This window comes from Gemmatimonadales bacterium (assembly GCA_030697825.1).
GTDB lineage: Bacteria > Gemmatimonadota > Gemmatimonadetes > Gemmatimonadales > JACORV01 > JACORV01.
Genome location: JAUYOW010000151.1, coordinates 1 through 42,149 on the forward strand (window position 1 = coordinate 1; position 42,149 = coordinate 42,149).

Here is a 42,149-nt window from a genome sequence, read left to right on the forward strand (position 1 = left end):
GGCGTTGTTGCCGCGGAACGAGAACGACACATTCGACACGCCGCCGGAGACGCGCACCCCCGGCAGGTTGGCCTTGATCCAGCGCGTAGCCTCGATGAAATCCACGCCGTAGTTGGCGTGCTCGGCCAGACCCGTGGCGACCGCGAAGATGTTCGGGTCGAAAATGATGTCCTCGGGCGGGAAGCCGACCTGCTCGGTGAGGATTCGGTAGGCCCGCGCGCAGATGGCCACCTTGCGGTCTGCCGTGTCGGCCTGGCCTTGCTCGTCGAACGCCATCACGACGACCGCGGCGCCGTAGCGGCGCACCAGCGTGGCCCGCCCGGCGAACGCCGGCTCGCCCTCCTTCAGGCTGATGGAGTTGACGATGCCCTTGCCTTGCACGCACTTGAGCCCGGCCTCGATCACCTCCCATTTCGAGGAGTCGATCATCACCGGGACCTTGCTGATGTCGGGCTCGGCCGCGATCAGGTTCAGGAACCTGACCATGGCCGCCTGCGAGTCGAGCATCCCCTCGTCCATGTTCACGTCTATGATCTGCGCGCCGTTCTCGACCTGCTGCCGCGCCACGTCGAGCGCCTTGTCGTAGTCGCCCTGCTTGACGAGCTCGGCGAACTTCGACGAGCCGGTGACGTTGGTCCGTTCCCCGACGTTGACGAACAGGGAGCCCGGCCACATGCGCAGCGGCTCGAGGCCGGCGAGCCGGGTGACGCGCGGGACATCCGGGATGCGTCGCGGAGGCACGCCGTGCACCGCCTCCGCGATGGCGCGGATGTGCGCCGGCGTGGTGCCGCAGCAGCCGCCCACGATGTTCAGGAAGCCGCTCCTCGCCCACTCGCCCAGCATCCCCGCCATCGCCTCGGGCGACTGCTCGTACTGCCCGAACTCGTTAGGCAGGCCGGCGTTGGGGTGACAGCTCACCCGCCGGTCCGCCAGGCCGGCCAGCTCTTCCACGTAGGGGCGGAGCTGCTTCGCGCCCAGCGCGCAGTTGAGGCCGATGCTGAAGAGGTCGGCGTGGCGGACCGAGTTCCAGAACGCCTCGAGCGTCTGGCCCGAAAGGGTGCGGCCGCTCGCGTCGGTGATGGTGCCGGAGACCAGGAGCGGCACGTCGGCGCCGCGCCGCTCGAGCACGCCGCGTATGGCGAAGAGCGCCGCCTTGCAGTTCAGCGTGTCGAAGACGGTCTCGACCATGAGCAGGTCGGCGCCGCCGTCGAGCAGCGCTTCGGCCTGTTCGGTGTACGCCGCGACCAGCTGGTCGAAGGTGACGCCGCGGAAGCCAGGGTCGTTCACGTCGGGGGAGAGCGACGCGGTGCGGTTGGTCGGGCCGAGGATGCCGCACACGAAGCGCGGCTGGTGAGGCTCGCGCGCCGTGAACTCATCGGCGACGGCGCGGGCGAGTCGCGCGCCGGCGAGGTTGAGGTCGCGGACCGCCCCTTCCAGTCGGTAGTCTGCCTGCGCGATCGCCGTACTATTAAAGGTGTTCGTCTCGGCGATGTCGGCGCCGGCCTCGAAGTACGCGCGATGGATGGCGCTGATGATGTCGGGGCGCGTGAGCGAGAGGAGGTCGCTGTTCCCCTTGAGCGGCACCGGATGGGCCCGGAACCGCTCACCGCGATAGTCGGCCTCCTCCAGGCCGTACGTCTGGATCATCGTGCCCATCGCCCCATCGAGCACGAGGATCCGCTCCGTGAGCGCCTTTTCGAGTTGTGCCCGCCGCGTTACAGCGTTCATGGTCCGCCTGTATCTGCGAGCCGGGAGCCGGGAGCCGGACCATCGGTGTCCGTTCGGGCATCCGAGAGCCGAATCGAGCACCCAAGGTACGGCTCCCGGCTCCCCGCTCCCTCATAACGTCAAAACCGGCGGCGCCTGAAAAGCTGGCACCACCGGGCCGGCTTTTTAGCGGGATGTTTAACGTGGCCGCAATATGCCGTAAATCGCCACGACGTCGGTTGTCGAGAACCAATCTAGCGCGGCGGGGCGCCGGGCGCCACGGCCCTATTCTCCGGGGGCTGCGGCGATGGTCGCCAGACGGCGTTCGACTTCCTCCCGCGGCAGCCAGCGGCCCCCCACCATCACCCCCGCCTGGCGCCGGAAGTTGCCGATGTCGGCCAGCGGGTCGGCATCGAGCAGGACGAGGTCGGCGCGCTTGCCCGCCTCGACCGTGCCGAACTCCCGCTCCGCGCCGAAGAAGCGGGCGACGTTGCGCGTCCCTGTTTCCAGCGCCTGGTAGGGTGTGAGGCCTGCCGCCACGTAGCTCCTGAGCTCCCGGTGGATCGAGAAGCCGGGCACATTCATCACCTGCGGGGCGTCGGAGCCGAGGAGGATGCCGACGCCGGCCGCGTGCAGCTCCCGGATCAGCCGCTTGCGGATCGCCAGGAACCGCTCGGCCCGCTCGGGGGTCCATGCGCCCTGCGAGCGGAAGTTGGTGAGCTGCTGGATCCACTGCCGCACCATCGCCGCAGGCAGGTATTCCATCCCGGGCCAGCGGGCCATCTCCTCCGGCGGCTCGGAGCCGACGTAGCTCTCCATGAGCGCCTCGGTCGGCACGACCCACACGCCGGCCTCGCGGGTGATGCGTGCCGCCTGTGCGATGCGGCTTTCGTTGACGCGCCCGGCGAGGTTGAGGCCGAACCACTGCGACGGGCCCCGGGGCATGCCGGCCAGCCACTCCAGGTAGCCATCAAGGTGGTCGATGCTGGCGTAGCGGGCCTCGAGCGCGCGCTCCAGGCCCACCTCGAGCGGCACGTGGCCCGAAAAGCGAATCCCCACGCGCTGCGCTGTGGCGGCCATGGTGTCGAACGCGACGCGCGGAACGCCCGGGTGGATCTTGAGGAAATCGTAGCCGGCGGCGCGCTGCTCCTCCACCATGCGGCGCGCGACCTCGGGGCTCGTGGCCGAGTTGCCGTTGAAGGACGGGCCCGAGGTGTAGATGGTCGGGCTCAGTATCTCGCCGCGCGCCGCGCGATCCCGGAGCGTCAGGTGGGACGGCCCGCCCAGCATCCCGCGGATCGTCGTGACGCCGTTGGCCAGGTAGAGGAACAGGACCCGCTCGACCCACGCCGGCGACGCGTTGCCTCCCGGGATGTGGGCGTGCATCTCGGCGACGCCGGGCACCAGGTACCGGCCGCGTCCGTCGATCCGGAGCGCGTCATCGGGCACGCGCACGCGGGCGGCGGGGCCGATCTCGGCGATCCGGCCATCGCGCACGACCACCGTCTGGTTCGCGAGCACCCGCTCGCGGTCCATCGGGACGACGTTGACGTTCGTGAAGGCGACGACCGTGGGCGGCTCTTGGGCGCCCGAGGGAACCGCGACGGCGAGCGCCGCGGCCGCGACAAAGAGGGTGATCGGTCGGTGGTTCAGCTGAACCACCGTCGCCCCGCCCACCATCCGACGAAGATCCCGACGACGGACCCGATGACGACCCCCGCCATTCCGCCCAGCGCCTGACCGACGGCGCCGACGACGGTCGGACCGACAACCCAGGTGAACAGCTTCCGCATCCCCTTCACGGGGCGCTCCCGAGGAGGAGGTGGACGGCCTCCGCGGTGGTGAGGCCCTCGACTTCGAGTGTCTTGCGCCGCCCCGTCGCGCCGCTCGCGATCCGGAAGGCGCTCTTCGGCACGCCGAGTCGCTCGGCGAGGAACCGGAGCAGCTCGGCGTTCGCGGCGCCGTCCACCGGCGGGGAGGCGACCCTGACCTTTACGGCGTCGCCATGGCGGCCCGCCACCTCGGTGCGCTTGGCGCGCGGCTGCACCTGGACGGTGACGCGCGCGGTCACAGGCTCCGAAGGATGAAGGAGCGCAGCAACGAGAGCAGGAACCAGGCGACCAGCGGTGAGAAGTCGAACGGGCCGAACGCGGGCAGCACGCTTCGCAGCGGACCCAGGAACCACTCGGTGAGGGCGACGAACGGCCGCATCCAACGGGTGTGGCGCGACGCGCCGACCCACGAGCCGATCACGCGCACGATGAGCGCGAGCATCAGCAGGCTGAAGGTCCAGTCGATGAGCAGGGCGAGGATCGGCCGCGCGCCGCCGGTGGCGGCGCCCAGCAGCATGAAGATCTGCCGGACGATCCACTCGACCGCCGTGATGGCGAGGATGCCGCCAAAGACGGCGGTGGCGACGAGCCACCACGGGGCGTTCTGGGGGTTCCCGCCGCCGCGCAGCAGCCGGCGCTCGAAGGGCCTGAGCAGCGGGTCGGTCAGGTCGCGGATGAGACGGGCCGGCCGGCCGAAGGGGTTGAGGGTCCGGCGCTGTACGGCCATCGCTCCCAGCGCGCCGAGCACGGCGAGGCTGGCGGCGCCGAAGACGGCGTAGCGAAGGAGAAGGAGGGTTGCGTCGATCACGCCTGGGACCTCTAGTTGACCTCATGGTGGTGACGGCCTGGTGAGGGCCATTCTCAGCTTACGCGCTCAGAGGAGGCGCCGGCGGTGGCCAATCTCATGCCGCTTGAGCGCATTCAGCAAAGAATCTACTGGATACGAGGTCAGAAGGTCATGTTGAGCCCAGACTTGGGGGAGCTGTACGGCGTCGAACCGCGCGTGATTTCAAAGAAGGGGCGCGCGGGCGTTCGCCATGCGCCGTACGCCTTCACGGAACAAGGCGTCGCGATGCTTTCAAGTGAGGCCGACGCAGACATCGGCAGCACGCAGAAACTCTTGGGTCTCGCCCGTCTTGGTAGCTGCCTAACGACCTGCCGATAAGCTGCGGGCGCCGCAGCGACCGTCAGCTTGATCGGCTTGTTAGGCGGCTCATTCGACGCCGCTCCGCTAGTACGGATGCTGCCACGCCCGCTGCCAGGATCGAGAGGACCACAGTCAGCAAGTACAAGTTGAAGTGCTTCCCGAGGGCGAGCTTCAGCCATTCGGCAAGCAACATCTTCACGCCCACTACCATCAGGACCAGTGCGAGCGAGACCTTCAGGTATCGGAACTTCTTCACCATCCCGGCCAGGGCGAAATAGAGCGACCGGAGACCCAGGATCGCGAATACGTTGCTGGTGAAAACTAGGAATGGGTCGCTCGTAATGGCAAAGATCGCCGGGATCGAGTCCACCGCGAAGATAACATCTGTCGTCTCAACCATGACGAGTGCCAGCGCGAGAGGCGTAAGAAGCAGTGTCCCCGGTCGAGCCGCCTCGACGACCTCGTCGGGCACTGCGGGCGCACCGGGGATCTCGCTCTCGTACGATGCAGGCGCGCCCGCGCGAACGATGAAGTGCTCCCCGTGGAACCTGGCGCTAACCGGAAATAAGCGTCGTGTCAACCGGACCACGACATTCTGGTTTGGATCGGTGTGTTCCGTCTTGAGGAAGAGCATCTTGATTGCTGTAAGGATCAAGAAGATTGCAAAGAGGTACAGAACCCAGTGGAACTCAGCGATTAGCTTCGCCCCGAGAGCGATCATCGCGCCGCGCAGGAGTAGAGCGCCCAGGATGCCCCAGAACAACACGCGGTGCTGGTAGAGCGGCGGCACTGCGAAGGAACTGAAGATCATGGCGATCACGAAGATGTTGTCCACGCTGAGCGACTTCTCGACGATGTAGCCGGTCAGGTACTTCTCCGTTGCCGTTGAGCCGTCGTTTGGCAGTCCATCGACGGCGTCCGCCACTGAGCCAAGGCCGAACCACTGGGCGTCGTAGGAGAAGTACACGAACACGGCAAACGCCACCCCCAAGGCCAGCCACACCGCGGACCAGGCGAGGGCTTCTTTGACGGTGACGACGTGGGCCTTGCGGTGAAAGACCCCCAGGTCCAGTGCCAGCATCAGCAGGACAAACGCGATGAATGCTATCCAGATCCAGATCATGCCGAACCTTACTCCGTCCTGGGCTCGAGCCGCCTAACTAGTAATTGAACAGAACTGTCTAGCGCTGCACCAGCGAGGGGTGCAGGTGATGACGCCGGCGCTCGCCCGTCCGCCGCCAGGTCCACGTCCTTAACCCGGAGCGTCGGCGGATCGGGTTCCGCTAGGGATGAGCTAGGACACCCGGCGGGTCTTCCGCTTCATGAAGTCCATCAGGATGAACTGACCGAGGGTCATCGTGGTCGTGAAATACGCCTTCCCGCGGCAGATCTCCGCCACCTTCTTCACGAAATCCACCAGCGAGCGGTCGCGCGCGAGCATGAACGTATTGATCATGATCCCGTTGCGCTTGCAGAGCGCGACCTCCCGGTAGGTCGCCGCGAGGATCTTGGGGTCGAGGCCGACCGAGTTCACGTAGACCCGCCCGTTGGGCATCGTGAGCGCCGAGGGCTTGCCGTCGGTGATCATGACGATCTGCCGCATGTCCTTGCGCTGCGCGGTGAGGAGCCGCCGCGCCAGCTTGAGCCCCTCGGCGGTGTTGGTGTGGTACGGCCCCACCTGCGCCTGCGCCAGCCTGGACAGCGGGATCTCCTCGGCGGAGTCGTGGAAGAGGACGACCTTCAGCGTGTCGCCGGGGAACTGGGTGCGGATGAGGTGGGTGAGGGCGAGCGCGACCTTCTTGGCCGGGGTGAAGCGGTCCTCGCCGTAGAGCACCATGGAGTGCGAGCAGTCGAGCATCAGCACCGTGGCCGCGCTGGAGCGGTACTCGGCCTGGTGCACCATGAGGTCGCCGTACTCGAGGTTCAGCGGCACGCCGGGCCCCTCGCGCTTGATCGCCGAGAGCAGGGTGGCGTTCACGTCGAGGTTCATCGTGTCGCCGAACTCGTAAGGCTTGCTCGCGGCCTCGGCCTCGACGCCGGTCGCCAGGTACGGGGTGTCGTGGCTCCCGTAGCTCGAGCGCCCGATGCTGCCCAGCAGGTTGCGCAAGGCGCGGTAGCCGAGGAAGTCGAGGCCTTTCTGGGTCAGGTTGAACTGCACCTGCTGGGCCGCGTCGCGCGCTTGGCGCTCGTGCCCGGTGACCTCCTCGTGCCCGCCCGGCATGCGCGGCGCCTCGGTGACGTTGAGGTACCCGTCGCTCGCGAGGCGCTGCACGATCTGGTCCAGCAGCTCCGCGATCTGTTGCTTGAGCTCGGCGTCCTTCTCCGCATCACCGGTGCTCTCGCCGCGCATGATGGCCAGCATATCCGGCGTCAGCAGCCCGGAGTCCTTCAGCGCCTGGAGGATCGCCTCCTTCAACGCGTCCATCGAGTGCTCGGTCTCGTCACCCCCGAAGTCGCCCCAGTAGGGGTGTGAAGAGGCCCCGCCCGCGAACCCCGACTGGAGGAGGAAGTCGGCGAGCTGGTCGAGCAGCTCCTGGAGATTGACCGCGTCGGCGAGCTGCGCGACGTACTTGGAGAACGTGGTGGTGCGCACTTCTCCTAAGCTGGCCACGGCCCCACATTCCGGCAATGCCCGGTGCATCCCCGTCCCCGTTCGCGTCCCTCCGCCACCGGAACTACCGCCTCTTCTTCACCGGCCAGACGATCAGTCTCATCGGTACGTGGATGCAGAGCCTGGGGCAGGGGTGGCTGGTCCTCCAGCTCACCAACTCGGCCTTCGCGGTGGGGCTGGTGAGCGCGCTGGGCTCGCTGCCGGTGCTCCTCTTCTCGCTCCCCGCCGGCGTCTACGTGGACCGGACCAACAAGCACCGCGTCGTCATGGTCGCCCAGTCGCTGCTGCTGGTGCTGGCGCTGGTGCTGGGCATCCTGGCCGCGCGCCACGACGTCGCCCCGTGGCAGGTGGGGCTGATCGCCACGCTGGTGGGCCTGGTCTTCGCGTTCGAAGTGCCGGCTCGCCAGTCGTTCATGGTGGACCTGGTGGGGAAGGACGATCTGATGAACGCCATCGCGCTCAACTCGTCGGCCTTCAATGCCACCCGGGTGTTGGGGCCGGCCGTGGCGGGGCTGCTCATCAGCGCGGTGGGCGTGGCGGTGTGCTTTCTGCTGAACGCGGCGTCATACGTGGCGGTGATCGTCGGCCTGGCGCGCATGAAGCTCCCGCCGCACCCCCCCGCCGAGTCCACCACCAACGGCTGGGAGCGGTTCAAGGAAGGCGCGCGGTTCGCGATCGGCGACCGGAGGATACGCGCGCTCATCCTCATGACCGCGATCCTCAGCGTGTTCGGCTTCCCGTACGTGGTGCTCATGCCGGTCTTCGCGCGCGACGTGCTGCACGTCGGGGCGCGGGGCTTCGGGCTGCTCACCGCGTCGATCGGCGTGGGCGCGCTGGTCTCGGCGCTGGGCCTCGCGGTGCTCGGGCCGCGGATGCGCAAGGGGAAGATCATCCTCTGGTCGGGCCCGGCATTCGCGCTCGCGGTGGGCGGGTTCGCGCTCTCGCGGTGGTTCCCGCTGGCGATGCTTGCGCTGGCCCTTAGCGGCGTGGCGATGGTGCTGGAGAACGCGGTGACGAACACCCTGCTCCAGACGCTGACGCCCGACGCCCTGCGCGGCCGGGTGATGGGTTTCTGGACCTTCGTGTTCGTGGGCTTCGCGCCGATCGGGTCGCTGCAGGTGGGCCTGATGGCGGGGCGGTTCGGGGCGCCGGCGGCGGTCGCGGTCGGGGCCGCCGTTTGCTTCGTGAGCGCGGTCGTGATGTGGCGGGTCGTGCCCGAGGTGACGAGGCTGCGCTAGCGTAGTGTCCCAAGGAGTTGCTTTCGGAAGTCCGAGGCGCTCGGTCCGAGTCGCTTCGGCGGCAGGCTGACAGAGTACGTTAGGCGCCGTGACGTTGCTTGAACGACAGCCGGGTTTCGGCCGCGACCAAAGATGCCAGGCCCGAATTGCGCAAGCAAGGACACCACACTAGACTAGATTTCCTCCAGGATTCGAGCGAATTGGCTGAAAGGCGGCCCCGGGGAGCAATGCGGAAGCGACAGCTTGGCGGCGCATTCGTGCTGACGTTGCTGGTATCGGGGTGTGGTGACGCCGGGAGGCTCCTGGTGTCGAGCGAGACGGTTCTGCCGAGTCTCTGCCGAGCCTGTGATCTGCTCGTCGATGCGCGACCCTTCGCGGCTTCACGGGCGCACCCTGACTCGGCCGGCGCGTTGACGTATCTGGGCGAGTTCGAGATCGTGGCGGACCCCGGGTCCGATGTCGCGTTGAGCTGGACGGTCGATGGTGCCGGTTCGACGGAGCTGCGACGACCGATCCGTCTGGTTGCGTCGGTCGAGGGTGTGACCCGCGAGCTGTGGCTCGAGGCAGATGGCGAGCCTGTCCCGGTCCACCGCTTCGAAGCCCGTGGCGTGATCACGATCCGGTACGCCCTCCCGCGAGAGGTGAACGGTCCGCCGGTGGGTGGTGAGCCGCGGCTCACCCAACTGGTGCGTGGTGGCGCTCGCGTGGTCCGGGCGGAAACGCCGTGGGTAGCCGAAAGTCGTTGGCAGTTGGCGCTCGCGGCGGCGCAGGAAGGCGAATGTCCGGTGCCGGCGCCGGGCACGCACTGTGGAGTGACCGTTACGATCACACCCTACGTGACCGGTGGGCCGTTTGGGGGCTTCCAGAGCGATCCCGGTACCGGGGCGTCGTCCACGATTCGCGTGGGCTTCTCACCTACGGTCAGCCGAGTGACGATCACGGTGCTCGACCCGGATTTTGCCGGCAATCGGATGGTGGCCCTCGACGCGAACGGCAATACGATCGGGTCCGTCGCTTTCGCTGGCGACAACAGTCCTGGACAGTTCACGACGTCCACCCGAACGGTCAGCGCCATCGGCATCGCCGCGGTGCTCTTGGTTCCCGCCTCAGGTGATTACGTGGCGTACGATGGGCTCTCGTTCCTGAAAGATTGCGCGTTGTTCGACGGTGCGGTGGACGATCCGCTGCTGCTCGATCCGGCGGTGCAGCGACTGCTCCTTGGCCTGGCGCAGCGGAGCGGGTTTGCACAGCCGCTGGCGAACCGGGTCGAACGCGGCGGGTATATTGTCGAGCGGGGCGGCCGGACTGAGTTCGTGGAGCACCAGTATCTTCTGGAACCAAATCTTTGCGCGCTGGTGTCCGATCCCGCTGTCATCCGGGATCTCATGAGTGACCCCGCGGTCACAGTATTGGGGCAGGTGCACACGCATGCGGTACACTCGGGCGTCTTCCCGAATCCGGGGAACTGTCTCCAAGTGAGGCTGCAGGGCAACGGGTTCGTGACGCAGACGCGGCCGGAGCCCCGACTCCGGTTCGATCCGGGACCGAGCCGGGCAGATCTGGGGCCGTGGAAAGACGGCATCGCTCCTTTCCCGGGTTATGTGCTCGATCCGGAGCGCGTGTATCGCTTCGAACGCTCCTCGCCGACCGGCGGCCGGCCAACGCAGCGTGACTTCAGGGTGAACACGGGGGGCAACGCATGTATCGCCACCGGTTTCTGATCGCGGGAGTCTGCTCGCTCCTGTGGTGCTGGCCCGCGACCGCAGCGGCGCAGGGCTCTACGAGGGCGTGTGGGGAGCTTTCGCACGCCGAGCTCGACCTGGAGGCGCTCGCGCATCTCTTTTTCGAGGACGAGTTCGCCTGGTTCCGGGACGATATCGGCATTGCGCAGCTGGATCCCGCCGCCCCGCGATCTGTGGTCACCGACCCGCGGACGTGCCGGGTTGTCGTCAGAGCGGTGCGGAATGCGCTCCGCGACATCTACGACCACGCTCCGCCGCTCAACTCCTTCGACTACGCGATCTTTCAATACGGCCCGTACTACGCCGTGCTCTTGCAGTCGAAACCGGTGGAGGGCGTGCAGATCGCCGGGTACAGCGACCTACTCATTTTCCGCGCCGCCACACTCGAGTACTTAGGGAGTATCCTCGTGTAGCGCCGGCGCCGCACGCGGCGGGGGGGCCCACCCGCCGCCGGCAGACTCCTCCTTCGTCCGGTTCGGTACCGTTTACCGGCAGTTGCTAGATCCTCCAAACGGACGCACGTTCGAATCGCCTAACCCCAAGGGGCGCTTGTACCTTTCGATCCGATCGAGCCGGCCGATTTCGGCGCCCAAGGCGAGCGGCGCCGGCCGGGTCCGGTCCTGCGCTAGGCCCAGCCGTGCCGGCGCGCGGCGCTGACGATCAGGTCGGCGGCGCCGTCGTTGCCGAGAAAGCCGGTGTTGAGCACCAGGTGATAGCGAGCCGGGTCCTGGCGAGGCAGGCCGTAGTGGCGCTCGACGTACCGGTCGCGCGCCGCGTCCGTCTGATCGAGCGTCCGGGAGGCGTCCTGCTCGGTCAGGCCGACGCGCGCCATCACCTCGCGGATGCGCGCGTCCCGTGGCGCCACGATGTAGGCGTGGAGCGCGTCCTGCGCGCTCGAGCGCGCCAGCACCGCCTGGGCGCCGCGCCCCACCATGACCGCGCGGCCGTGCGCCGCCGCCTCCGCGATCACCCGCTCGGCTGTGCGCACCATCGCTTCCTCGTCCGGCTCGTCCCCGGTCGCCGCGGCGGGCACGAACGTCTCCGGTGAGGCGGTGGCGAGTGCGCGCACCAGCCGCTCCATCAGCGACGGGGCGCGCTCCTCGCGCGCGGCAACCGTCTCAACGGGCAGGCCGGCACGCTTGGCGACCTCGCCCACGAACTGGTTGTCGATCAGCGTCCACCCCAGCGCGTTCGCCACCAGCCCGGCGACCGCGGAACCGCCGGCGCCGTACTGCCGGGTGATGGTCACGACCGCCATCGCCGGCTTCAGCGCGGCCGGAGGTTCCGGCGCAGCGCCCCAACGTCCAACAGCGGCATGCCGCCTTCGGTCGGCACCAGCACCACCAGGTTGTTCGACTGCCGCATGTCGTGGAGCACCTCGAGGTACTGCTTGGTCAGCGCCTCGGGCGTCAGGGTCTGGTTGAGGACCCGCTGCTGCTCGGCCTGGAGCCGCGCCACTTCGACCCGGTGGCGCTCGGTCTGGATCTGCTGCTCCTGGGCGATCTTGTTGTTTATCGCCTGAACCACCTGCGGCGGCGGCTGGAGGTCGCGCAGGAAGAACGCCGTCACCGTGGCGATGCGGAACACGCCGCCGCCGGCACGCGGCCGCGTCACCAGCGCCGTATCGACCTCCGCCTCCATCACCGAGGCGATCCGGTTGCGCTGGCCGATGTCGTTGATCGTGAACTGCACCATCCCGTCACGCACCCCGTTGCGGATGGCGTTCCGCACCGCGCTGTGGATCTGCCGCTCGATTCCGATCTCCTTGAAGATCGCCGGCGCGTCCTGCGGGTCGATCTGCCACCGGAGCGCGACGTCCACCGTCATCCCCATCTGCTCGCTGGAGAGCGCCGCGATCTGCTCGGCTTCGTCGGCCTCGGGGTACTGTTCCTCGCGAGTGGAGAAGCGCTCAACGTACGACCACGGCGTGACGAACCGGATGCCCGACACCAGCGGTGCCAGGTCCACCCGTCCGAAGGCGTGCCGGACCCCTACCTGGCCCGCTCCGATGACTACGATCATCGAGCCCAGGACGAAGCCCCCGCCGATCACCGCCAGCACGAGCGAAAAGGTCCGCACGATGCCGGCGGCGGGCCGCGCCCCACCCTGGCTCTTCGCGACGCCCGCGATGACCATCATGAGGGCGCCGGCCAGGATGAACGCCGCGCCCAGGATCAGCTTTGCCATATCGGTACCCTCGTTGCGGGTGGGGTGCGCTGCGGGTCAGGCGTAGGGGCTGCCCGGTCCGGACTTCGGGAAGGAAGGTCCGGGCCGGTCGGCGCGGGCGCGCGAATACCCCGCTTCCTCGCTGCGCGCGATGCGCTTCTGCGCCGAGAGCCCCTCGAGGACCAGCTCGCAGGCGGCGACGGTCATCCCGCTGTCGCCTCGCTCGGCCAGCCCGACCTTCGAGATGAAGTCGAGGAGTCCAGGCACGACGCCGAAGCCCTTCAGCAGCGCGTCCGAGCGTTCGTCGTGGGAGACCTTGAGCGCTCCGCCCTCGTCGAACCATTGGACGATGTCGTCGGTGTTGGCGCCGCCAGCCCGCCCCTCGAACGTCGCGCCGGAGGCCCGACGGATGAGGTCCCGTGCGATCGCGTCGGCGCCTTGAAGCTCACCCTCGTATTCCAGCTCGAGCTTGCCGGTTATGGCAGGCACCGCGGCGTAGACGTCGGAGATCCGCGGCACGACGGCCGGTTCGCCGCTCAGCACCGCGCGCCGCTCGGCGTTGGAGAGCACATTCTCGAGCACCGATATCGGCAGCCGCTGGCTCACCCCGGAGCGCTTGTCGATGCGCTTGTCCACCCGCGCCTCGAATGCCACGCGTTCCACGACCTCCGTCACGAAGTCCGGGACCCGGATCGGGAGGCCGTCGCGCGCCACCCAAGCCTCCTGGCCGGTGATCGTCATGCCCAGGTCCAGGGTGCGTGGATAGTGGGTGGAGATCTCGGAGCCGACGCGGTCCTTGAGCGGCGTGATGATCTTGCCGCGCGCCGTGTAGTCCTCGGGGTTCGCCGTGAAGACCATCGCCACATCCAGCTCCATGCGGATGGGATAGCCCTTGATCTGGACGTCCCCTTCCTGCATGATGTTGAAAAGGCCGACCTGGATCTTGGCGGCGAGGTCAGGCAGTTCGTTGATCGCGAAGATCCCGCGGTTGGCGCGTGGCAGGAGCCCGTAATGGATGGTCAGCTCGTCGGAGAGCAGGTGTCCGCCGCGCGCCGCCTTGATCGGGTCCACGTCCCCGATGATGTCGGCGATGGTGACGTCGGGGGTGGCCAGCTTCTCGATGTAGCGCTGGCTGCGCGGCAGCCACGCGATCGGCGCCGCGTCGCCGCACTCCTCCAGCAGCTGCCGCCCGTACTTGGAGATCGGGGCGAACGGGTCGTCGTTGACCTCGCTCCCCTGGAGGATCGGGATCTCCTCGTCGAGCAGCTGGAGCAGGCCGCGTATGATGCGCGTCTTGGCCTGCCCGCGCAGGCCGAGGAGGATGAAGTGGTGCCGGGAGAGCACCGCGTTCTGGAGCTGCGGGATCACCGTGTCGTCGTAGCCCAAGATGCCGGGGAACACCGTCTGGCCGGACGCGAGGCGGGCGAGGAGGTTTTGCCGCATCTCGTCCTTGATCCGGCGGCGCTGCCGCTCGGGCGTGCCCCAGACGGTGTGCCGGAGGTCCCGCAGCGTGGCTGGCTTGGTCATGAGGGGAACATAGGCGCCAAGGCGCCAAGACGCCAAGGCGCCTCGCACGGGCTCGGCCGCTAGGATTCGACGCGCCCCTAGCGCGAGCGCTGGCGTCAGTCGGCGGGCGCGACCTCGACCAGGTTGTCGTAGAAGGTCGCGCCGCCGCCCATGTCGGTCAGGGCGACCGACGTGGTCTCGTTCGCGTTCATCCCGTCCGCCGCGAACCTGCCCCACCAGATCGACGGCGCCTGTACCACCCCGCGCTTCACTTCCGCGGTCACCACCGCCACCGCCCGGAAGCCGCCACGGTCGTTGTAGCACCGCACCGTCAGGCCCTCGGTGACTTGCCGCGACGCGGCGTCGTGGGGATGGATGCGCAGAGTGGGCGCCCCAGCCTTCTTCCGCAGCGAGTCCACGTTCACGAAGGTCGAGTTCAGGAACTGGTGTGCCGGCGGCGAGATGAGTGCGAGTGGATACCGCGTCGCCAGTGATGGATCCGCCTCGCGAGACTCACGCGGCGGCAGATACGTTGGCACCGGGTCGAGCCCCTTCTGCGCCAGCCGCTCCGAATAGAACTCGCACTTGCCGGAGGGCGTCGCGAACCCGCCCTCGGCGTACGGCGCCCAGGGGGTCGGGAGGTTGAGCCGCGCCCAGCCGTGCTCGAGCAGCCGCTCGAAGGTGATGCCCTCCAGGTGCTGGTGGCCGCTCGCGAGCGCCTGGCGGATCATCTCTTCGTCGCTGTCGCGGAAGCACGGATCGTCGAAGCCCATGCGAGCGGCGAGGCGGCGGAAGATCTCCGAGTTCGGCAGCGACTCGCCCACCGGCGCGATGCTCGGCTGGTTCAGCGTCACGTAGTAGTGGCCGTAGGCCAGGTGCACGTCCCAGTGCTCCAGCTGCGTGGTGGCCGGCAGCACGAGGTCGGCGAACTGCGCGGTGTCGGTGAGGAAGTGCTCGAGCACGACGGTGAAGAGGTCCTCGCGCGCCAGCCCGCGGCGCACTCGCGTCCGGTCCGGCGCGATCGCGCCCGGGTTGGAGTTGTAGACGACCAGCGCTTGCACCGGCGGCCCGCCCACGCCGGCATCGGGCGCGGTGAGCGCCTCGGCGACCAGGCTCATGTTGATGGTGCGCGTGCCGGGCGGGATCAGTTCGAACCGCTCTAGCGCCGCCTTGTTGAATTTGTGCGCCGCCGAGGTCGACAGCTGCACGCCGCCGGCGGGGTGGCGCCAGTGGCCGGCCACGGCCGGCAGCGACGCGATGCACCGCACCGCCATGCCGCCGCCCGCATGACGCTGGAGTCCGTAGTTGACCCTGATGAACGCCGGCTTTGCGGCAGCGTATTCGCGCGCCAGCCGCACGATGTCCTCGGATGGCAGTTCGCAGATCGCAGCCACGCGCTCCACGGGATACTCGCGGACCCGTGCCTCGAGCCGGTCCGCGCCGAGGGTATGCCGTTCGAGGTAGTCGCGGTCGGCGAGCCCTTCGGAGAACAGTACGTGCATCATCCCCAGCGCGAGCGCCGCATCCGTGCCCGGGCGGATCATGAGGTGGCGGTCGCACTGCGCCGTGGTGCGGGTGGTGAGGGGATCGATCGCGATCACCGGCGCGCCTCGTTCGCGCGCGGCGCGGACGAAGGGCCAGAGGTGCGGGTTGGACGTGAGCGTGTTGGTGCCCCACAGGATTACGAGCTTCGAGTCGCCCACCGCCTCGGTGTCGGTACCGACGTTCTGGCCGACCGTCATCTGCATGCCGACCGAGCCCGCCGTCGAGCAGATGGTGCGGTCCAGCAGCGAGGCGCCGAGTCTGTGGAAGAACCTCCGGTCCATCGAGGAGCCCTGGATGAAGCCCATCGTCCCGGCGTAGGAATACGGAAGGATCGCCTGCGGCCCATGCTCGTCGCAGACCCGCCGCAGGCGCTGCGCGATCTCGTCGAGCGCCTCGTCCCACGAGACGGGCGCGAACCTCCCCTCGCCCTTCGCGCCGACGCGACGCAGCGGACTGGTGAGGCGATCCGCGTGATAGGTGCGCTCGAGGTAGCGATCGACCTTGGCGCAGAGGAAGCCGCGGGTCACCGGATGATCCGGGTCGCCGCGCAGGTCCACGGCACGCCATGCGCCTTCGGCGGTACGCTCGATAGTGACGAGCATCGCGCAGGTGTCGGGGCAGTCGTGCGGGCAGGCGCCGCGAACGACGCGGCGCAGCGGTGCGGTGGGAGGCATGAACAATGTTAGGCGAGAAGCCCGGCGCAGGCAACGAAGCGGCGGCCGGCAATCCACAGGCCGGAGAAACGTAACAGATTGTCAAGCATCGAGTTGACTGGCGGTGACATGGGTCACATTGTGGGGGAAAAGTTGGGGCCAGCGGTTATCCCGACGGAGAGCCTAACCCTTGACAGGGCCGTAGGTTTGGGTACTTTTGGCCCCGGTAGAGGCCGGCGGCAGCGGCGCGCGGACCTCGGAAATGCTACCGCTGGCATACTCTCATTCTCATAGGAGAAGCGATGAAGCGCTTGGTTCTAGCCGTTGCGGTCCTCGGTCTGATGGCGTGCAAGAAGCCCGAGGCGGCGCCCGCCGCTGACACGACGGCCGCGCCGGCCGCGGCGCCGGCTATGGATTCGACGATGATGGGCGACACGGCGCACCTGGCCGACACGTCCAAGATGATGGGCGAAACGAAGAAGGCGAACTAAGCGCGCCTCGCATTTCGACCTCACACGAAGACTCGGGGCTCGCGCTCCGAGTCTTCGTGTTGTGAGGACTATCATGCCGCGTCGCGGAACCACCGGCCGGTGCGCTCCACCGCTTCAGCCGGCGGCACCACGGGCCTCCATTCCAGCTCGCGCTCCGCGCGCGACGACACGAACGGGTTGGCGTGGCCGAGGAACTGCACGGCCGCCTTGAACAGCATCATCGGCGAGCCGGGGCGCGCGGCGCGCAGCACGATGTCCGCCGCGCTGGCGGCCGGCCACGCCAGGAAGCGCGGGACCGCCAGCACGCGCAGCTGCACTCCCAGGCCGCCCGCGAACCGCTCCAGGAACTCGCGCTGGGTGACCGCTCCGTCGTTGGCGATGTTGAACGGGCCCTGGACATCCGGGCGGTCGAGCGCCGCGAGCGCCGCGGCGGCGACGTTGCCGGCATAGACGACGCTCAGCGGGTTCGAGCCGTCGCCGATCACCATTCCTACCCCGCGCCGGAGCGCGCGCGCGACGCGGATGGAGAACTGGCGGTCGCCTTCGCCATAGATCACGCACGGCCGGAGCGCGACGGCCGAGAGTCGCGGCTCCTCCTCGTGCGCCATCCGCCACACCGCCTGCTCCGCCTCGCGCTTGGAGCGCGCGTAGTGATCGCCGGGGAAGATCGGGCGATCCGTGCCGAAGGACTCATCGACGCTCCGCTCGCCTCCATCGTAGGTCGTCTTGCGCCCATAGACGGCGACCGACGAGAGGTGCACCAGGCGAGCGCCGTGGGTCGCGGCCGCGCGCGCCACGGTCTCCGTCGCCGCGACGTTGGTCCGATGGTAGTGCTCCCAGCCCCGACGGGAGAGCACGACGGCCGCGGCGTGCACCACCGCGTCGGCCCCGCGCACGCCGGCCTCGATCGCCGGGGCATCCGTGATGTCTCCGCGCACCGGCACGGCGCCCATCCCCGCCACTCCGGCGGCCGCGGTGTCGCTCCGGGCGAGCGCAGTGACGCGGTCACCCCGGGCCAAGAGGGCAGCGATGACGTGCCGGCCCACCAGCCCTGTTCCTCCGGTCACGAAGACCTTCACGGGGTTCCCAGCCACTTGGCTCCCTGCACGACGCCGTGGCTGCCGTCGGGCAGTTCGACGTCCGCCCCGTCGGCCACTTCGCGCCGGATCACCGCCACCCCGACATGGCCTTCCATGACTTCCGACCACGCCACGCTGGTGAGCCGCCCGACCGGCTTGCCGTCCAGCGAGAGCGCCAGCGGGAGCGGGCCCGCGGGCCCGCGCTCCAGCACTACGCTCGCGAGAGCGCGGTTGGCATGGCCGCGGAAGTGCAGGCGCGCGACCGTCTCCTGGCCCAGGTAGCAGCCTTTCGTGTAGGAGACCGCGCCGAGCTCGTCGAGTCGAGCCTCCTGGGGCAGCGTCTTGTCGTCAATCTCCGCGCCGAGGCGCGGGATGCCGGCGAGGATGCGGCATTCCTCGAGCAGGGCGGGCGAAGCTGGGACCGCGCCCCGGGACGCGAGCTCGTCTTGGAGCGCGGCCGCGTGCGCGGCCGGCACGACGCAGTCGAATCCCGGGGCGCCGCGCGCCACGGCTCGCGCGACCACGAGCTGCCGGCCTGCTACTGTCGCGGCGACGGCGCCGGCGGCGGGTGGGACGGGCCCGCTGCGCAGCACGCTGGCTATCATCGCGTCGGCGCCGGCGCCGTAGATCCCGACGCTCGCCGTCTCGGCCGAGATGTCGGTGGAGCGGCAGAGGCGGGGCGGCAACGAGCGGGTGAATGTCTCACGGACTCCTGCGCCGCCCGCGTCAGGCGCCTCGACGAGGATCTCGTCCACCAGCCGCGTGATCCACAGCGGCGTGACGACCATGCCCTTCACGGTGAGGAGCGCGCCGAAGAGATGCGCGCCGTCTCCCGCCCGCTCGATATCGCAAGTGACGAGTCCTTGCACGCAGGCCACGCGGCCTGGGCCCGCGAGGCTGAAGCGTGTCACATCGGTTCGCCGGAAGGTGACGACACCACCTTCGAGCGCCCGGCGTTCCCCACTCGACACGGCGCCTTCGGGCACGAGCGGGACAGCGGGATCAAACACGGGTAGCGGTCTGCACGGGCTGGAGCAGCGCGTCGAGCTCGGCGGGAAGGTGGCCCTCGAACGAGGCCCAGACGCGGTCGGCCGCCGCCAGCGCGCCGGCGTGGTGCGAGGTGGTCAGCATCACGCAGCCTGCTCCCAGCGCGCGGGCCGCGTAGAGTCCGGGCAGCGAGTCCTCGACGACGACGGCGCGGGGCGTCCCTGGCTCGCCGCATGGCGCGCCGAGTCGCGCGAGCGCGAGCCGGTAGCCCGCGGGGTCCGGCTTGGTGATGCCGACGTCTTCGGCGCTCACGATGACCTCGACGACGTCCGAGATGCCCGCGCAGGCCAGCCCGAACTCGATCTCGCCGCGAAGCGCTCCGCTCGCGATCGCAACCCGCCAGCGCGCGGCGGCGCGGCGCACGAAGCCGGTCACTCCGGGCACGATCGGCAGGTCGCGCGCAGCGAACGCCGCATAGCGCTCCGCCTTCCGGCCTACCAGGCGTTTCGCGGTGCGCGGCTCCAGCGGGCGGTTCGCCCGCCGGTACGCTTCCCGGAACGAGGCGTGGTCGTCGAATCCGAGATAGTCGGCGTAATAGGTGGGCTCGTCGAGGGTGAGCCCCTCATCGGACAGGACATCGCGGAAGGACGCGAAGTGCAGGGGTTCGTCGTTCACGACGACGCCGTTGAAGTCGAGCAGCAGAGCGTCCATCACCCGAAGCGGCTCTCCAGCCAGTCGGCGATCACCGGCCACACTTCAGCACGCGCGGTGCTGGAGACCAGCAGCCGGTTGTGGTCGAAGTCCTCGGTGAAGCCCTCCGCGCGGCCGCAGTTCATGAAGGTCTTGTCGGCGCTGCCGAACTCGTTCACGAGGTCCTCGCAGATTGATGGCGGCGCGATCAGCCAGTCGCCACCGCCCGCGAGCGCGAGCACGGGAACCGTGATCCTCCGGCAACCGGCGAAGTAGTCGGTGCCGTCGTCGCCCACCCAGCGGCCGCGCAGGTTCCAGCGCAGCCACTGCTCCATGATGCCCGCATGCTCGTCTTCCGGCCCCAGCCCCAGAAGCCGCGCCGGGAACCGGCCCAGGGTGCGGGTGACGGCCAGCACCGCCGCCGCCATCGGGTACTGCAGGATGCCCAGACCGGTGGGCGCGGGAGTGCCGGCGAGGACGAGACCCACGACGCTGCGCGCAAGATCGCTCCCCGCTCCCAGGAACGCGACGGCGATCACACCGCCGGCGCTGTGGCCCAGCCAGACGACCCGATCGCGGCCGGTTGCCTCGAGGACGCCACGCACCAGCGCCGGCGCGTCGCGCCGGATCCAGTCCTCGAAGTGCCACGCGCTGTTCCTCCCGGCCTCCCCCGAGCGGCCGTGGCCGCGCAGCTCCGCGACCCACGAGTCGAACCCGCGTTCGGCCAGCACCCGCGCCAGCCCGCGCTCGCTCTTCCCACCCATGAAGAAGTCGCGGTTCGAGAATGTGCCGTGCACCAGGAGTACCGGCGGTGCGCCTCGCGGCCGCTCGGGAGACGCATGAAAGAGGGCCAGCTCCACGCCGTCGTCGGCGCGGGTGAGGATCGGCGCTACGTCCGTCACGTCGCGTAGGACCAATCGAGCAGCTCCACCGGGTGTCGCACCTCCACGTCGAGGCCGCGGAGCAGCGTGCCGGCGCCGATCTGCATGAGGCAACCGGGGTTCCCCGTGACGACGACGTCCGGGCGCGCCTTGCCTATCGCCTCGAGCTTCGCGCCAAGCACCTGGTTCGACAGCTCCGGCTCGACCAACGAATAGAGCCCGGCGCTGCCGCAGCACCGATCACTGCCGTCGAGGGGAACCTGGACGAGGTCGGGGATCGCGTCGAGGATGGCGCGGGGCGCCGCCGCGACCTTCTGCGCGTGCAGGAGATGGCAAGGCTCATCGTAGGCGACCCGCAACGGCAGCGGATTGCCGCGCCTGGGTCCGCGGTCCGCCAGCACCTCAGTGACGTCGCGCACCCGCGCGGCGAAGTCGTGAGCGCGGTCCTCGAGCGCTTCCCCGGTGAGCCACTCGCCATACGCCTTCAGCATGGCGCCACAACCGGCGCTGTTGGTCACCACCGTTACGCCGGGTGCGGCGCCGTCGAACGCCCTCACGTTCTCGCGCGCCAGCTCGCGCGCCAGGTGCTGGTGGCCCGAGTGCGCGGCGAGCGCGCCGCAGCATACCTGGCCGGGCACCTCGCTGGTCACGACGCCGTTCACCGCCAGCGTGCGGATGGTGGCGTCGTGCACGTGGCCGAAGAGGCCGTCCATGACGCAGCCGCGGAACAGCGCAACCTCGCGCGCGGCGTCGCCGGGGCCCGAGGTGCGCGGCGGCTCGGGTGCGGTATCTCCCGCGCTCCGGCCGTCGGACGGCACGCTCGGCGCCGGCCGTCGCGCGGCAGACGCCGCGACGCTCGCCGCCCCGCGACCGCTTCTCGTCGCCGCGAGCATCGCCAGCATCGAGGCGAGACGCGGGGCATCCGGTCCCGCACCGCGCGAGAGCACCTCCGGCAACCGGGTGGCTCGCGCGAGGCGTGAGAGCGCCCACATCGATCTCTGGCGCTCGGGTCGGGCGAGGAGCCAGAGCCCGGCGCGCACCAGCAAAGGAAGTGGCCGCGTGTGCGTGATCTCGGCCCGCGCGGCCTCGAGTGCCGGACCGAAGAGCACACCCGAGGGGCACACGCTCTCGCACGCCCGGCACCCGAGACAACGGTCGAGATGCGAGGCCATCTCCGGGTCGTCGGGCGGAAGCTCTCCGCGCTCCAGCGCGCGCATCAGCACGATGCGCCCGCGCGGCGAGTCGCTCTCGTCCGAGGTGACCTCATAGGTGGGGCACGCCGGGAGGCAGAACCCGCAGTGCACGCACGCGTCGAGTCCGGCCCAGGCGTGCGCGTTGGCCCCCTGGCGCGCCGGTGAGATGGCCCGGTCCGTCCGTCCGTCCAGCTTCATGCGACCAGCGGCACCGCGAACACGCCGTTCGGATCGAACGTCGCGCGCAGCGCGTCGGTGAGCTGCCGCACGCCGGGCGCGAGCGCGCCCCATACGCCCGCGGCCTCGCGAGTGGGCGCGTCCGCGCGCTCCAGTGTGACCGGCCAGCCTCGGCCGGCCAGGGCCGCGCGCAGCGCGTGGACGACGGCAGGCGCCACGCTTCCCGCGCCCACGCGCACCGTGCCGCGTGGCACCGTGACGCTGATGCCGAGGAGGTCGCCAAGATGCGCCCCCGCGAGCGCCACAGCGTCGCCCCACGACGCCGGATCGGAGCCGATGCGGAGGACAACGGGCCAGCTTCCGACCATTCCCTGCCACTCCGCCCAAGGGGTAGGGTGTAGGGTGTGGGGTGGGGGCGTGATCTCGCGGCAGTCATGCAGCGCCGTCACGGTTCGGGCCGCGGCGTCGAGCTCCTCTTCCACGCCGCGGGCGGTCCCGATGGCGCGCAGCGCAAGCACCCAGGCGCGGTCGTACCCGACCGCCGCGGAGAGCGGCGGACTAGTCACCTCGAAGGCGGCGGTAGCAGTCCCGGAGCCGAGCAGTCGAGCGGTGGCTGCGGCGACCGCGGCGAGGGAGCCCGACCACGCGCGCGTCGCATCCGCCTCGGCGCGGGCGCGCAGGCGCAGGTTAATCTCGGTGATGACTCCGAATCCCCCGTGTCCGCCGATCACGACCTTGGCGAGGTCGAACCCGGCTACGTTCTTCACCACTCTCCCCCCGATCCGCACCGTGGTCCCGTTGCCCGCCACCACGGTCATCCCGAGAACCTGGTCGCGCGGGGGACCGTAGCCGGCGGCGAGCGGTCCGCCGCCGCCCGCGGCGAGAGCGCCGCCGAGCGTGCGCCCGGAGATGCCGGGCGGATCGAGCGCCAGCCACGCCCCCTGTTCGGCGAGCCGCGCTCCCAGCTGGTCGAGCGGACATCCGGCGCCCGCGGTTGCGACGAGGTCGGCGACGTCGAAACGGGACAGGGCGTCGAAGGGCCTGAGATCGAGCAGGGAAGCGTCGCGAGGCGCGTCCGGCCACCAGGATCCGGCCCCGCGCGGGAAGAGGCGGCGGCCGGCGGCGGCCGCCTCGCGGACTTGCTCCGCTACGCCGTCGGGTTCGGCGCGCATCGTACCAGCTCGGCCCGCACGGCCGCGACGAAGGTCTTCGCCTCTTCGATCAGCGGACGGGCGTCCTCGGGTCGCCACCCCGCGAAGCTGCGCTGATCGAGCGTCATCTCGAAGAGGGTCGCGAAGCCGCTTGGCAACTCGGTGCGCACCATTCGGGTGTAGTCGGAGAGTGAGCGCTGCTGGTGCCACGGTTCGTCCCCCAGCCACACCTTGACCATCGCGGCGCCCATCACTCCGGGGTACGCCGCCTCGATCGCGCGACCGCCCGTGCCCCCGTCGAGATGGCGCTGTGCCGCTGACATCCGTCGATCCGCGTCCGCGAGCTGCCCCTCCATCTGTGCCATCCAGCGAGTCGGGATGGCGCTCACGAGTCGCTCCAGGGCCGCCACTCGCGACACTGCGCGGTCGGGATGACCTTGCCCCGGTTGGCCCGGGCTTCCGGATCGAACGCGCGGCGCGCCGCGGCCATGAGGCCGAGCTCGTCAGGCCCGAAGACGAGCGGCATGTAGCGCAGCTTGTCTATTCCGACGCCGTGCTCGCCGGTGATGGAGCCGCCCGCCGTGACGCACACTTTCATGATCTCGCCGCTCGCCGCCTCGACGCGGGCCAACTCGTCGGGGTCGCTCGCATCGAAGGTCAGATTGGGGTGCAGGTTGCCGTCTCCAGCGTGAAAGACGTTGCTCACGCGCAGCCGGTGCCGCGCCGCGATGGCCGCGATCGCCTCGAGCACGTCGGGCAAAGCGGTCCGGGGCACCACCGCGTCCTGCACCACCAGGTCGGCGCTGGCGCGGCCCATGGCGCCGAACGCCTTCTTGCGCCCCTGCCAGAGCCGCTCGCGCTCGGCGGAAGTCGTCGCCTTGCGCACGTCGCGCGCGCCCGAGGCGCGGCAGATCGCCTCCGCGTGCGTGGCCTCCGCTTCCGCGCCGCCCGGCCGGCCATCCACCTCGACGAGGAGCACCGCGGCGGCATCCGTCGGGTACCCCGCGGCGTAGATCGATGACTCGACCAGCTGGATCGTGCTCTGGTCCATCATCTCGAGCGCCGCCGGGACGATGCCGGCCGCGATGATGTTCGACACCGCCTCACCCGCCGCGCGCAGCGAAGTGAAGTCCGCGAGCAGCGTCCGGATCGACGCCGGGATCGGCACGAGGCGCACCGTGATCTCCGTCGCGATGCCGAACATCCCCTCGCTGCCCACGAAGAGGCCGACCAGGTCCGGTCCCCACGGCTCCCCCGCCGCGCTCCCCAGCCGCACCAGCTCGCCGGACGGGAGCGCGACCTCGAGGGAGAGGACGTGGTTCGTCGTTACCCCGTACTTGAGGCAGTGCGGCCCGCCCGCGTTCTCCGCCACATTACCGCCGATCGTGCAGGCTGACTGACTCGAGGGATCGGGCGCGTACATCAGGTCGAATGGAGCCGCGGCACGGGACAACGTGGCGTTCACCACCCCGGGTTCGACGACCGCGCGGCGGTTGGCGGGGTCGATCGAGCGGATCTTCCCCAGCCGCGTCAGGGTGATCAGGACCTCGGGCGCCTCGGCCAGCGCCCCGCCCGAGAGGCCCGTCCCAGCGCCCCGGGCCACGAATGGCACGCCTCGCGCGGCAAGAAGCCTCAGCACCGCGCACACTTCGGCCGTGGAGCCCGGGAAGACGACCACCCCGGGCGTGCGCCGGTGCGTCGGCAGGCCGTCGGCCGAGAAGGTCGCGAGCTCGGCGCGGGCGGTGCGCACGTAACGCTCCCCGACGATCGCGGCGAGCGCGTCGGGGACCGAGGTGGCGGCAGTCAACATCCAGACAATCTAGCTATTTTGTCAGGGTGTTCGCCGCCGTCGTCGCCGCGTTGCTCCAGGCGCAGTCACCCGCGCCGGCCCTCGAGGTGCGCATCGCCGGGGCCTGGATCGGATGGCCGAACTACGCCCCCGGCGCGGCCGTGGCGCGGCCCGGCCTGCTCGATGCCGCCATCGCCTGGGAGGACAGCGCCGACGGCCTAGTCACCGGCAGCTTCGTGGTGCGTACCGCGGAAGGAGCACTGCGCAACAGCGTGGCAGTGGTCGAACTCGACCCGCGCCGGTTCCGGTTCGATCTCGCCCTGCTGCCGCCCGACGGCCGCCGCAGCGCCGCCGATCATCTCGCCGCCGACAGCACGCTGGTGCTGGTATCCAACACCGGGCTGTTCCGGGTCAACGGCACTCCGCAGGGGCTGGTGATGCTCGATGGCCGTCGTCGCGGCGCGCTGGCCGGCTGGCTCGACGCCGTCGTGGTGCTCGACAGCGCCGGGGTGCATGTCACGGACATCGCGACCGCGGCGCGGGAAATGCCGCCGGGTTCGTCGGGATTCCAGACCCTGCCGTTCCTGGTGCGCGACCAGCGCGTGGTGTTCGGGTGGACCAACGGGCTGAAGCTCTCGCGCACCCATCGTGACCGCCGCATCACCCTGTGCCTGAATCCGGGGCGGATCCGCCTGTTCCTCAGCAACTTCGAGGTGTTCGGGGCGACGGCGGGCCGGGTGCCCATCGGGCTCACCATCCCCGAGCAGGCGCTGATCGCCGCGGGGATGGGGTGCGCCGAGGCCGTGGCGCTCGACGGCGGCATCAGCTCGCAGATCGCCATCCGGGTGGGGAAACGCGTGGTGCGATGGCCCGGGTGGCGCCGCGTGCCCTTGATGTTGCAGGTCCGCAGGCGATAGGCTTTGGCAGGCACATCTTCCCGGAGGCACCATGCGCGTCCGTCTGCCGTTCCTCGCCGCCGCTCTGGCCGTGCTCGCCGCACCGGCCCACGCCCAGAGCTACCGCGCCATGTGGGGTCCGGGGCCTAACGACATTTGGGCCGTCGGCGGCGCCGGCCTGGTGGCGCATTTCGACGGCCGCGCCTGGAGCCAGCGGCCGACCGGCTACCAGGCCGACCTCAACGCCGTCTGGGGTGCGGCTCCCAACGACGTCTGGGCGGTGGGCGAGAGCGGCGCGGTCTTCCACTGGAACGGCTCGGCGTGGCAGGTCACGCGTCTGGGCGAGCATGACTGGGTCTCCATCGGCGGCTGCGCGGCCAACGACGTGTGGATGGTGGGGCAGTCGGAGGACGAGGACGAGGCGCCCACGCTCCTGCACTGGAACGGCAGCGCCTGGAGCGCCGAGCGGCTCAGCATCCCCTTCCGCGCCGCGGGCATCGCGCTGGCGTGTCCCGACGTCTGGATCGCCGGCGCCACGTACTTCGATCCGCGTCCCGACCAGCGCCGCAACGCCGGCGTGCTGATGCGGCGCAGCGGCGGCTCCTGGACCATGACCGGCTGGAACGGCCGCGACATGACGGACCCCGTGGTCGGCGGGGCGTCCTGGACCAGCATCGCACTGGGCGGCGGCTCGACCCTGCTGGCCGGCGTCGGCGACAACGGGCCGGTCGCCATCGTGTCGGGCCGCACCGGGGGCTGGCGTCCCCTCCCGGCGCTGTCGGTCCCGGGGGTCGAGCGCGACGGCTACCGCTTCATCCTCGCCGCCGATGGCACGCCGGTCGCCGTATTCGAGAAGGGGTTCGCCCGGCTGGTGAACGGGCAGTGGGCCGTGACCGCGGCGGGTGACGTCGGCAACGGCGACAGGTCGGACTCCACCGAGGCGGAGGAGGAGGCGGAGATGGAGCGGCTGGGTCGGCAGCTGACGGCCGACATCGCCGCCGGCCGGCAGCCTTCACAGGACGTGATCCGCCGCATGAGCGAGCTCACGCAGGGGATGCAGCAGGTGGTTCAGCGGTCCGCGGCCGCTGGCTTGCGGGCCGAGTTGCTGGCCTTCGGGAGCCGCGCGGCGGCCTGGCCCACGGTCGGCGGCGACTTCTACGTCGCCGGGGCGAAGATCTTCCGGGTCCGCGGCAACGAGTCGGAGGTCGTGTACGAGGTGAGGTGCCGCGCCTGCTATTCGGGCCAGCAGCTCCCGCCGGCCACGGCCGCGCCGTCGGCCCCGGCCGCGGCCCCCTCGGCCCCGACACCGTCGCTGCCCGGGAAGGGCCGCCTGCCGCGCTTGCCGCGCTTGCCGCGCCTGCCCGGCCGGCCGTAGCGACCCGGTCGGGGGAAACGCGAACGGGCGGTCCCTCGCGGGGCCGCCCGTCGTGGTTGCGAAGCTCCGCGTCGGCTACGCGGCGTTCCAGAATCGCATCAACGCCGCCCCCTCCGGACAGTCGCGCAGCTTCTCGAAGGCCCGCTCGCGGATCTGGCGGATGCGCTCCCGCGTGACGCCCATCAGCGCGCCGATCTTCTCGAGGGTCATCGCCTCGGAGCCCGACTCGAGACCGTAGTAGAGGTAGAGGATCTTGCGCTCGCGCGGCGTGAGATACCTAAGGAAGACCTTGTCGATGAAGCCGCGCATCAGGTTGGAGTCCGTCGTCTCCTCGATCTCGCTGCCGTCCACGCCGGCGAAGCGCTCACCCAGCGTCGCGGCATCGCGATCGGTACGGTCCACCGGCGCGTCCAGCGACAGCTCGCTCGCCGTCATCCGTCGGGCTCTGCGCACGTTCTCGACCGAGTCCCCGAGGGCACGCGCGATCTGGTCGTCCGTCGGGTCGCGGCCCAGCTCCTGCGCCAGCACCATCTCGGTCCGCGACATCCGAATGAGCTGCGCGTTCTGGTTGAGCGGGATCCGCACGCTGCGCGTCTGCTCGGCCAGCGCCTTGAGCACCGCCTGCCGCACCCACCACACGGCGTACGAGATGAACTTCACGCCCTGGTTCGGATCGAACTTCTTCACCGCCTTGAGCAGCCCCTCGTTGCCGATCGCCACCAGCTCCGACAGGTCGAGCCCGTGCCCCTGGTACTTCTTCACGTACGAGATGACGAAGCGCAGGTTCGCGGTGACGAGCCGCTCGGCCGCCGCGGGATCGCCCTTTTGTGCCAGCCGAGCCAGCCGCCGCTCTTCGGCGGCATCGCCTATGAGAGGGAGCCTTTGTATGTCCTGGAGGTACTGATCGAATGCGCCGGACGCGCTCTGACGGAAGAAACTCTTAGCCTTGATAGTGGTCTTGGCCCGCCGCATGCTCGGTCCCCTTTACGGTTCTCTGACACTGTCGGCGAAGTGGAACTGGGGGGCCCATAATAGGAATGGGTCGAAAGTCACGTCAAGGGAACAAAATTATCCACATCACTAAGTTGTTTCACTCCTGAGCGTTGGAGAAATCGTAAACAATTGGTTATCGTAAAAAGACGATGGTAGCTGGAAGATGGCAGGTTAAACGATTGCGGGACAACGTCTTAGGCTCGGACATCGGGCATTCGACGTCAGCCGAGTTCACCGGCAGGCGTCGATCGCGCTCCTTACCACGTCCTCTCCGATGCGCACCGTCCATTCACCGTCGGCACTCTGCGCGATCTCGCCGACTTTTCGCGGCAGGGTGAAGCGCAGCCGGCCGGCCCGCACTTTCTTGTCGCCCGACATCGCCTCGAGCAGGTCGTCCGCGCGTAGCGCGGCGGGAATGGTCGTAGGTAGGGCGTAGCGCTCCAGCATCGCGGCCAGCTCCGCGCGGAGTCCGGGCTCGGCCACGCCGCTCGTTTCAGCAATCCAGGCCTCTGCCACCATGCCGATCGCGACCGCCTCGCCGTGCAGCAGGTCGAAGCCGCTCTTCGCCTCGACGGCGTGACCGATAGTGTGGCCGAAGTTCAGCACCTGCCGGCGGCCGGCCTCGCGCTCATCGTCGGCGACGACGCCCGCCTTGATCTCCACGCTGCGACGGACGATGGGTTCAAGCACCGAGAGGTCGCGCGCCAGCACGCGCTCGGCATCGGCGAGCGAGGCGGCGTACCCGGCATCGGCGATGACTCCATGCTTGATCGCCTCCGCCATCCCCGAGGCCAGCTGATGGCGGGGAAGTGTGGCGAGGAGGTCGATGTCGGCGACCACTCCTCGCGGCTGGTGGAACGCGCCGACCAGGTTCTTCCCGGCGGGCACGTCCACTCCGGACTTCCCGCCGACCGACGAATCGATCATCGCGAGGAGTGAAGTGGGCACCTGCACGTACGGGATGCCTCGCAGAAAGGTGGCGGCTACGAAGCCGGCGAGGTCGCCGGCCACTCCGCCGCCCAGCGCGATCACGGCGCCGTCGCGGCCGATGCGAGCGGCGAGCAGGGCGTCGGTCAGCGCGCTCCACGTCTCGCGCGTCTTGTTCCACTCGCCCGCGGCGAAGGTGAAGATCCGCGCCTCGAGGCCGGCCTCCTTGAGGCGCGCCAGGAGCGCCGCGGCGTGAAGATCGGCAACGTGCTTGTCGGCGATGACGGCGTAGGCGTGCGCGGGGCAGCGATCCCTGAGCAGCGCCGGCAACTCCGCCAGCGCGCCTCGCCCCACGATCACATCGTACGAGGCGTCACGAGTCTCATGGATGGGGACACGAATGCTCGTCACGGCCCCCCGAAGGCGCGGCGCCGGCGCGAAAGGTCCCGCTCCCCGCTCCCCGCTCCCCTCGTCACCACGTCACATCCTTCTTCCGCGCCCGCTTGTTGGCGAGCCGGGCCAGGACGAAGAGCAGGTCCGAGAGCCGGTTCAGGTAGACGATGATCTCCCCCGGCACGGCCTCCTCGTGGGACAGGCGGACCACCGCGCGCTCGGCGCGGCGGCAGGCGGTGCGCGCCAGATGGAACGCGGCGGCCTTGAGCGTGCCGCCGGGGAGCACGAAGGCGCGTAGCGGCGCCAGTTCCTTCTCCGCCTGGTCTATGGCGCGTTCGAGCGCGGCCACGCGTTGTTCGGAGACGACGACCTTGTCACGCTGCTTCTGCTTGAGCCGCTGCGGCCGAGGCGTCGCCAGCGCGCCGCCGATGGTGAAGAGGTCGCGCTGGATGCCGGCCAGGAGCTGGTCGCCGAGCTTCGACGGCGGCGTGGCGCGCACCATGCCTATGGCCGCATTGGTCTCGTCCACGTCTCCGTAAGAGGCCACGCGGATGTGGTCCTTGGGCACGCGGCCGCCGCCCATGAGACCGGTCTCGCCGGAATCTCCCGTCTTGGTATAGATCTTCACGCCGGGCAAGGTACGCGTGGCCGGGGGAGGGCGTCCAGCGCCGCGGGCCGCGCCCATCGGCCGCGGCGAGGGGGCCGCCCGTTTGCGTTCGGTGGTCTGGGCGGCTGTCTCGGGGGGTGATCCGGTGTCGAAGACGGAGTGGTCAGTCGATCGCCGGCTACCTGACACTGGCGTCCGCGGCCGGGATACCGCATCGTCAGGCGCTACCCATCACCGAAAGAGCCATGTCCGAGCCGTACTCCGAAACCGACACCCGCCAGCAGATCATCGACCGCCGCCTGCGCCTTGCGGGCTGGAACGTGGACGATCCGTTGCAGGTGATCCAGGAGCTCGACATCTACGTCGGTGGAGGGAAGCCGGGCGCCGTGCGCGAGCCGCAGAGGGAGTACGCCGGTCACCAGTTCGCGGATTACGGGCTGCTGCTTCGGGGGAGACCCACCGCCGTCGTCGAGGCCAAGAAGACGAGCCGCGACGCCGAGGTCGGTCAGGAGCAGGCCAGGCAGTACGCCGAGCTACTCCAGAGGATTCACGGCGGCAAACCACCGTTCATCATGTACACGAACGGCCACGACACCTTCTTCTGGGACTCCGAGCAGTACCCTCCTGCCAAGGTCGTCGGGTTCCCCACGCCGAGCGATCTGGAATGGCTGGCCGAGCGACGGGCAGGGCGCGGCGCGCTCTCGGTCGAGCTCATCAACCCGGCCATCGCGGGCCGCGACTACCAGATTGAGGCCGTTCGCACGCTGCTCGATGCGATCGAGTCGGGACGCCGCAAGTTCCTGATGGTCATGGCGACGGGCACCGGCAAGACGCGAGTCGCCGTGGCGCTGGTGGATGCCCTCATGCGCGCGCACTGGGTCAAGCGCGTGCTCTTTCTGGTGGACCGCATTCCCCTCCAGGAACAGGCGCTCGGCGCCTTCAAAGAGCACCTGCCGGCCTCTCCCTTCTGGCCACGCGAGGGAGATGCCGGGTTCGTGCGGGACCGCCGCGTCTACGTCACGACCTACCCCACGATGCTGAACCTGATCGAGGCCGGAAAGACGCCGGCCACCTGGATCTCGCCGTTCTTCTTCGACCTCATCATCGCCGACGAAAGCCACCGCAGCATCTACAACACCTACCAGCAGGTGGTGCGCTACTTCCACGGCCTAACGCTCGGCCTTACGGCAACCCCACGCGATCAGGTCACCCACGACACCTTCGATCTGTTCGACTGTCCGACCCACGACCCGACGTTCGCCTACGGTTTCGACGAGGCGGTGCGGCACGACCCGCCCTACCTGTGCGACTTCGAGGTGCTCAAGGTCCGCACCAAGTTCCAGGTCGCGGGCATTCGCGGGCCGCAGCTCAACGAGCCGGAGAAGGAGCAGCTGGCGCTCGAAGGGCTGGACCCCGAGACGATCGACTTCGAGGGCACCGACCTCGAGCTGAAGGTCACCAACAGCGGCACCAACGCGTTGATCGTGCGGGAGTTCATGGAGGAGGCCATCAAGGACCCCACGGGAACGCTCCCCGGCAAGTCCATCATCTTCGCCTGCTCCGTGAAGCACGCGCGGCGTCTCCAGGAGCTGTTCGACCAGCTGTACCCCGAGCACCGCGGCCGGCTCGCGCGGGTCCTCGTGTCGGACGATTCCAGGGTGTATGGCAAGGGTGGGCTGCTGGACCAGTTCAAGACGCAGGACATGCCCCGGGTGGCCATTTCGGTGGACATGCTCGACACGGGTGTGGATGTGCTCGAGGCGGTGAACCTGGTGTTCGCCAAACCGGTCTATTCGTACGTGAAGTTCTGGCAGATGATCGGGCGCGGCACGCGGGTGCTGAAAGCCGATCCCGCGCTGCGCAAGCCGTGGTGCCCGGAGAAGGACAAGTTTCTCATCATCGATTGCTGGGCCAATTTCGAATACTTCGAGATGCATCCCAAGGGCCGCGAGCCCGGAACGCAGGTGCCGATGCCGGTGCGGCTGTTCCGCGCCCGGCTCGACAAGCTCGAGGTCGCGCTCGCCCGGTCGGCGGGCGAAGTGGCCGAAACGATCAAGACCGACCTTCGTGCCGATCTCGAGGCGCTGCCCGCGAACAACGTGGTGGTGCTGGAGCGTCAGGCCGACCTGGCGCGCGTGCAGGGTGACGCCTTCTGGGCCCGCCTCGGCCGAGACGATCTCGGCTTCCTCCGGCAAACCATCGCGCCCATTCTGAGGGCCAAGTCGGACGCCGAGTTCAAGGCGCTGCGATTCGAGACCGACGTCGTCGAGTTCGGCACGGCGCTGCTCGCCGGTAACCGCGACGCGATGGACGTGCTGCGGGAGACGATCGTCCAGCAGGTTGCCGAACTCCCGCTCGGCGTCAACTTGGTCCTGAAGGAGCGGGCTCTCATCGAGGCCGTGCTCGCGCCGGCGTGGTGGGCTGCGGTGTCGGATATCGGCCTGCGCGATCTCGCGGCAAGACTCGCGCCTTTGATGCACTTCAGGCAACAGCGGGAAGGCGCGATGGTCTCGCTCAACCTCGCCGATATCACGGCCCAGCACGAACGCATCGCCGTGGCCCCCGACGGGCGCGACATGCCGATAGCGGCGTACCGCCGGCGCGTCGAGGAGGCGGTGCGCGCGCTCCTGGCCGAGAACACGGTGCTGCAGCGGCTCCAGGCAGGCGAGCGGGTCTCCGATGCCGACCTCCGCGCGCTCGCCGAATTGCTCCGGCGGCAGGACCCCGGCATTGACGAGGAGCGGCTCCGGAAAGTCTACGATTTGCGCACCGCCAGCTTCGTCCAGCTCGTCCGGCACGTGCTGGGCGTCGAGCCCCTTGAGCGGTGGTCCACTCTGGTGACGCGCGAGTTCGAGGAGTTCATTGCGGCGCACACCACGTACTCGGCGCTCCAGATCCGCTTCCTACAGACCCTCCGTACGTTCATTCTCCAACGGGGCAGGCTAGAGCGGCGCGACCTGGTCGAGTCGCCGTTCACGCAGCTGCATCCGCAGGGGGTCCGAGGCGTGTTCCCGCCGCGGGACATCGAGGAGATCCTCAGCTTCGCCACTGAGTTGGTCGCCTAGGGAATTGTGGGAGCACTTGACATAAACGTGGTAATAATGATATAATGTTACCACGTTATTGGACCCTATTACCACGTTTCCGGGCACGGCATTGACCTCGTTCGAACCCGAATACCTCGAGCGCATCCGCTTCTCCAGCGGCGATGCTGCCACGCTCAGGACTCTTGGCCAGTTCCGGGGACGCCAGGATCTGTTCAGGCGGCAGGCGCCCGAGGTCCTGGCGGCGCTGCGGGAAGCCGCCGTCATCGAATCCAGCGAGTCGTCCAACCGCATCGAGGGGATCACGGCGCCGCGCGAGCGGATCGAGGCTCTGATCCTCAAGCCGACCGCGCCCCGCGATCGCTCGGAGGAAGAGATCGCCGGGTATCGTGACGCGCTGAACCTCATTCACGAATCCGCGCCGGAGATGGCGTTCTCGGCCAACGTCGTTCTCCAGTTGCACGGCATGCTGTACCGCTACCACGCGGGCGTGGGTGGGCGGTGGAAGATGGCTCCGAACGAGATAGTGGAGCGCAACGCCGACGGCAGCCTCAGGCGGGTGCGATTCGTCCCGGTTCCGCCGGTGGCCACGCCAAACTTCATGGAACGGCTGGCCGCTGGATACGCTCGGGCGCATGACCTCCAGCGCGAGCCGCTCGTGCTCGTTCCGCTGGCCGTCCTCGACTTCCTGTGCGTTCATCCCTTCGCCGACGGCAACGGACGGATGGCGCGACTCATCACGCTGCTGCTGATGTACCAGGCGGGCTACGAAGTCGGCCGGTACATCAGTCTCGAGCGGATCGTCGAGCAGTCAAAGGAGACGTACTACGAGGCGCTCGAAGCGAGCTCCCAACGTTGGCACGACGGAAAACACGACCCGCTGCCGTGGATGACCTATCTGTGGGGAGTGCTCCTCCGGGCCTATGGCGAGTTCGAGGAGCGTGTCGGGACGATTCGCACGGGACGCGGTGCCAAGACCGACCTGGTCGAGCAGGCGGTGGCACGCCGCACGCGGCCGTTCGGCATCACGGAGATCGAGGCCGAGTGCCCGGGGGTGAGCCGCGACATGGTGCGGCACGTGCTCCAGCGGCTTCGCGACGAGGGGAAACTCGCGGTACAGGGCACCGGACGCGGCGCGCGGTGGGCGCCGCAGAACCAGTAAGGGAGTCTCGGCATGCTCACTTCGGCTCTGCGCTCCAAGGTGGACGCGCTGTGGGACAAGTTCTGGTCGGGCGGGATCGCCAATCCGCTCACCGCGATCGAGCAGATCAGCTACCTGCTCTTCATGCGGCGGCTCGACGCGCTGGATGAAAAGCGCCGGGGGGACGCCGAGTTCCTGAAGCAGGAGTTCCGGTCGCTGTTTGGCGGCACGTACACCACGCGCGCCGGCAAGAAGCGGCCCTGCCAGGAGCTGCGCTGGTCGAAGTTCCGGCATCTGCCCGCCGAGGAGATGCTGGAGCATGTGCGCGACAACGTTTTCCCGTTCATCAAGACGCTGGAGGACGGCGGCCAGGTCTTCACGCGCTACATGCAGGACGCGGTGTTCATCATCCCCAAGGCGTCGCTGCTGGTCGAGGCGGTGGGGATCATGGACGATCTCTACGCCGAGCTGGAGCGGGAGCGGCAGGACGCGGGGCAGAGCTTCCAGGACGTGCAGGGCGATCTCTACGAGTATCTGCTGGCCGAGATCCAGAGTGCCGGCAAGAACGGCCAGTTCCGGACGCCGCGGCACATCATCCAGCTGATCGTGACGCTGGTGGATCCGAAGCTGGGCGAGGAGGTCTGCGATCCCGCCTGCGGCACCGGCGGCTTCCTGTTAGGCGCCTATCAGCACATCCTGACCCAGCATACCAGCGCCGAGCACCGGTTCATGGGCGAGGACGGGATCGAGCGCGGGCTGGTGGGTGACCGGCTCACCGACCCTCGGCAGTGGGAGGCGCTCAAGGAGCGGACCTTCCACGGCTCCGACTTCGACACCACGATGGTGCGGATCGGGTTGATGAACCTGCTGCTGCACGGGATTGACCGGCCGAAGCTGGGCTACATGGACACGCTGTCGAAGCGCTATGAGGAGCGGGAGCGGTACGACGTGGTGCTGGCGAATCCGCCGTTCAAGGGGAGCATAGACAAGGGGGACATTCACGAGGAGCTGCGGCTCAAGACGACGAAGACCGAGCTGCTGTTCGTGAATCGCATCATCAACCTGCTCAGGGTGGGTGGCAGGGCTGGGGTGATCGTGCCGGACGGGGTGTTGTTCGGCTCGAGCAACGCGCATCGCGACCTCAGGAAGATCCTGGTGGATGAGTGCGAGCTACAGGGGATCGTGAAGCTGCCGGCGGGGGTGTTCAAGCCGTACGCCGGGGTGAGCACGGCGGTGCTGCTCTTCGCCAAGGGTGGCCGGACCGAGCACGTCTGGTACTACGACATGCAGGCCGACGGCTGGTCGCTGGACGACAAGCGGGAGAAGGTGGCCGAGAACGACATTCCGGACGCGATCGCGCGGTGGAAGGCGCGGGACCCCACCAAGGACACGGATCGGACGGCGAGGGCGTTCTTCGTGCCGGTGGGGGAGATTCGGGAGAACAAGTACGACTTGTCGCTCAATCGGTACAGGGAAGTGGCGTACGAGGAGGCGGCGTACGAACCGCCCGCCGTGATCATCCAGCGTCTTCAAGAGATCGAGGCCGAGATATCGCGCGATCTCGAACAGTTGGAGTCGTTGATCAAGTGATGCGCGCTGCGGCGATCACCGATGTTGCGGAGGTGAATCCGTCGTTGCCGCGCGCCCTGAGAACGCGCGACGGCGCGGAGGCCGTCCCGTTCCTCCCGATGGCTGCCGTGTCAGAAGACGGGCGCGCGTCCTACCACGAGCGGAGATCGCTGGCCGAGCTGATCACGGGCCACACGTATTTCGAGCGCGGGGACGTGATCGTTGCCAAGATCACGCCATGCTTCGAGAATGGCAAGGCGGCACACCTGATCGACCTACCGGCAGATTTCGGCTTCGGGTCGACCGAATTCCACGTTGTTCGTCCTGGACCCGAGTTGGACGGTCGGTATCTGTTTCATGCTCTTTGGAACACTGGTTTCCGGAGGATCGGGGCGCGATACATGACCGGTACTGCGGGGCAGAAGAGGCTACCGGCAGACACACTCAGGCGGCATCGGGTCCCCCTGCCTTCTCTCGCCGAGCAGCGGCGGATCGCGGCGGTGTTGGACAAGGCGGATGGGATTCGGCGGAAGCGGCGGGAGAGCCTGCGGCTACTGGACGAGTTCCTGCGCTCGGCATTTCTGGAGATGTTTGGGGATCCGGTGAGGAATGAGAAGGGGTGGCCGACGATGCCACTGGCGGAGCTTGGTCGGGTCGTCACTGGGTCCACTCCACCGACCGACGACGTCGACAACTACTCGGATGCAGGTCTTCCGTTCATCAGACCAGCGCAGTTGGACGAGGCCTCGCCTATCACAGCGTCTGACAGGCACGTCGCGCCCAAGGGCCAGCGCCTCGTCGAGGTTCTGCCCGCAGGAGCTGTGCTATTCTGCGGCATTGGCGCGACGATCGGGAAGAGCGGGTACACGGCCGTACCAGTGTGCGTCAATCAGCAGATTCATGCCGTGATACTGAATCGCGACACCATGACTCCGGCGTATCTGTTGATGGTACTTCGGCAAGCTCGAACGGCGATCGTGAGCCGCGCGACTGCTACGACGCTGCCGATACTCAAGAAATCGGCGTTCGAACGACAACGCGTTCCGACACCTCCCATCGGGCTTATTGAACGATATGCGAGGCTCTATGACAGGGCCGTTGCGGTCCTCAATCGCTCGATGCAGGCGGGCGCCCACGCAGCCGACCTCTTTGACTCGCTGGCGCAGCGGGCGTTTGGTGGGGAGGGGCAGCGAAGCTCATGAGGCTCCCACCAGGGACACGGCCTCGCGGCCCGTCGCCCGTCTCGGCTGCTTCACCACTTTGTGCTAGTGCGCTCCGCGACCTCGAGCCGAGCCTTGTCGGGCACGTCGCGGATCTCGCTTCGATAGCTGGGGAGGGCCCAGCTCCAGACTAGCGCGAACGGAGGAATGACAAGCCCTGAAAGTGGAAGAATCAGGCTGAGCAGATCCCGTCGACTCCCGCCTTCCCAGGCCCAGCCAAACAGCTCCCGCACGCCCCAGGCCGTGCTCAGGCCCAGAAGTAGGCAACCAAGCACCCGCAGCAGCAGCCGATTCCTCGCGGCACGCTCCAATCTGATTTCGACTTCCTCCCGGGCGATATCCTCGATCCGTTTTCGCGAGGTTTCCACTTGCGCCTTTTCATCGAGGGCCTGCGCGACTATCACCCGAGCTTCCCCATGATCAGCGACAAGCTTCGCGGTGGCTCGTTGGTAGGCACGCTCGATCTTGAGCCTAAGCTCCGGATCGTTCCGCTTTGCGCCGGCCATTCGCGCCGCGTGTATCTCCCGTGCGAGCTCCTGGACAGTTTCCTTGGGTAGTTCCTTCACATCCCGATGTATCTCGTCCAGCCATCGCAAGTCTTCGACAGCGTACGTGGCCTGAGAGACCTCTACTTCGTTGGAAATGAGTCTGGCTAGGATCGGGCCAAATTGCACTGCGTCAACCTTCGTTCCCGACTGGTCCACGGCCAGGATCTGGAGCAACGGGTCGAGCGACACCCACAAGGGGGTACCCGTCGGGCCGGCCCATCGAAGGGCGAGGTCGTGCATCGTCAGGTCAAGCGTCAGAACCCATGCGCGATCGCCACGCTCCAGTAGGTGTCGGACCACGCCGGTCACAGCGGCATCGTGGCGGGCTAGGTGAATCGGTTTCGGTCGGTGCCGCCGCTCGCGCCAATGAGTCTGGATCTGAGTGACAAGCTGCTTGTCTTCCTCAGCACCTGCGGCTGCCTTCGCCACGTCTGGCTCGTCGAGCAGAGTAATCCGTAGCTGATCCCCGATGCCTACTGGGGGATCCATGATCTGATCGAAGAACCTCTGATAGTCGGCCCTGTCTCTGCAGTAGCGCCCTACGGCCGTCTTTATCCATGGGTCCTCAGAGTCTTCAAGCACAGCCGTTCCGTATCGGTCGATTACCCGCAGCGTGTCCGTTGTCCAGCGACTGACGACGCGTCGGTACTCTTCACGCGTCGGGTAGCAATAGAACAGCTGCGCATTGATCGCTCGCAGTGCCTCTCCAAGCGCTTGGAATGCAGCAGCCGGCCTGCTGGCTTCGAGGGCGATGGCCAACAGAGCATTGGTATCGAGAAAGACCATGCTATCGCGGAGTTCCCGGGTGCTGATCGGATCGGCGCCAATCCCTGCACACACCAGCCGCGACGCAAAGGTTGCCATCCCCAGCGACCAGAGATGCTCCGTGTCCTCGGGGAGACTGCTGTCCAAGAAGCGCTTGAATCCGGATATCAGCGCATCAACCCGTGCTTGCAGACCCACGTTGGTCGCCGTCGTCTTGACGACGGAACCGAGACTTGGACCAGCCGCGCCAATGATGGGCGTCTTGCGGGTGATCGCGGCCACCCATCGGTCGCCGTAAGTCACGAAAAACGACACGCATGCGTCGTCAAACCACCTAGCCAGCTGCGATCGATCTAGGTCAGCTGGAAAATGGCGATCCAGGATGGATAGAACTCGCTCTCTACGCCTTATGACTTGGGCTCCAAGTTCTTCCCAGCTCTTCCGCCTCAGCCTCCATTTCCTGTAGGTGGGCTCAACGACCCCTTGTTGTTCAAGCAGTCGCAGCGCTTCGAGAATCTCCTGTCTAGGCGGCGACCCCCCGGCAACCATCTCGGTCACTGAGCGACAGACTCGATCGACCGAGACTCGTGAATCGCGCCCGGCGAGGAGGAGAGCCTTCGCTGCAAGCTGGGCATAGGCGCGTGTTCGAAGAGGCTCCGCAACACTACTGTATCGGAGGTGAGCCGCGATTACTTCTTGCCGAAGAAGATCCATGCGATGGCAGATCCGTGTGCAGGACGCTACCAAGATAAGCTGCGCGTAAGGTGGCCCGCACCCGGCGCCGCGCGTCGTGGCAGAGGAGGTTCGCCAGCTCCAGCTCCGTCCAGGGCGATACGCACCTGAGCACGCTCCGCGCGCTGGCCGGGGAGACGTCGATTGAGGGCGTGATCGAGAAGCTGGGTCGAAGAGACAGTGTCTGAGCGGGCGACAACGGTGCCCTGAGCGGCTCCCCGAAGGCGGTCTTGACTAAGGCTTCCAGGGCACGGACATTCCGGGGGTTAGCTTGTGACCAGGTTCACAAGCGGAAACCCCGCCCGTTAGGAGGCTCGCGATGTCCGAGGGTCCAGGCACGGCTCCGGCGTCCCAGCGCGAGGAGGATCTCGCAGAGATGATCCGGAAGGCCCAGGAAAACCCGGGAGTCAGGGAAGTGATGGAGGTCTACTCGCGCGCCCAAGCGACGCTGACGCAGGCGCAGCCGTACCTCCGAGCGGGTGACCGATCCATCCAGTCGGTGAGCGATCGAACATCGGGATAGGCGACCTCGCCATGCCAACATGGAGCGGCATCCTCAACGAGCTTCTGAATACGCGAGCCCCATCAGGTCAGCCTGACTTCGATGGGGTTCGGCGCAAGTATCTCGCCAGCCTGCACGCCCACACCGGTCGCAGCGTCATCCTCTACGCCACGAAGTGGACGCAGGGGGCGACCAACGTTGATCCGGATACGATTTCCATCAACGATGAGGACCTTCAGGGGTTGATGGAGGTCATTCACGGCCTCCCCGACGCCCCGCTCGACCTCATCGTGCACAGTCCCGGTGGGTCGGCTGAAGCCACGGAGATGGTCGTCCAGTACCTGCGCTCCAAGTTCTCGCACATCCGGGCGATCATCCCGCAGGCAGCGATGTCAGCTGCGACGATGCTGGTCTGTGCCGCCGACGAGATTGTCATGGGCAAGCACTCCGCCCTCGGGCCGATTGACCCGCAGTTCATCATCGGCGGTCCATTCGGCCGGAGCTCCGTGCCCGCGCAGGCGATCCTCGACCAGTTCGACCTAGCCCGGGAGGAGTGCAAGGATCCGGCCAAGCTCGGCGCTTGGCTCCCGATGCTGAGCCAGTACGGTCCCGCGCTCCTCAAGCAGTGCGAGAACGCGCTCGCCCTCGCCGAGGACCTCGTCGCCGAGTGGCTGGCGCGGTGGATGTTCAAGGGAAAGTTGGACGCCGAAACGATTGCGCGGTCCATCGCCGGGCAGCTGCGCGACCACGGCAGCTTCAAGAGTCACGGCCGCCACATTACGCGAGATAAAGCGCAGGCGATGGGGCTTGCGATCGTGCCTCTGGAAGCCGATCAGCAGTTTCAGGATCTGGCGCTGTCGGTGTTTCACGCCACGACGCACACGTTCGGTGCTACCGCGTGCGTCAAGATCATCGAGAACCACTTGGGCAAGGCCTTCGTGAAACTCCAGCAAGCGATACAGGTTCCGATCATGATGCCGCAGGCACCGCAGCCTGTGGCACCTGTCCCTCAGGGGCCGTGAACAGTGTCGGGGAGATCGGTGTGGTCATAGGGTCTCGCAACTATGTCAGACTCATGCCGGAGTCGTCCATTGGGCGGGGCCGGCCGTGTTGTGGGCTGTCAACAATTGCCTGACGCTGCGCCGGGCGGCGCGACATCTTGGCGTCGAGCGTGATCAGAAACCAGCCGCTCTCCTTGATGCCTGCGAATATCACCTCGTCCGTCGCAGCAGCACCGAATTCATTGGGTGAATGGCGAAACTGACAGTCTTCCTGGTCGAGGGCCTGCAGCGCGCGCGCGAGCTGTGGCGGGAAGTTCGCGTCCAGCAGGAAGATCAAGCGGCGTGAGCGAGCTGGGCCTCGAAATCGATCGCGGCGCCCACTTGGGCCGACGTGAGCTCGAACGCCCGCCCCACCGTTCTGGCGGGGTTCCCCGAGGCGTAGAGGGCCAGGATGTCGGTACGGATCCGGGTGCCGACGAGGACTGGCGCACCGAACGAGATGTGGGGATCCAGGACGATCGGCACGTCGCGCCCGCACGGGAACCAACGCTCCGCCAGCGAGGTCGTCGCGTCGAAATCGATCTCCTCCACGTAGTGCGCGAGTATTCTCCCCGCGATCAGCTGGAGCGTCGCGCGCCTACCGCTCACTTGCAGCAAGTCAGGCTGCGACTCTACTGCCGAGACGCCGACGAAGACCTGCTCGTGATCGGTGAAGACCCGCCGGTCCGCGAACGGATGAGCGGTGCCGAACAGCTCCCCAATTCGGCGGGCGGCGACCCGAACCCGCTGTAAGGGCACACCCTTGTTGACGAACCCCATTACGACGCGCAACTCCATGAGCTCGAGGAAGGACAGCGAAACCGTGTCGTCGATCGTGGGGAGGTCTGTGCGAACGACCGGAGGCTGCCGGGTGCGACGCGGCGAGCGGCCGGACTTGAGCCAGTAAGTGTATCCACGCACCCACCGGCCTAGCCTCGTTGGCGTCAAGCGAAGAAGGCGGGCAGCCTCGGCCCGGCTGTAGATGCCTACTCCCAGGGGGACGTGTGGACCGCTCAGGGGGCCTCCTTGGTGGGACTAGTTCGACGGCCGCCAGAATAATAGGGCTCCACGGCATCCGCGCCAGCCGGGCAGGCCCCTCAGCTCGAGGTCCCAAGGGTCGCGGACCAGCTCGATCTCGGGGGCCCGCCCAGATCGGTCCCCGACGCTAGGCGACGCTGGCGACAGCCGGCATCTCGTCCCACTCGCGATCATCCAGGAGCCGTCCACCAGCCTTCGGCGTGCGCCCACCAACCTGCTTGAAGAAGAAGGCGACTCCCGCATCAAGGCATTGGTCTCTGATGCTTCGAGCCCAGCCAGGATCCAGCCGCCGATAGCCGATTCCGCTCTCGCCTCCCACGATCACCCAGTGGATGTCCGTGAGGTCAAGGCACATCGGACCCAACAGCGGCTCGCACGACAAGAAGCGCACGTCCGCCGGTACCATGCGCAAATGGTCCACGCGGCGCACCACATCCTGGTTCTCGACCGATGTGCCGATCCAGATGTGATCGGGAATCGGTCGCCCCGCGAACAGGTCCCCGTTCCGTTTCCAGAATCGCAGCGCCCGGGCCGGCCGCTTCGTGAGCACCTGGTAGATGTGTCGGTCCACACTCAGCATGACTTCGAACACCTGCCGCACAAATGCTTCGGGGATATCCGCGTGGAACAGGTCGGACATGGAGTTGACGAAAACGAGACGCGAGTCCCTCCAGCGATCGGGCTGCGGCAGCCGCTCGGGCCAGAGCCTTACCGCGAACGGATCGCTTCGGTTCGTCGGGGTATCCACGACCGGGAGGCGGCGGCCGTATACCT

The 42,149-nt window shown here is 68.2% G+C and carries 39 protein-coding genes and 1 riboswitch; of the genes, 13 read left to right on the forward strand and 26 right to left on the reverse strand.

Annotation, left to right across the window (positions count from 1 at the left end):
• From Q8Q85_08325 to Q8Q85_08345, 5 genes are all read right to left on the reverse strand, one after another.
• Nucleotides 1-1,728 (reverse strand): homocysteine S-methyltransferase family protein (locus tag Q8Q85_08325; protein ID MDP3774257.1); only part of this gene is annotated, 1,728 nt, incomplete at its 3' end.
• Between the two features lie 145 nt (nucleotides 1,729-1,873).
• Nucleotides 1,874-1,948, reverse strand: a riboswitch (SAM riboswitch).
• A gap of 44 nt (nucleotides 1,949-1,992) precedes the next feature.
• Nucleotides 1,993-3,369, reverse strand: coding sequence for an amidohydrolase family protein (locus Q8Q85_08330; GenBank protein ID MDP3774258.1), 1,377 nt, complete (start codon nucleotides 3,367-3,369; stop codon nucleotides 1,993-1,995).
• Nucleotides 3,357-3,509 carry a hypothetical protein gene (locus Q8Q85_08335; protein MDP3774259.1) on the reverse strand — a complete coding sequence of 51 codons (153 nt, stop codon included), beginning with the start codon at nucleotides 3,507-3,509 and terminating at the stop codon, nucleotides 3,357-3,359. Before Q8Q85_08335 ends, Q8Q85_08330 begins: the two co-directional genes overlap by 13 nt.
• Complete coding sequence (locus tag Q8Q85_08340; protein MDP3774260.1) at nucleotides 3,506-3,778, reverse strand: DUF167 domain-containing protein; 273 nt, start codon at nucleotides 3,776-3,778, stop codon at nucleotides 3,506-3,508. The genes Q8Q85_08335 and Q8Q85_08340 overlap by 4 nt, the downstream gene beginning before the upstream one ends.
• Nucleotides 3,775-4,347, reverse strand: a complete 573-nt coding sequence (locus Q8Q85_08345; protein ID MDP3774261.1) for a YggT family protein — start codon at nucleotides 4,345-4,347, stop codon at nucleotides 3,775-3,777. The genes Q8Q85_08340 and Q8Q85_08345 overlap by 4 nt, the downstream gene beginning before the upstream one ends.
• Before the next feature lie 84 nt (nucleotides 4,348-4,431).
• On the opposite strand from Q8Q85_08345, the gene Q8Q85_08350 reads away from it, so the two are divergent.
• A complete protein-coding gene (locus tag Q8Q85_08350; GenBank protein MDP3774262.1) occupies nucleotides 4,432-4,704 on the forward strand; it encodes an ORF6N domain-containing protein in 273 nt (90 codons plus the stop codon).
• A gap of 22 nt (nucleotides 4,705-4,726) precedes the next feature.
• Here Q8Q85_08350 and Q8Q85_08355 read toward each other — a convergent pair whose 3' ends face one another.
• Both Q8Q85_08355 and Q8Q85_08360 read right to left on the reverse strand, forming a co-directional pair.
• On the reverse strand, nucleotides 4,727-5,809 hold the full coding sequence (locus Q8Q85_08355; protein MDP3774263.1) for a TerC family protein: 1,083 nt from the start codon (nucleotides 5,807-5,809) through the stop codon (nucleotides 4,727-4,729).
• A gap of 171 nt (nucleotides 5,810-5,980) precedes the next feature.
• A complete protein-coding gene (locus Q8Q85_08360) occupies nucleotides 5,981-7,279 on the reverse strand; it encodes a VWA domain-containing protein (protein ID MDP3774264.1) in 1,299 nt (432 codons plus the stop codon).
• Nucleotides 7,280-7,314: 35 nt separating this feature from the next.
• On the opposite strand from Q8Q85_08360, the gene Q8Q85_08365 reads away from it, so the two are divergent.
• From Q8Q85_08365 to Q8Q85_08375, 3 genes are all read left to right on the forward strand, one after another.
• Nucleotides 7,315-8,535 carry an MFS transporter gene (locus Q8Q85_08365; protein ID MDP3774265.1) on the forward strand — a complete coding sequence of 407 codons (1,221 nt, stop codon included), beginning with the start codon at nucleotides 7,315-7,317 and terminating at the stop codon, nucleotides 8,533-8,535.
• Between the two features lie 227 nt (nucleotides 8,536-8,762).
• Entirely contained in the window at nucleotides 8,763-10,256 is a 1,494-nt protein-coding gene (locus Q8Q85_08370; GenBank protein ID MDP3774266.1) for a hypothetical protein, read from the forward strand.
• A complete protein-coding gene (locus Q8Q85_08375; protein ID MDP3774267.1) occupies nucleotides 10,235-10,690 on the forward strand; it encodes a hypothetical protein in 456 nt (151 codons plus the stop codon). Before Q8Q85_08370 ends, Q8Q85_08375 begins: the two co-directional genes overlap by 22 nt.
• A gap of 212 nt (nucleotides 10,691-10,902) precedes the next feature.
• Here Q8Q85_08375 and Q8Q85_08380 read toward each other — a convergent pair whose 3' ends face one another.
• From Q8Q85_08380 to Q8Q85_08395, 4 genes are all read right to left on the reverse strand, one after another.
• Nucleotides 10,903-11,535, reverse strand: coding sequence for a cytidylate kinase-like family protein (locus Q8Q85_08380; GenBank protein MDP3774268.1), 633 nt, complete (start codon nucleotides 11,533-11,535; stop codon nucleotides 10,903-10,905).
• An 8-nt stretch (nucleotides 11,536-11,543) separates the two neighbouring features.
• On the reverse strand, nucleotides 11,544-12,464 hold the full coding sequence (locus tag Q8Q85_08385; GenBank protein ID MDP3774269.1) for an SPFH domain-containing protein: 921 nt from the start codon (nucleotides 12,462-12,464) through the stop codon (nucleotides 11,544-11,546).
• Nucleotides 12,465-12,500: 36 nt separating this feature from the next.
• Nucleotides 12,501-13,970, reverse strand: a complete 1,470-nt coding sequence (locus Q8Q85_08390) for a magnesium chelatase (protein ID MDP3774270.1) — start codon at nucleotides 13,968-13,970, stop codon at nucleotides 12,501-12,503.
• 95 nt (nucleotides 13,971-14,065) lie between these two features.
• The gene (locus Q8Q85_08395; protein MDP3774271.1) at nucleotides 14,066-16,168 is read right to left on the reverse strand and encodes a molybdopterin oxidoreductase family protein; all 2,103 of its coding nucleotides are present in this window, start codon (nucleotides 16,166-16,168) and stop codon (nucleotides 14,066-14,068) included.
• 281 nt (nucleotides 16,169-16,449) lie between these two features.
• Here Q8Q85_08395 and Q8Q85_08400 point away from each other — a divergent pair, with 281 nt between their 5' ends.
• A complete protein-coding gene (locus Q8Q85_08400) occupies nucleotides 16,450-16,638 on the forward strand; it encodes a hypothetical protein (GenBank protein MDP3774272.1) in 189 nt (62 codons plus the stop codon).
• A 71-nt stretch (nucleotides 16,639-16,709) separates the two neighbouring features.
• Here Q8Q85_08400 and Q8Q85_08405 read toward each other — a convergent pair whose 3' ends face one another.
• The 8 genes from Q8Q85_08405 to Q8Q85_08440 are packed head-to-tail and all read right to left on the reverse strand — an operon-like array spanning nucleotide 16,710 to nucleotide 24,606.
• Complete coding sequence (locus Q8Q85_08405) at nucleotides 16,710-17,717, reverse strand: NAD-dependent epimerase/dehydratase family protein (GenBank protein MDP3774273.1); 1,008 nt, start codon at nucleotides 17,715-17,717, stop codon at nucleotides 16,710-16,712.
• Complete coding sequence (locus tag Q8Q85_08410; GenBank protein ID MDP3774274.1) at nucleotides 17,714-18,727, reverse strand: hypothetical protein; 1,014 nt, start codon at nucleotides 18,725-18,727, stop codon at nucleotides 17,714-17,716. The genes Q8Q85_08405 and Q8Q85_08410 overlap by 4 nt, the downstream gene beginning before the upstream one ends.
• Nucleotides 18,720-19,415, reverse strand: coding sequence for an HAD family phosphatase (locus Q8Q85_08415; protein ID MDP3774275.1), 696 nt, complete (start codon nucleotides 19,413-19,415; stop codon nucleotides 18,720-18,722). The genes Q8Q85_08410 and Q8Q85_08415 overlap by 8 nt, the downstream gene beginning before the upstream one ends.
• Nucleotides 19,415-20,296 (reverse strand): alpha/beta fold hydrolase, encoded by an 882-nt coding sequence (locus tag Q8Q85_08420; GenBank protein MDP3774276.1) that lies wholly within the window; start codon nucleotides 20,294-20,296, stop codon nucleotides 19,415-19,417. The genes Q8Q85_08415 and Q8Q85_08420 overlap by 1 nt, the downstream gene beginning before the upstream one ends.
• Nucleotides 20,293-21,666, reverse strand: a complete 1,374-nt coding sequence (locus Q8Q85_08425) for a (Fe-S)-binding protein (protein ID MDP3774277.1) — start codon at nucleotides 21,664-21,666, stop codon at nucleotides 20,293-20,295. The genes Q8Q85_08420 and Q8Q85_08425 overlap by 4 nt, the downstream gene beginning before the upstream one ends.
• Nucleotides 21,663-22,817 carry an FAD-binding oxidoreductase gene (locus Q8Q85_08430; GenBank protein ID MDP3774278.1) on the reverse strand — a complete coding sequence of 385 codons (1,155 nt, stop codon included), beginning with the start codon at nucleotides 22,815-22,817 and terminating at the stop codon, nucleotides 21,663-21,665. The genes Q8Q85_08425 and Q8Q85_08430 overlap by 4 nt, the downstream gene beginning before the upstream one ends.
• Nucleotides 22,793-23,185, reverse strand: a complete 393-nt coding sequence (locus tag Q8Q85_08435) for a hypothetical protein (protein ID MDP3774279.1) — start codon at nucleotides 23,183-23,185, stop codon at nucleotides 22,793-22,795. The genes Q8Q85_08430 and Q8Q85_08435 overlap by 25 nt, the downstream gene beginning before the upstream one ends.
• Entirely contained in the window at nucleotides 23,182-24,606 is a 1,425-nt protein-coding gene (locus tag Q8Q85_08440) for an FAD-linked oxidase C-terminal domain-containing protein (GenBank protein MDP3774280.1), read from the reverse strand. Before Q8Q85_08440 ends, Q8Q85_08435 begins: the two co-directional genes overlap by 4 nt.
• A gap of 26 nt (nucleotides 24,607-24,632) precedes the next feature.
• On the opposite strand from Q8Q85_08440, the gene Q8Q85_08445 reads away from it, so the two are divergent.
• Together Q8Q85_08445 and Q8Q85_08450 are read left to right on the forward strand one after the other, a co-directional pair.
• Nucleotides 24,633-25,502: a phosphodiester glycosidase family protein gene (locus Q8Q85_08445; GenBank protein ID MDP3774281.1), complete on the forward strand. Its 870-nt coding sequence runs from the start codon at nucleotides 24,633-24,635 to the stop codon at nucleotides 25,500-25,502.
• Nucleotides 25,503-25,533: 31 nt separating this feature from the next.
• Nucleotides 25,534-26,856 carry a hypothetical protein gene (locus tag Q8Q85_08450; GenBank protein MDP3774282.1) on the forward strand — a complete coding sequence of 441 codons (1,323 nt, stop codon included), beginning with the start codon at nucleotides 25,534-25,536 and terminating at the stop codon, nucleotides 26,854-26,856.
• Nucleotides 26,857-26,931: 75 nt separating this feature from the next.
• Here the strand turns inward: Q8Q85_08450 and Q8Q85_08455 are convergent, their stop codons facing one another.
• The 3 genes from Q8Q85_08455 to Q8Q85_08465 form a co-directional block, all read right to left on the reverse strand.
• Entirely contained in the window at nucleotides 26,932-27,828 is an 897-nt protein-coding gene (locus tag Q8Q85_08455) for an RNA polymerase sigma factor RpoD/SigA (protein ID MDP3774283.1), read from the reverse strand.
• Between the two features lie 252 nt (nucleotides 27,829-28,080).
• Nucleotides 28,081-29,187 carry a 3-dehydroquinate synthase gene (aroB, locus tag Q8Q85_08460; protein ID MDP3774284.1) on the reverse strand — a complete coding sequence of 369 codons (1,107 nt, stop codon included), beginning with the start codon at nucleotides 29,185-29,187 and terminating at the stop codon, nucleotides 28,081-28,083.
• A 61-nt stretch (nucleotides 29,188-29,248) separates the two neighbouring features.
• Nucleotides 29,249-29,797, reverse strand: a complete 549-nt coding sequence (locus Q8Q85_08465) for a cob(I)yrinic acid a,c-diamide adenosyltransferase (protein ID MDP3774285.1) — start codon at nucleotides 29,795-29,797, stop codon at nucleotides 29,249-29,251.
• A 224-nt stretch (nucleotides 29,798-30,021) separates the two neighbouring features.
• Here Q8Q85_08465 and Q8Q85_08470 point away from each other — a divergent pair, with 224 nt between their 5' ends.
• The 4 genes from Q8Q85_08470 to Q8Q85_08485 all read left to right on the forward strand — a co-directional run bounded on the left by Q8Q85_08470 (nucleotide 30,022) and on the right by Q8Q85_08485 (nucleotide 36,732).
• Entirely contained in the window at nucleotides 30,022-32,841 is a 2,820-nt protein-coding gene (locus Q8Q85_08470) for a DEAD/DEAH box helicase family protein (GenBank protein MDP3774286.1), read from the forward strand.
• 91 nt (nucleotides 32,842-32,932) lie between these two features.
• On the forward strand, nucleotides 32,933-33,982 hold the full coding sequence (locus tag Q8Q85_08475; protein MDP3774287.1) for a Fic family protein: 1,050 nt from the start codon (nucleotides 32,933-32,935) through the stop codon (nucleotides 33,980-33,982).
• 12 nt (nucleotides 33,983-33,994) lie between these two features.
• Entirely contained in the window at nucleotides 33,995-35,551 is a 1,557-nt protein-coding gene (locus Q8Q85_08480) for a class I SAM-dependent DNA methyltransferase (GenBank protein ID MDP3774288.1), read from the forward strand.
• Complete coding sequence (locus Q8Q85_08485) at nucleotides 35,551-36,732, forward strand: restriction endonuclease subunit S (protein MDP3774289.1); 1,182 nt, start codon at nucleotides 35,551-35,553, stop codon at nucleotides 36,730-36,732. The genes Q8Q85_08480 and Q8Q85_08485 overlap by 1 nt, the downstream gene beginning before the upstream one ends.
• 50 nt (nucleotides 36,733-36,782) lie before the next feature.
• Here the strand turns inward: Q8Q85_08485 and Q8Q85_08490 are convergent, their stop codons facing one another.
• Nucleotides 36,783-38,621 carry a hypothetical protein gene (locus Q8Q85_08490; protein ID MDP3774290.1) on the reverse strand — a complete coding sequence of 613 codons (1,839 nt, stop codon included), beginning with the start codon at nucleotides 38,619-38,621 and terminating at the stop codon, nucleotides 36,783-36,785.
• Between the two features lie 493 nt (nucleotides 38,622-39,114).
• Here Q8Q85_08490 and Q8Q85_08495 point away from each other — a divergent pair, with 493 nt between their 5' ends.
• A complete protein-coding gene (locus tag Q8Q85_08495; GenBank protein ID MDP3774291.1) occupies nucleotides 39,115-39,318 on the forward strand; it encodes a hypothetical protein in 204 nt (67 codons plus the stop codon).
• An 11-nt stretch (nucleotides 39,319-39,329) separates the two neighbouring features.
• Nucleotides 39,330-40,319, forward strand: a complete 990-nt coding sequence (locus Q8Q85_08500; protein ID MDP3774292.1) for a hypothetical protein — start codon at nucleotides 39,330-39,332, stop codon at nucleotides 40,317-40,319.
• A 40-nt stretch (nucleotides 40,320-40,359) separates the two neighbouring features.
• Here the strand turns inward: Q8Q85_08500 and Q8Q85_08505 are convergent, their stop codons facing one another.
• The 3 genes from Q8Q85_08505 to Q8Q85_08515 form a co-directional block, all read right to left on the reverse strand.
• The gene (locus Q8Q85_08505; protein ID MDP3774293.1) at nucleotides 40,360-40,635 is read right to left on the reverse strand and encodes a DUF5615 family PIN-like protein; all 276 of its coding nucleotides are present in this window, start codon (nucleotides 40,633-40,635) and stop codon (nucleotides 40,360-40,362) included.
• A complete protein-coding gene (locus Q8Q85_08510; GenBank protein ID MDP3774294.1) occupies nucleotides 40,632-41,258 on the reverse strand; it encodes a DUF433 domain-containing protein in 627 nt (208 codons plus the stop codon). Before Q8Q85_08510 ends, Q8Q85_08505 begins: the two co-directional genes overlap by 4 nt.
• Before the next feature lie 244 nt (nucleotides 41,259-41,502).
• On the reverse strand, nucleotides 41,503-42,149 hold a 647-nt coding region (locus Q8Q85_08515), incomplete at its 5' end, for a phage Gp37/Gp68 family protein (GenBank protein MDP3774295.1).

What these genes read in the sequence shown, in the direction of transcription:
- Q8Q85_08355 (MDP3774263.1), bottom strand. Translation starts at nt 5,809, where the DNA reads ATGATCTGGATCTGGATAGCATTCATCGCGTTTGTCCTGCTGATGCTG.
- Q8Q85_08365 (MDP3774265.1), top strand. Translation starts at nt 7,315, where the DNA reads ATGCCCGGTGCATCCCCGTCCCCGTTCGCGTCCCTCCGCCACCGGAAC.
- Q8Q85_08370 (MDP3774266.1), top strand. Translation starts at nt 8,763, where the DNA reads ATGCGGAAGCGACAGCTTGGCGGCGCATTCGTGCTGACGTTGCTGGTA.
- Q8Q85_08375 (MDP3774267.1), top strand. Translation starts at nt 10,235, where the DNA reads ATGTATCGCCACCGGTTTCTGATCGCGGGAGTCTGCTCGCTCCTGTGG.
- Q8Q85_08380 (MDP3774268.1), bottom strand. Translation starts at nt 11,535, where the DNA reads ATGGCGGTCGTGACCATCACCCGGCAGTACGGCGCCGGCGGTTCCGCG.
- Q8Q85_08385 (MDP3774269.1), bottom strand. Translation starts at nt 12,464, where the DNA reads ATGGCAAAGCTGATCCTGGGCGCGGCGTTCATCCTGGCCGGCGCCCTC.
- Q8Q85_08390 (MDP3774270.1), bottom strand. Translation starts at nt 13,970, where the DNA reads ATGACCAAGCCAGCCACGCTGCGGGACCTCCGGCACACCGTCTGGGGC.
- Q8Q85_08395 (MDP3774271.1), bottom strand. Translation starts at nt 16,168, where the DNA reads ATGCCTCCCACCGCACCGCTGCGCCGCGTCGTTCGCGGCGCCTGCCCG.
- Q8Q85_08400 (MDP3774272.1), top strand. Translation starts at nt 16,450, where the DNA reads ATGAAGCGCTTGGTTCTAGCCGTTGCGGTCCTCGGTCTGATGGCGTGC.
- Q8Q85_08415 (MDP3774275.1), bottom strand. Translation starts at nt 19,415, where the DNA reads ATGGACGCTCTGCTGCTCGACTTCAACGGCGTCGTCGTGAACGACGAA.
- Q8Q85_08425 (MDP3774277.1), bottom strand. Translation starts at nt 21,666, where the DNA reads ATGAAGCTGGACGGACGGACGGACCGGGCCATCTCACCGGCGCGCCAG.
- Q8Q85_08430 (MDP3774278.1), bottom strand. Translation starts at nt 22,817, where the DNA reads ATGCGCGCCGAACCCGACGGCGTAGCGGAGCAAGTCCGCGAGGCGGCC.
- Q8Q85_08440 (MDP3774280.1), bottom strand. Translation starts at nt 24,606, where the DNA reads ATGTTGACTGCCGCCACCTCGGTCCCCGACGCGCTCGCCGCGATCGTC.
- Q8Q85_08450 (MDP3774282.1), top strand. Translation starts at nt 25,534, where the DNA reads ATGCGCGTCCGTCTGCCGTTCCTCGCCGCCGCTCTGGCCGTGCTCGCC.
- Q8Q85_08455 (MDP3774283.1), bottom strand. Translation starts at nt 27,828, where the DNA reads ATGCGGCGGGCCAAGACCACTATCAAGGCTAAGAGTTTCTTCCGTCAG.
- Q8Q85_08470 (MDP3774286.1), top strand. Translation starts at nt 30,022, where the DNA reads ATGTCCGAGCCGTACTCCGAAACCGACACCCGCCAGCAGATCATCGAC.
- Q8Q85_08480 (MDP3774288.1), top strand. Translation starts at nt 33,995, where the DNA reads ATGCTCACTTCGGCTCTGCGCTCCAAGGTGGACGCGCTGTGGGACAAG.
- Q8Q85_08485 (MDP3774289.1), top strand. Translation starts at nt 35,551, where the DNA reads ATGCGCGCTGCGGCGATCACCGATGTTGCGGAGGTGAATCCGTCGTTG.
- Q8Q85_08495 (MDP3774291.1), top strand. Translation starts at nt 39,115, where the DNA reads ATGTCCGAGGGTCCAGGCACGGCTCCGGCGTCCCAGCGCGAGGAGGAT.
- Q8Q85_08500 (MDP3774292.1), top strand. Translation starts at nt 39,330, where the DNA reads ATGCCAACATGGAGCGGCATCCTCAACGAGCTTCTGAATACGCGAGCC.